The organism is Halochromatium glycolicum (assembly GCF_016584085.1).
Classification (GTDB): domain Bacteria; phylum Pseudomonadota; class Gammaproteobacteria; order Chromatiales; family Chromatiaceae; genus Lamprobacter; species Lamprobacter glycolicus.
The window spans coordinates 160,001-217,671 of the sequence record NZ_NRSJ01000001.1; the positions used below are offsets into that span (position 1 = coordinate 160,001).

The window sequence follows — 57,671 nt, forward strand, 5'->3', positions numbered from 1 at the left end:
TGATGGGGTTATCTTCGGAGAAGCCCTTGATCGAAGCCCCGGTAAACGGCGGCCGTAACTATAACGGTCCTAAGGTAGCGAAATTCCTTGTCGGGTAAGTTCCGACCTGCACGAATGGCGTAACGATGGCGGCACTGTCTCCACCAGAGACTCAGTGAAATTGAAATCTCGGTCAAGATGCCGAGTACCCGCGGCTAGACGGAAAGACCCCGTGAACCTTTACTACAGCTTTGCACTGGACTTTGAACCTACTTGTGTAGGATAGGTGGGAGGCTTTGAAGCGGCGACGCCAGTTGCCGTGGAGCCATCCTTGAAATACCACCCTGGTATGTTTGAAGTTCTAACCTCGGCCCGTGATCCGGGTCAGGGACAGTGCATGGTGGGTAGTTTGACTGGGGCGGTCTCCTCCCAAAGCGTAACGGAGGAGCGCGAAGGTACCCTCAGCACGGTCGGAAATCGTGCAATGAGTGCAAAAGCAGAAGGGTGCTTGACTGCGAGACAGACACGTCGAGCAGGTGCGAAAGCAGGCTTTAGTGATCCGGTGGTCCTGTATGGAAGGGCCATCGCTCAACGGATAAAAGGTACTCCGGGGATAACAGGCTGATACCGCCCAAGAGTTCATATCGACGGCGGTGTTTGGCACCTCGATGTCGGCTCATCACATCCTGGGGCTGAAGTCGGTCCCAAGGGTATGGCTGTTCGCCATTTAAAGTGGTACGCGAGCTGGGTTTAGAACGTCGTGAGACAGTTCGGTCCCTATCTGCCGTGGGCGTTGGAGACTTGAGGGAAGCTGCTCCTAGTACGAGAGGACCGGAGTGGACGTACCTCTGGTGTTCCGGTTGTCACGCCAGTGGCACTGCCGGGTAGCTATGTACGGACGGGATAACCGCTGAAGGCATCTAAGCGGGAAGCCCCTCCCAAGATCAGGTCTCCCTGGACCCTTGAGGTCCCTGAAGGTCCGTCGAAGACCACGACGTTGATAGGCGGGATGTGGAAGTCGGGTAACCGATGAAGCTAACCCGTACTAATTGACCGTGTGGCTTGACCATATAACACCCAAACATTTTGGGCTGCTGCACACTCGCACGTCCGTGCGCGCCCGCGATCACACCGTTTACAGGCCATCGGCTCAAGTGCCGATGCGCCTCCGTTTTTCCTGGCGGCCACAGAGCACTGGAACCACCTGATCCCATGCCGAACTCAGAAGTGAAACGGTGCATCGCCGATGATAGTGTGGGGCCTCCCCATGCGAAAGTAGGTCACCGCCAGGGGTTATTCGCCTTCGGGCAACGAAGCCTACCCTCGATTGAGGGTGGGCTTTTTTATTGGGCGGTCCCTCAGCGTGCTATGCGGCTTTCGCATCCTCGATCCCGGCCTGCCGAAGCAACGCTTCGATCCGTGGCTCTCGACCGCGGAAGGCGATATAGAGGGACATTGGGTCTTCAGAGCCGCCTTTCTCAAGAATGTGCTCCCGGAATGCCCGACCGCTGGCCGGGTCGAGGACGCCGCGCTCCTCGAAGAGCGAAAAGGCGTCCGCAGATAGGAGCTCGGCCCATTTGTAGCTGTAGTAGCCGGCGGCGTACCCGCCCGCGAAGATGTGCGAAAAGCCGTTCGCAAACCGGTTGAATGCCGGCGGACGAATCGGCGAGATGTCACTTCGAATCTCTTCAAGTAGCTCGGCGACGCGCGCTCCTTGCTCCGGGGCGTATTCGAGGTGCAGCCGGAAGTCGAAGAGCGCGAACTCGAGCTGTCGCACCGTTTGCAGCGCTGTTTGGAAATGACGGGCGGATCGGAGTCGTTCGTAAAGCGACTGCGGAAGCGGCTCGCCTGTCTCCCAATGGAAGGCAAAGAGGTCGAGGGCTTCGCGCTCCCAACACCAGTTCTCGAGGAACTGGCTCGGAAGTTCGACTGCATCCCAGGCCACGCCGTTGATGCCGGCGACAGCGGGGTAATCGACCCGGGTCAGCATGTGATGGAGGCCGTGGCCGAATTCATGGAACAGGGTCTGAACCTCATCGTGCGTCAGGAGTGTCGGTAGGCCCTCGATTGGAGGCGTGAAGTTGCAGACCAAGTACGCCGTGGGGAGCTGTCGTCTCCGACGACTCGTGAGTCGGTTCGTGCAGACATCCATCCAAGCGCCGCCACGCTTTTTCTGTCGCGCGAAGGGGTCGAGATAGAACTGAGCCACCCGCTCGTCATTGTGATCTCGGACCTCGTAGAAGCGCACCGCTGGATGCCAGAGCTCGGGCTGCTCGGTCGCGCTGATCCGGACATCGAATAGACGATTAGCGATCGTGAACATCCCGTCCAAGACGCGATCGAGGCTGAAATAAGGCTTAAGCTCCTCCTCGCTGATCGCATAGCGTGTCTGCCGCAGTCGTTCGGACCAATAAATAGGGTATGTCCCAGGCCTCTAACCTTGCGGGCCCGCCATGTTCACTGGCAAAGCCTTGGACCTCTTCGAGCTCTCGCCGTGCCTGAGGCGCCGAGCGGCGGGCGAGATCGTTCAGAAAGGCCATGACGTCATCGGTGCTCCGCGCCATCTTGGGCTCGAGTGATACCTCAGCAAAGTTGCTGAAGCAGAGTAGTTGAGCCTGTTCATGGCGGAGCGCCAATATCGCTTCGATGATTTGGCTGTTATCCCACTGACCGGCGTTCGGTCCCTGATCCGATGCGCGCGTCGTATAGGCCTCGTAGATCTCCCGGCGAAGCGCCCTGTCCTCGGCGTACTTCATCACTGGGAGGTAGGAGGGGATGTCCAGGGTTAATACCCAACCATCAAGCTCCCGCTCTTCCGCCAAATGCTTGGCAAGTGCGATCGTCGACTCCGGAAGACCGGCGATGTGATCCGGGTCGGTGATGTGCTTGAACCAGGCGTTGGTGGCGTCGAGAAGGTTTTCCTCGAATTGGCTGGTCAGCCGGGATAGCTCGCTACTGATCTCTTTGAAACGCGCCTTCGCCTCTTTGGCTAGGTCAACACCGGCAAGATGCATGTCCCGCAGCGCGTTCGCCAGCATCTTTCGCTGCGCGGGATCGAGATCATCGGTCTCGGCAACACGCTGATAACCGCGATAGAGCTTCTCGTTGTGACCCACCTCGGTTGCATAGGCGCTCAGCTTCGGAAGACATGCGTTGTACGCGGCACGCAGCGCATCGGAGCTCATGACCGCGTTCAAGTGACTGATGGGTGACCAAGCGCGGGCGAGGCGGTCATCCTCTTCCTCGATCGGCTGAACGAAGCTGTCCCAGGTTGCGGAGTCGATATCCTGGGTCAGGGCCGCAATCAGGCGCCGCCCCTCGGCGATCAGGGTATCGATTGCCGGCTCGACATGCTCCGGCGTCATGCGGGTGAAGGCCGGGTGAACCCGGTCTTCGAGCAGTGGGTTTTCCATCGTTTCGGTCAAAAAGGCTGTCGCCAATTGGGCCTGATTCGGCTAGCAGATGCGTTCAGTTCCGAATCGGGTCACGGCGGAGGGGTTGGTAGCAAACCTGCGTGGCATACGCAGACGATGCGACTCGGCGGGTGCGCTTTCAAACAGCGCCGTCAGTTCGTCAAGAAGCCGCGGTTTTCGAGCTCTGGCACACGCCCGCTTCGGAGCAGCCGGACCTGCTCAGACTTCGGTCGCGGTTGAAACAGCCGTGGCACGCAAAGGTAATGGCGCCAGAGCTCATAGCGAGCGGGATCGGCACCAGATCGGTCGATCGGTTGCCAGTCGTCGTCGCCTTCGATCCACTCGAAGCGCCCGGCATGACCAAACGCGTAGGTTCGATGGGCGCCGTTCGGGGTGCACCGGATACCTTCGAAGCTAAGGTTGCGGCTGCCGTTGCTGGTTTCAGCGACGAGTACATAGCGCACAACCTGGTCCGAACCGACCTCGAGGCTCGCACGGTCGAGGTAGTAGGTGAAGCGGGGGGATGCCTGGTCCAGCGACAGCCTGATTAGGTCTTGATCCGCTGGCCAAGCTGGAAGCTCCTCCACCCGACCTTCAGTCCATTTCTTGCCAGGCTTGACGCTCTTTGGAACAACCTCTTCGGGGCCGAAGACGAAGGGCGATTGTGCCTGGCTGGCTCCCGCAACGGTGAGCAGAAAGAGACCGAGGGCGAACAGGAACGGCGGCATGGGCAGGTCGGATGCTGGGGTCGATTGGCGCGGACGATCCAGAGGATAGCAGAGACGCCGCGGAACCACAGGGCGGCGAAGGGGTCGTGATAGCATGCAAGTTGAAGCGACCGCCGATGAGGTTTCCAGGGCAGCACGATGACCAACGTACGGAGTTATCAAGGGCTTGAGCCGCGCATCGCCCCTGATGCGTGGATTGACGAGGCCGCGGTTGTGATCGGCGATGTCGAGATCGGCGAGCAGGCGTCGATCTGGCCAACGGCGGTACTCCGCGGCGACATTCATCGAATCCACGTTGGCGCCGGCAGCAATGTCCAGGACGGGAGCGTGCTGCATGTGTCCCATGACTCCCGCTTCCTGCCGGGCGGTGCGCCGACCATCGTTCACGAGCGCGTCACCATCGGCCATCACGCGACCCTGCACGGTTGCGAGGTACAGGATCACTGCCTGATCGGTATCGGTGCCACCGTACTTGACCGCGCCGTGCTAAGGCCTCGGCTCATGCTCGCGGCTGGCTCACTCGTCCCTCCCGGGAAGGTCCTGCAGAGCGGCTTCATGTATATCGGCTCGCCTGCCAAGCCGTCCAGAACGTTGACCGACTTAGAGCTCGAATACCTCGACTACGCGGCCCAGCATTACATCGAGCTGGCGATCAAGCATCGTGCAACAGCGATCTGAAGGCATGGATTCGACTGCCATCTCGCCACCTTCTTGCCGGCGATGCTGCGGTGGACCGCGGTCTCCGTCAGCTGGGTCGCCTTGTCCCGTTCGTCACCCCCCGCGTTGAACCATGTCGAAGCACCTGCTCTTGGGCGCGATTGCGCTATTGAGTGCAACATTGGTTTGGCTGACGCTGCTGTGGAGTCCGGCCGGCGATGCGCCGGGCCGGCATGCGCGGCTCGATCTCAACGCGCCCCCGGCTGGCGGGGATTTCCAGTTGGTTTCGGCGAACGGGCCGGTCCGCCTGGATGATCTGCGTGGGAAGGTGGTCTTGCTCTACTTCGGTTATACGACCTGCCCGGATATCTGTCCGACTAATCTCGCGATCATTGCGCTCGCGCTGCGCGCACTGACCCCTGACGAGCTCGAGCGCGTCCAGCCGATCTTCGTGAGCGTCGACCCGCAGCGGGACGCACCGGAACATCTCGCTGATTATGTTGCCTACTTTCATCCGAGCATCATTGGTGTCACCGGTGCCGAGCGCGAGGTGTCCGCCGTGGCGGCCAAGTATGGCGCTGCCTACCAACGAAGTGAGCAGCCAGGATCGGCGATGGGCTACCTGGTCGACCACTCGGCGTATACCTATCTCATCGACGCCAATGGGGCATTGGTGGATGTACTCGATCACGCAACACCCGCCGAAGAGATCGTCCAGGCGCTGCGCCGCCAGCTCGCGACGCCGCCAATGAGCACGAAGCAGGCAGGGCGTCAGGGCCCTGCGCATTGACCAAAATTGCTAATTTCTGATATACATATTCGGATTTGCATGGTCAAGGCTGGAGCCGGTGGCCCGCCATCCACGAACATCGACGCAACGGTAGTGAACATGAAGATATCGCTGATCGCCGGAACCCTTTCCTCTGCTATTTTGGTCTCGTTGGCCGCCGGGCCCGCCGTGGCGTCAAGCACACTCTCCACCGAGCTTGGCGGTAACCCGGAGAAAGGCAAGGAAAAGGCCGGGCAGATTTGTCAGGCCTGTCACGGCCTCGATGGTAACGGTACCCCCGGGCAACCGCTGTGGCCGAAGCTCGCCGGGCAACACCAGCGGTATATCTACAAGCAGCTGAAGAATTTCAAACAGAATGAGCGGTGGAATGCGCAGATGTCGCCGATGGCGATGCCGCTGACCGATGAGGAGATGCGTAACCTCGCTGCTTACTACTCTTCGCTTGAGCAATCCGAGGGGACAGCCGACGCCGAACTGGTCAAGAAGGGTGAAAAGCTGTATCGAGCAGGAAACCCCGAGACAGGCGTGCCGGCCTGCTCCGGCTGTCACGGTCCGGCAGGGCTCGGCAGCAACCTTGCGAAGTTTCCAAGGATTTCGGGTCAGTTCTCCGAATACACCGCCCAGACCTTGACGCATTTCCGGGCAACCGAACGGGCGAATGATCCGAACGGGATGATGCGTGGCGTCGCGGCCAATCTGACCGACGAGGAGATCGCGGCCGTCGCTGCCTACATCGAGGGGCTCTCCCAGTAAAGGCGTCGCGGCGCGATCGAGGCGCGCTCGCGGTTGCGGTCTCGCGGGAGCCCGCATCCGCGAAGGTTGCACCGATCCCCGCAGGCCCTGGCGCGAGCGCGTACGCTGCCCCGGTGCCCCGAGTGGCATAGCCTGTGGCCGCTTGCGCGCACGATGTGAATCGCCTCCGGCTGCTCACATACAATATCCAGGCTGGGATCGAATCCCGCCGCTATCGTGACTATGTCGCGAATAGCTGGAAGCACTTGGTGCCTCACGCTGGGCGGCAACGGAATCTCGCCAGCATCGGCACTCTGCTCCAGGGGTTCGATATCGTCGGCCTGCAAGAGGTCGATGCGGGTAGCCTGCGCAGCGGTTACATCGACCAGTCCCAATATCTGGCTCACCAAGCCGGGTACCCCTATTGGTTGTCACAGGTCAACCGCGAGATCGGTCTTCTCGCCCGACATAGTAACGGCTTGCTCAGTCGCATCCGCCCTGCGGCCGTCACCGAGCACAAACTGCCTGGCTTGCCCGGTCGCGGGGCAATGCTGGTGGAATTCGAAACCACGGCACACGAACCCTTCGTGGTCTGCGTGCTTCACTTGGCGCTCGGCCGCCGCGCCCAGCGGCGGCAACTGGATTATCTCGTTGACGTCGCTCGTCACTACAGACTGATCGTACTGATGGGGGACTTCAACTGCGGCTGCAACTCACGCATGTTTCGGATGGCCGTTTCGGCCGCTGGGTTGCGCGGACTCGACTGTGAGCTCAAGACGTTTCCGAGTTGGCGTCCTGCCCGAAACCTCGATCACATCCTCGTTTCGAGCCCGCTGAAGATCGACAGTGCGCGTGTGCTCGACTACGCGCTATCGGACCATTTGCCGATCAGCATGGAGGTCGCGCTGCCGGACGGGATAGCCTTGACCAGGTCCCATTCTAAGCTCAAGGTCTCGGTTTAGACGCCCCAACAAAGCCATTGCTTGACTCGCAAAGCAGCTAATTACGATGGCCCGACGGGCCGCTCTCTGAGCCCTTCGAACGGATGCCTTCACTCCTGCACATAGAATTGATGCCAACGCCCAATCCCGATGGCTTCGAGCACGACGAAGAGCTTGGGCAGCGGTTGGCCTTCTCCCGGAAAGACCGGTTCGAGTGCGACAAAAAGCGATCCATAGCCAGCATGGCGCCCCCAATTCCACGCCCAGCCAGGCTCGAGGGCACTGCAGGCCTCGCATCTTAGGGAATCCTCGGAGTTTGCAGGCTGCCCAACACTCGTGCTGTCGCAGAGCTGTTGCCGCCAGTTCGCGAGTGCCTTGCCGCAGACAGGGCAGCGCGGTGCGCGCGCATTCCGACCGCTGCGTCGTTGAGGGATAGCGAACGGACCTTCAAGCTGGATCTCTAATGCCGGAGGCAGGTTGCTCTCCGGTCCAAGCTGCACCGCGCAACCCGTGAATGCGATGAGCTCGAATAGGCCTGCGCCGGCCTGATAGCGGTTGGCTGCGCCGGCCCGGGCTTCGCCGAGCAGTCCGGCGGCTCGAAGTTCGTGCGCGAGTCGCTGCAGGGGCGCGCGAGCCGTGGGTGCGCTCGGCGTCAGGAACATCCGGCCGCTATGCAGGCGCGCAGTCGCATGATCGAAGGCTTGGGTGGCCATGTTGTTTCGGGGCTGTCTTCGGGCTGTCCTCGGTCTATCTTCGCGCTTCCTCGGAGGGTCTGCGGAAACGCACACTCGGTTCAGTTTGCCTCAAAAATGGTTCTGAAGAGACCCGTTCACCTATGAGCTCTATCGTACACATCAGCCTTGCCATTGCCATCGCGCTGTCGACGACCCTTGTCCGCGCCGGCGACACGGGGCCGGAAACAGGACGCGTTGTCGGTCCCGAGATCAATGCCTACTACCATGACGCCGATCCGGCGCGTTGGCTGGAGGTCTTCGAGAGGCCGGGTCGCGAACTGTTCGATCGCCGTCAGGAGATCGTTGACGCGCTCGCGCTGCGTCCTGGCGCCGATGTCGCTGACGTCGGTGCGGGGACCGGTCTCTTTACGATGCTCTTCGCCTCTCGAGTGGGTCCTGAAGGACGCGTCTACGCGGTCGATATCTCGCGGCCATTCGTCGAAGCGATTCGCGAGCGGGCGCGCGCCGCCGGACTGGAGAATGTGATCGGTATCGTCAACACTCAGCAAAGCGTCGAATTGCCTGCTGCAAGCGTCGATCTGGTATTCATCGCGGATACCTACCATCATTTCGAATATCCGCACGCGATGCTGGCATCGATCCATCGTGCCCTGAGGCCTGACGGCACGCTTGCTGTGATCGACTTCCGTCGTCTTCCCGGTTTCAGCAGCGCCTGGGTCATGGGCCATGTGCGTGCTGGTCGCGCGCAGGTGATCAAGGAGGTTCGCGCCGCCGGATTCGAGCTGGTGGAGGAACCTGTGCAGCTCGACGGTAACTACTTCCTAAGCTTTCGCAAGCGGGCTGGGTAACCTGAGGTCGGGGGCAACGCAGTCTTGCCGCTTGGGGTCGCCATCAGAATCAAGAACACACTCTGGTCGGACTTCGTAGAATCCCTACCACAATGTCCACTAGACTCGCGCAAGCTCCTGATTGATTTTGCCGCAGGAGCGATTCTGCTACGGCTTCTCAGTGCGCTCTGTCCCAGCAATGGGGACTCCGTGCTTGATCAAGGACCCAACGGCTCGGATGTGATGCTGTTCAGTGTGCACTCGAGCTCGGTCGCTCGCTACCGGATAGCGCGCGTACCGCGCTGACCGCTGCCTGACCAGCGGTGTCGATATCCGACTCCCGTCCGGAGAGGGTTAGGCGGCCGAACGCACCGACGGCGCGCACGTCGATCAGGGTGATGTTGGCGGCCTTCTCTGCCTCATTGGCGGCGTAGACGATGTAGCCGGCCGGCTCGGTCTCGAGAATGAACATGCTCTGGCCGGGAAGGATCATTGACCCGCGGCGATTCTGTCGGTTGATCAGCACCGTATGATCAGGAGTCATCGCTCGGATCACCTCGTTCCAGGCGATGCGACACTTTTGCCGATCGTCCTCGCGTGCGCGCAGGGTCCGCAACACGGCATGCCCGGCCTCGATGACGTCGCTCTGATCACGCTGATGGATCACCATCGACCCAAAGGCGCGCTCGACCACCTGCTGACCAAGGTGAACCCGGGTCGCCTTCAATGCGACATCGGTCAAACGGTGTACCGCCATGCCCGGGGACACCTCGATCCACATGCAGGCATCGCCCGGCACCGGGAGGAATCCCTGAGAGACGGTCCCGAGGTATTCGGCGAGCTGCGGTTGCAGGGAATCGATGTAGATATAGGTTCGAAGCTTGATCATCGGAGCACAAGCATCTCCAGTCGTCGGGGCTCGAAGCGGCGACGCGATGGGTTTAGGCGATTTCTGTCAAAGCTCATACCGCCTTGCTGGTCTTTTCGCTCGCCTTCTTCGTCGCGCCGCCGGTCACATAGCCCGGCTATGCTCCCGGCGACGCTCCTCGAAGGCAAACGAAAATCCTGCGCAATTCGGTACGAGCTTTTCCGGCAATCGCCTTAGGGCGGTGGTTGACCTGCTGGTCCGGGGCGTCAAACGACGGGCCGGTGTCGGCTCCCGCGCGGGCATAACCTTAAATGATACCGCAAAATGGCCTCGGCTGGTCCCTGCTGAAGTGCCCCGCTACCGAGCTGGCTGGGCAGGCTAACGCCGGGCGCGGAAGAATGCCTTGAGCTGAGCGCTGCAGCGCTCTGCGGCCACGCCGCCGGTACAAGCGGTATGGTGGTTGAAGCGGGAATCGGTTGGCAGCAGATTGAATACTGACCCGCAGGCACCGGCCTTCGGGTCCGTTGCGCCGAAGATCACCCGTCGCAACCGAGCATGGACGATTGCGCCGGCACACATCGGGCAGGGCTCGAGTGTCACGTATAGATCGCAGCCCGGCAAACGATAATTGCCGATGCGCTGCCCGGCCTCGCGCAGGGCCTGGACCTCGGCATGCGCTGTCGGGTCATGGGTCGCGATCGGACAGTTCCAGCCTTGACCGAGGATCGCGCCGTCGCGCACTACCAATGCGCCGACCGGCACCTCATCGTGCTGCGCTGCGCATTCGGCCAGCGCGATCGCTTGCTCCATAAAGAATGCGTCGCGGAGCGGGTCGGCTGCCACCGATCGGTCGCCAGCAGGGTCTGCGACCGCCGCCTCTAACGTCACTCCCACTCGATCGTCCCGGGCGGCTTGCCGGTGATGTCGTAAACGACCCGCGAGACCCTGGGCACCTCGTTGACGATGCGGCGGCTGACCTGGTCCAGGAACGGGTAGGGCAGATGCGCCGCCCAGCGTGCGGTCATGAAGTCGATGGTCTCGACGGCTCGCAGCGCGATCACGTGCTCGTAGCAACGGTTATCGCCGACGACGCCGACCGAGCGGACGGGCAGAAAGACCGCGAACGCCTGTGAGACCTGATCGTAGAGCTCGGCCGTGCGCAGCTCTTCGATGAAGATGTGATCGGCACGTCGCAAGGTGTCGGCGTACTCCTTGCGCACCTCGCCGAGGATACGCACGCCCAGGCCCGGGCCCGGGAACGGGTGCCGGTAGACCATCTCGGCCGGCAGTCCGAGCTCGATGCCGATCTTGCGGACCTCGTCCTTGAACAGTTCGCGCAAAGGCTCGACCAGGCCGAGGCGCATCCGCTCCGGCAGGCCGCCGACGTTGTGATGCGACTTGATCACCTTGGCCTGACCGGTCTTGGCGCCGGCCGATTCGATCACGTCGGGATAGATCGTCCCTTGGGCCAGCCATTTGACGCCTGGGAGCATCGCGGCCTCGGCCTCGAACACCTCGATGAAGGTGTTACCGATGCGCTTGCGCTTCTCTTCCGGGTCCTCGATGCCTGCCAATCGGTCCAGGAATTGGGTCTCGGCATCGACCCGTTTGACCCGCACGCCCATGTGGCGAGCGAAGGTCGCCATCACCTGATCGCCCTCGCCCTGGCGCAGCAAGCCGTTGTCGACGAAGATGCAGGTCAGTCGATCGCCGATGGCTCGGTGCAGCAATGCCGCGACCACCGAGGAGTCGACGCCGCCGGAGAGCCCGAGCAGCACCTCGTCATCGCCCGTTTGCTCGCGAACCGCGTGCACCGCCTCCTCGATGATGTTCGACGGGGTCCAGAGTCGACCGCAGCCGCAGATCTCATGACAAAAGCGCTCGATGATGCGCTGGCCCTGGCGGGTGTGGGTGACCTCGGGGTGGAACTGAACCCCATAGAAGCCGCGCGCTTCGTCGGCGATGCCAGCGAGCGGCGCATTGTCGGTTTCGGCGATCACCGAGAAGCCGGGCGGCAGGGCCTCGACCCGGTCACCATGGCTCATCCAGACATCGAGCAGCCCATAGCCCTCGGGGCTGGCATGATCCTCGATATCGCGCAGCAACCGCGAGTGGCCGCGTGCGCGCACCTGGGCATAGCCATACTCGCGCTGCTGCGAGGCCGCAACCTCTCCACCGAGCTGTGCAGCCATCGTCTGCATCCCGTAGCAGATGCCGAGCACTGGTGCGCCCAGCTCGAAGATCGCTGACGAGACACGGGCCGTTGCCTGGGCATGGGCCGACTGCGGGCCGCCTGAGAGGATGACGCCCGAGGGCGCGAACGCGCGCACGGTCTCGTCGTCGAGATCCCAGGGATGCAGCTCGCAGTAGACGCCGGCCTCGCGCACGCGGCGTGCGATCAACTGACTGTACTGCGACCCGAAGTCAAGGATCAGGATGCGGTCGGCATGGATATTCGCCATCTGGTGCTCGAACGGCAGACCCGGGTAGAAACGAGGTTCTGGACTGCTCCAGGCGACGCGGGCCGGGACGCCGCGCCGGTTCCTTGAAAAGCCCGATCAGGCTGATCCGAAGCGATCCGATCAACACAGCCGCTTGACTCGCGTAAGCTTCTGATCCAACTGGCTCCAGAGACCGTTTTATTACCGTGAATCACGCGAAATCGATCGTTCGGGGTGGCGCCGGGCCATGAACGTTTGGGCTCCTAAGGGGCCTTCTCAAAATGCCTGGCTAGCCTGCACAAGCTGCTGATTTGCTAGGCCGTAGGGGCATTCTGTTAGGGCTTCTAAGGATTTGTCCATCATGTACTGCCCCGAGCTGACGCGACCGGTCGCGCCGAGATCACGGCGCGATTTCTGGAGGGTCGGACAGCCGCTGAAAGGTGCTTCATCCTCAGTTGTCGATCCGATAGTTCGGCGCTTCCTTGGTGATCTGCACGTCATGGACATGCGATTCGCGCATGCCGGCGGCACTGACGCGCACGAACTGCGGCTTGGTGCGCATCTCGTCGATCGTCCGGCAGCCGGTATACCCCATGCTAGAGGCCAGCCCGCCGACGAGCTGGGTGGTGACATTGAGCACGCTCCCCTTGTACGGCACCCGGCCTTCGATCCCTTCGGGCACCAGCTTCTCTTTGTCGGTCTGTTCCTGGAAGTAGCGGTCGCTGGAGCCGTCCTTCTGCCCCATCGCTCCCAGCGAGCCCATCCCGCGGTAGGACTTGTAGGAGCGGCCCTGATAGATCTCGACCTCGCCCGGCGCCTCGTCGGTGCCAGCGAACAGGCCGCCGACCATGACGCTGTGCGCGCCGGCGGCGATCACCTTGGCGACATCACCGGAGAAACGCAGTCCGCCATCGGCGATCAGCGGCACCCCGGTGCCTTCAAGCGCCTCGGTTACGTTGCTGACCGCGGTGATCTGCGGTACGCCGACGCCAGCGACGATCCGAGTCGTGCAGATCGAGCCAGGCCCGATCCCGACCTTGACCGCATCGGCGCCGGCTTCGACCAGGGCCACCGCCGCATCGGCGGTCGCGATGTTCCCACCGATCACCTGGACCTCGGGGAAATGGTGCTTGATCCAGCGCACGCGGTCCAATACACCCTGCGAGTGACCGTGCGCGGTGTCGACGACCAGCACGTCGACCCCGGCCTCGACCAGCGCCGTGACGCGCTCATCGGTGCCCTGGCCGACCGCGACCGCCGCCCCGACTCGCAGCCGCTCATGGCCGTCGCGCGACGCCTTCGGGAAATCGGTCGCCTTTTGGATGTCCTTGACCGTGATCAGACCGCGTAGCTCGAAGTCATCATTCACGACGAGGAGCTTCTCGATCCGGTGCTGGTGCAGAAGGTTTACCACCTCATCGCGGCTCGCCCCCTCCTTGACCGTGACCAACCGCTCTCGCGGCGTCATGATCGCCGAAACCGGCGCATCCATCCGGCGTTCGAAGCGCAGATCGCGACCGGTGACGATGCCGGCAAGCTGACCGCCCTCGGTCACCGGAACGCCAGAGATGTTGTGCGCCCGTGTCAGCGCCAGTACCTCCCCAATGCTGATCTCGGGCGTGACCGTGATCGGGTCGCGTATGATGCCGCTCTCATACTTCTTGACTGCCAGCACTTCGCGCGCCTGACGCTCGGCTGACATGTTCTTGTGGACGATACCGATGCCACCTTCAAGCGCCATTGCAATCGCGAGCCGTGCTTCCGTCACGGTGTCCATGGCCGCCGAGACCAGCGGGATCTTGAGCTCGATCTCACGGGTCAGACGGGTGCTGAGGTCGACCGCATTCGGGGCGACCGCGGAGTGCGCTGGGACGAGCAGCACGTCGTCGAAGGTGAGGGCTTCCTCGAGCAGGCGCATGACGGAACCTCGCAGCTTGGGACAATGCCGGGGTGGGGCCGCCGGCTGGAATCTGGGGTGGTTAGATTCCAAAAAGTTAACTTCACATCATAAAAAATCAACGCGGACGAGGCAATCCCGACGTGCGGGCAGCGCAGGGACCACCCTACTCGGGTGGGCGCAGGTCGCGCTGGCCCTAGCGCTCTCTCCGCCGAGGCCTGCTCTTCGGTGGCCTGCCTGAATGGCGGTGCCCGCCTCACCACCAGTGATCGATTTCTCGCGCGATCTCTACAGCGTCTCGCGGTTGAATGCCGAGGTGCGCGCGGTTCTCGATGGCAGCTTCCCGCTGCTCTGGGTCCAAGGGGAGCTGTCGAACCTTTCGCAGCCTGCGTCTGGGCATCTGTATTTCAGCCTCAAGGATGGTGCGTCGCAGGTACGCTGCGCGCTGTTTCGCAGCAAGCGGCGGCTGCTTACCCTGAAGCCGAGCAACGGCCAGCAAGTGCTGGTGCGCGCCCGCGTTGGGCTCTACGAGCCGCGCGGTGACTATCAGCTCATCGTTGAGCAGATGGAGGCGGCTGGTGATGGTCTGCTGCGCCGGCAACTGGAGCAGCTCAAGCAACGTCTCGCTGACGAGGGGCTGTTCGCTGAGTCGCGAAAACAGAGCCTGCCGCTCTATCCACGCCAGGTCGGCTTGATCACCTCCGCGAGTGGGGCAGCGTTGCAGGATCTGCTGACGGTGCTGGCGCGGCGGTTTCCGTTGCTGCCGGTGCTGATCTATCCCGCTGGTGTTCAGGGGGCTCAGGCGGCAGCGGGACTGATTGCAGCAGTCGAGCTTGCCAATCGGCGTCGGGACTGCGATGTGCTGATCATCGCGCGCGGCGGTGGCTCGCTGGAAGACCTGATGCCTTTCAACGACGAGGGTCTGGCTCGGGCGATCGCGGCTTCGCAACTCCCCATCGTGACCGGGATCGGTCATGAGGTCGATCTCAGCATCGCGGACCTGGTCGCCGATCAGCGCGGTGCGACGCCCTCTGCAGCAGCGGCCCTGGTTGCGCCCGATGCGGCCGATGCGCGGCATCGGCTCGGTCTGCTCGAGATACGTCTTGCGCGCACGCTGCGCCATCGGCTTTCGGCCGCATCGCAGCGGTTCCTGGCGCTGCGCCGCCATCTCCAGCTGCTCCACCCGCGTGCTCGGCTCGAGCAGTGGATTCAGCGCGTCGATGAGCTAACGCGCCGCCTTGAACAGGCGGTCGGCCGAAGGCTGGCCGCGGCATCGCAGCAGCTCGAGCGCTCGCAGCAGCGTTTGCGCACCGCCTCGCCACTCGGCCGGCTGCGTGAGCAGGTCGGACGGGTTGCATGGGCAAGGGAGCGCCTGGCCGCGGCCGTGACAGGCTCCGTCATGCAGCGCCGACACCGCGTTGCGGCACTCGCCGCCGGTTTGCAGGCCCGGAGCCCGTTATCGACCCTGGCGCGCGGGTATGCGCTTGTGACGGATGCCCAGAGCGGGGAGCTCGTGCGGAGCCAGGAGCAGGTTCCCGTTGGGACAAGGATTGCGGTGCGCGTCCAGCAGGGCTCGTTTGCAGCAGTCGTTACTGACCAGAAGGATGCGCAGGGTGAGTCGGAAGGCGGGGTCTGAGCGGCCAGACCCGCTTGCCGAAACCCGGTCAGGCTCGCCGTCTTCATCGTGCGGCTGGCCGCAGAGCCCGGCTCTGTTACCGACGCGATATGCCTGGAAGACAATCGAAGATCCGACGCATGCGGTACGGGCTGTTCCGGCAGTCGTCTGAGGCGGTGCTGAGCCTGGCAAACCGGAGTGCTTGCGAGCAAAGGTCCCGCTGGCGGTCGCGCTGAGCGGCCGAGTCATCCCTGATCCAGCGCTGCGCGGGCGCGCTTGAGGAAGACGCGCATCTCCTTGGCTGCTTGCGCATCCCCCTTCGACTCGGCCACGTCAATTCCCCTCTCCAGTGCGGTCACCGCCTCCGTGTGCTGCTCGTTCTGGGCGAGTGTCTTGCCATAGAGCTTCCAGGCGGCCGAGTAGCCTGGGTCTTGTCGCACCGCTTCGGCAAGATGGGTCAGCGCGGACTCGATCTCGCCTTGCTTCAAATACTCGTTGCCGAGGCTGTAGCGCAGGATCGCCGAATCCTGTCCGCGCGAGCGCATCGCCTCTAGGTTATCGATGATGCTCATGCTGGACTCCGATATCGATGGTTGGTCATCCCTGCGGATTAGACCCACCAGGCCGGTGAGGCTTGGTCTATCATCGGCCGGAGGAGAACAAGAGGGGCCTGAGGAGGATTGACCGATGCAAGCGGTGATCGATCGTAGTTATTGTCTGCGGCATCCCGGCAAGATCATCCAGCTGTTTGGATTGAACGTCTACGTCGGGATGCTGCTGGATAAACGCAAGACGTTACTCGAGCATCTGGTCGATCACTACCGCAAGCATGCAACCCCCGCCTCGGGGGCGCTCGGCAATGCCTATAAGTGCTCGGCGCTCATGGAGTTTCGTGTTGCGCGCCTCTATGCCGCCATGGCGGAACGGTTTGCGGAGGACGCCGATGCCGCCGCGCTGTTCCAGGACCTGAGCGAGGAGGAGATGGAGCACGGACGGATCATGCTGACCTGTCTGTTCCACGTCACAGCAGGGCCTGACCTCTGCTTCATTCCCAGCGTGCGCGACCCGCAGGTGCGCAACGTGGTCGACCGTCTGCGCGAGCTCGAGCGGCAGGTCCCGGAGATGGACCTCGACGAGGCGCTGCGAGCGACGGCAGAACTGGAGGGCGGCGAGATCAACGTGATCTTCGGTCGCCTGTTGGCCCAGGTCGATCGGGCCCAGTTGTCGCTGTTCGCAGAGGAGCTCGAGGCGTCCCAGAAACACAGCGAGACGGTGCCAAGGCGCATCGCCGAGCTCAAGCAGCGGGCCAAAGCCAGAGCCATGACCGTCTGACCAGGATCGGTTTCCGATGCCCGGCACCGCGCCACCCCGCTTGGCGAGCAGCGCGCCCGAACATCAAGAGACCCAATCAAAACGCCTGACCAGCTGAACAGGCTCATGATCTCTAAGCCCCTGACGCCGATTAGATCATCCTGAGACCAACTGGATCAGAAGCTTGCGCGAGTCAAGCGGCCGTTTTGATAGGCCCCCTGAGGGCGGCCCGCGGGGCTGGCCCCACAGCGATCGGCAGTGCTCAGCGGCGCCAGAAGGCCGGGCTCAGCAAGACCAAGAGTGTGAAGATCTCGAGCCTACCGAGCAGCATCGCGACGCAGAGAATCCAGATCCCGACGTCGTGCATGCCGAAGTAATGGGCACCGACGGTGGCGAGGCCCGGGCCGAGGTTGTTGATGCAGGCAGCGACCGCGGAAAAGGCCGTGAGCAGGTCGAGCCCGGTTGCGGCGAGGCCGAGGTACATCAGCGTAAAGGTCGCGACATAGAGCGAGAAGAACCCCCAGACCGCATCGACGACACGATGGTTGACGACCTTGCCGCCGATGCGCACGGGTAGCTGCGCATTCGGGTGGATCAGACGTCCGATCTCGCGCAGCCCTTGCTTGATGAGCAACAGAAAACGGATGACCTTGATCCCGCCGCCGGTCGAGCCTGCGCAGCCGCCGATGAAGGCCAGGAAGATCAACAGGATCTCGATGAAGGGCGGCCAGTAATAGAAGGCCGCAGTGGTAAATCCGGTCGTGGTCCCGATCGAGACGGTCTGAAACAGCGCGTGGGTGAAGGATTCTTCCCAGTCGATGTAGGTGTTGGTGTAGAACAAGGCGACCGTGACGATGACGGTGACCACGATCATCAGGAACAGATAGAAGCGCAGCTCGCTGTCCTGTGCATAGACGCCGAGGTTGCGCCGCCGCAGCGCCAGAAAATGCAGCGCGAAGTTCATGCCCGACAGGAGCATGAACAGCACCGCAATCATCTCGATCAGGGTGCTGTCGAAGTATCCGATGCTCTCGTCGTGGGTCGAGAAGCCGCCGATCGCGACTGTGGAGAACGCGTGCCCGATGGCGTCGAACGAGCTCATGCCGGCCAGCCAGTAGGCGAGGGCGCAGCTGACCGTCAGCCAGAGATAGATGTACCAGAGCGCCTTCGCCGTTTCGGTGATACGCGGCGTGAGCTTGGTGTCCTTCATCGGGCCGGGCGTCTCGGCGCGATAGAGCTGCATCCCGCCGATGCCGAGCATCGGCAGCACCGCGACCGCGAGCACGATGATGCCCATGCCGCCGAGCCACTGCAGTTGCTGGCGATACCAGAGCATCGAGTGCGGCAGGTTATCGATGCCCAGGATGACCGTGGCGCCGGTGGTCGTCAGGCCGGACAAGGACTCGAACACCGAATTGGTCAACGAGAGCTCCGGCTCGTCCGAGAGCCAGAATGGGATCGCCCCTGACAGACCGAGCACGACCCAGAACAGCACCACGACGAGGAAACCATCGCGCACCCTAAGCTCATGACTGGCACGCATCGACGGCAGCCAGATCAGAAAGCCGAGTCCGAGGATCAGTGCGAACGCATAGAGGAAAGGCAGTCCGGCTCCGTCGCGATAGATCAGCGAGACCACGGCAGGCGGAAGCATGGTCACGCTGAAGAGCATCAGCAGCAGCCCCAGGACCTTTTGAACGGTCAGGAAGCGTTTCATCCGGCTCGTTACGGGGATTGTTCGGCTTGGGTATAGGGGGTGGTTGCTGGGAGACGCCGGGCGTGTTGGTCCGGACGGATCACGGCCGCCGCGTCCTTAGAGGCCCTATCAAAGTGCTCGCCTAGCCCGCATAAGCAGCGGACCTTTAAGGCCGTAGAGTGCATTCTGTTAGGGATTCTTAGAAGAAGGTGACGCCGACCTGGAACAGCTTCTCGACCTCGGGGACGCGAAGCCGGTCCTGCAGGAACAGCACGACGTGATCGTCGGACTGGATGACGGTGTCGTGGTGTGCAATCAGGACCTCGTCTTCGCGCACGATCGCGCCGATGCTCGCCCCCTTCGGCAGCTGGACTGCATCGATCGGCCGCCCAACCACCTTAGACGAGTTTTGATCACCATGTGCGATCGCCTCGATCGCCTCGGCGGCGCCGCGGCGCAGCGAATGCACGACCACGACATCGCCGCGGCGCACATGTTTGAGCAGACTGCCGATGGTGGCCTGCTGCGGCGAGATCGCGACATCGATCGGACCGCTCTGGACCAGGTCGACATAAGCGGTGCGGTTGATCAGCGCCATCGCCTTGCGGGCACCGAGCCGTTTCGCGAGCATCGCTGAGAGGATATTGGCCTCGTCGTCATTGGTGACGGCGCAGAAGACGTCGGTATCCTCGACGTTCTCCTCCAGAAGCAGCTCCTCGTCTGCGGCGTCGCCATGCAGCACGATGGTGCGCTCGAGGAGCTCGGCGATGTGCTTGCAGCGCTCGAGGTTGCTCTCGATCACCTTGACCCGGTAGTTGCGCTCGGTGACGCGCGCGAGACGGGTGCCGATGTTGCCGCCGCCGGCGAAGATCAGGCGCTTATAGGGCTTCTCCAGCCGCCGTAGCTCGCTCATCACTGACCGGATATGGCGCGGCGCGGCGACGAAGAAGACCTCGTCATCGGCCTCGATCACGGTATCGCCCTCGGGCTGGATCGCGCGGTCCTGGCGATAGATCGCCGCGACCCGGGCGTCGATGTGCGGCATGTGCTCGTAGAGGGTGCGCAGCTCTTGGCCGACCAGCGGGCCCCCATAGTAGGCACGCACCGCAACCAGCCGCACTCGGCCATTGGCGAAGTCGGTGACCTGGAGCGCACCGGGGTTTTGGATCAGCCGCAGGATATAGTCGGTGACCAGCTGCTCCGGACTGATCGTGACGTCGATCTTGAATGCGTCACCGCCAAAGAGCTTGTCGTGCTGGTCGAGGAAGCCCTGGGCGCGGACCCGCGCGATCTTGGTCGGGGTGTGGAATAGCGTGTAGGCGACCTGGCAGGCGACCATATTGGTCTCGTCGCTGTTGGTCACCGCGATGATCATCTCGGCGTCCTCGCCGCCGGCGCGCGCCAAGACGTCAGGCTGGGCGCCATGGCCCTGCAGGGTGCGCAGATCGAAGCGGTCGGCGAGCTCGCGCAGGCGCTGCGCGTCGGTGTCGACGACCGTGATGTCGTTGGCCTCGTTGACCAGGTTGGCGGCCACCGAGGTGCCGACCTGCCCCGCGCCGAGGATGATGATCTTCACCGCCGCTCTTTGATCTCGATGCCGAGCGAGCGGAGCTTGCGATAGAGATGGGTTCGCTCCATCCCGGCCTCTTTCGCCATCTTGCTCACGTTGCCGGCATGCTTGCCGAGCTGATACTCGAGGTAGGCCTTCTCGAACTGCTCACGCGCCTGGCGCAGCGGCTGATCGAACGAGACCAGACCCTCTAGGGGCTGACTCGGCACCGGCGGATTGGAGCCGAGGGCGGTCTCGACCTCGTTCTGGGTGATCTCGTCACCCGCCCCGAGGATCAGCACGCGCTGGACCAGGTTCTTCAACTCTCGGATGTTGCCGGGCCAGGCGTAATTGCGCAGGAAGTTCTGAGCGCCGACGCTGAAGCGGCGGTAGGGCAGCTTCTCATGGGTGGCGAAATAGTCGACGTAGTAATTGAGCAGATCCGGAATGTCCTCGGGGTGCTCGCGCAACGGCGGGATGTGCAACGGCACCACGTTCAGGTGGTAGAACAGGTCCTCGCGGAAGCCTCCGGCGCGCACCTCCTCTTTGAGGTCGCGCTGAGTCGCGGCAACGATGCGCACATCGATTGCGACCGGATCGCTGCCGCCGACCCGGAGGAAGGAGCCAGTATCGAGCGCGCCGAGCAACTGCCCTTGCGCCTCCAGGTCCATATCCGCGACCTCATCCAGGAACAGGGTCCCGCCGGCGGCCTGCTCGAGGCTGCCATAATGCACCTGGCCATTCTCCTCGCTGCCAAAGAGCTCGCGCGCAGCGTTGCCGCGGGCGATCGCCGAGACACCGAGATCGACGAAGGGCCGCTCGCGGCGCGCGCTCTGGGTATGCAGATAGTGCGCGAAGGTCTCGCGCCCGGTTCCGGCTTCGCCGGTGATCAGTACCCAGGTATCATGCTGGGCAATGCGCTTGACCTGCTCACGCAGACGCTGCATCGACGCCGACCGTCCAGCTGGTTCGAGCACCAGCGCGGGGCGGCGCCGGAGACCGACGTTCTCGCGCACCAGCTTGTCGGCCTCGAGCGCACGCTCCACCGTCAGCAGCAGCTTGGCCATCGACAAGGGCTTCTCGAGGAAGTCGTAGGCGCCGAGCCGGGTTGCCTCGACCGCGGTCTCGACGTTGCCGTGGCCGGACATCATGATCACCGGGCAAGGGAGTCCCTGATTCTCGGACCATTCCTTGAGCAACGTGATCCCATCGAGGTCGGGCATCCAGATGTCCAACAGCATCAGGTCGGGGCGCCGGTCGCGCAACGCGTGCCGAGCGCTCTCCCCGTTTTCGGCGCTCGCGACCTCGTAGCCCTCATCCTCGAGAATGTCCTGAACGGTCTCGCGGATGTCCGGCTCGTCGTCGACGACCAGGATGTGATTGGCGCTCATGGTTCTCCTGCTTGCGGCGTACTGCTCGAGTGACGAGGTGTTCCGTAGCCGGTGCTGACGGGGAGGCGTGCGCTGAAGCGGGCGCCTTGCTCGGTATTATCCGCCCGAATGATACCGCCGTGCTCTTCGATTATCTTCTTCACGATTGCGAGCCCCAGTCCAGTGCCTTTCGCTTTCGAGGTGACGTAGGGATCGAACAGCCGCCCGATCAGCTCAGGCTCGATGCCGCCCCCGTTGTCCTCGACCGCTAGTTCGACGAAGTGCATCTCGTTGTCTTCGACCACCCGGGTGGCAACCCGTATCCAGGGAGCAGCCTGTTGCTCGACCGCCTCAGCGGCATTCTTGATCAGGTTGTGGAGCACCTGGCGCAGCCGTTTCGAGTCACCCCGGACCATCGCCTCTGCGGCCCCGAGCGCCTGCTCGATCTTGACCGGGCCGGCGCGATAGAGCTCCAGTACCTCGCTGATCAGATTGTCAAAGGCGAACGGCTCCTGCTGCATCTCAGGTAACCGAGCGTAGCTCGAAAAGTCGTTGACCATCGCCTTCATCGCCTCGACCTGCTGCACGATCGTGTGCGTGGAACGGTCGACGACCCGGGCGTCCTGATCCGGCAGTTTACGCAGCAACTTGTGTCGGAGCCGTTCTGCCGAGAGCTGGATCGGCGTCAGCGGGTTCTTGATCTCGTGCGCAAGCCGGCGGGCGACCTCGCCCCAGGCGGCATCACGCTGAGCCCGGATCAGCGTGGTGATATCGTCAAAGACGACGACGTGGCCCGGGCTCTCGGAACCGTTGTCGAGGCCCTCGCCGGTCGCGAAGGTCGGAGAGGGTAACGGGCTGCCACGGCACATCAGGACCTGGCGGCCATCGGAGCCGAGCAAGGTGACCTCCTCGCGCCAGTCGCGACCGTCAGCGATCCGCCGTCTGACGGTGTCGCACCAGTGCGCAAGCCTTGGGTGACGGTCCTCGAGTGCGATGAGCGAGACCGGGTCGCTCTCGTCGAGCTCGATGCCAAGGATCTGTGGGGCCGCGTCATTGCTGGTACGCAAGACCGCCTCGCCATCGAAGGCGACCACGCCGGACGAGAGTCTTGCCAGCAAGGTCTGCAGGTAGGCGTGCTGCTGCTCAACCGCCTGCTGGCTCTGCGCCGCCTCGTCGCGCGCTTGGGCGATCCGTCTGGTCATTGCATTGAACGACGCGACCAGAAAGGCCAGCTCGTCGTCCTGAGGCGGCAGGGGCAGTTGCTGCTCGTAATCGCCGGCCGCGATCGCCCGGGTGCCGTGGGCGATGTCGGCGATCGGGGCGGTCAGGGCCTTCGCGGTGCGGAAGGCGATCAAGAGTGCGGCCATGAGGCCGAACACCAGTACGAGCGAGAGCGTGATCGTGAAGCTGAACTTCAATGACTGGCGCAGATAGGCGAGCTCCGTGTAGCGGTTGTAAGCGTCTTCCAGGCGGCTCGCCAGCTCGCTGATCCGGGCCGAGGTCGGGAAGATCGCCTGCAGCAGCAACGGCCGCGCATCCGGGTCCCGCACCAGTACCCGAACCACCAGCTCGCCGCTCGCCCCGGGCTCCAGACCGACGTGATTGATGCCCTGGCGGACGGCCTGCATCACCTCGCGCTCGGGTTGGTCCGGGACCAGCTGCAGGGGATCATCGCTGGCGGTCGCAAGGACCTGCCCACTGCGATCGAACAGGGTCAGCTCGAGCGCCCCGGCCTGGCGGCGCAGATCGCCGAGGGTCAGCGTGAGCGCAGTGGCAGAGCGGTCCTGAATGCCCGCCAGGATCTGGCTGCTGTACTTCATCAGTACCCGCTGGTTGAGATCGAGCGACGCCTGGTTGAGGGTCAGTGCATCTTCCATCGCGCTATCGATCTCGACATCGAACCAGCTGTCGATGCCGCGCATCAGGAAGCTCAGCGAGTAGTAATAGACAATCCCGACCGGCAGCAGCGAGATCAGCGCGAACATTGCCAACAACCGCGCTGCCAGCCTGGAACCGGCGGCCTGATGGCGCAGGGCGCGCATCAGGCGAATCAGGTTCGCGCCGACCAGGGTCCCCAGGACCAAGAGACCGACCAAGACCGATCCGAGCAGCGGCACGAACAGCCGACTCAGCAGCTCGGAGTTCTGAACCGCGCTGGTCATCAGGTGCAGCGCCACCATCAGGATCGCCAATAGCAGCCCGACGGCGAGCGTGCCAGGCTGCAGCAACTGTCGTGTCAGCGTGCTCAAGGCGTCAGCGGCCAGTTGGTCCAGCCGGTGCTCTGCTTCCAGCCGGTGCGCAGGTAGGCCATCGGGCGCAGCGGCAGCGGGAGCTCCTCGATATCGACCGAGGCGCGCAGACGCACCTCATAGTCCTGTTCCGGGGCCAGGCGTTGCGCACTCACCAGATAGACCCCGTCGAGCTCACCGAGCGCAGCGATCGCGGCCTGACGGGTCACAAAGGTGCGCCCCTTGTCGTCTGGAAGCCGGGAGACCAGGTACCGTTCGGAGAGGGGCTTATAGCGAATCCGGTAACGCAGGCGCTGGTCGGCCAGGCTCTGGTCCCAGAGCCAGGCGTCGGCCGCGCGCACCTGGATATGGACCTCGAGGGTCAGCGGGACCCCGTTCTCGAGCGCCTCCAGCGCCCGCTCACTGAAACGATAGTCGATCTCGGCCGAGAGGAGATAACTGTCGTCCACCCGGCGCGTTTCGGCGCTGACCACCCGGAAGCCATCATCGGCGGCGGCTGCGATCTGCACGCACGCGACGAGCAGCCCGATTACCCACCAAGCGAGCGTTGCCAAGAGCGGATGCACTGGCCGCAGCAGGGTCATGGCCTCGTCTCGTTACCGCTCGCTGGGTCCTTTTGCAGCAGCGCGAAGTAGAAGCCGTCTGGTCCCTCCTCGGTCGGCAGCAGTTGTCGTCCATGGCGGCACGCCCGTCCGACCTTGGCTGGCAAAGGCCGCTCGCGGGCATCATGCTGACGCGCGAGAAAGGCCGTAATCTGCTCCTCGTTCTCGTCGGGCAGTAACGAGCAGGTAACATAGAGCAGCTTCCCGTTCGGCGCCAGGTGCTGCCAGAGGGCGTCCAGCAGAGCGGCTTGGGTCTGGACGAGCGCGGCGATGTCCTTGTCGCGGCGCAGGCATTTGATATCGGGGTGTCGGCGGATCACGCCGGTTGCCGAGCAGGGCGCGTCGAGCAGGATGCGCTGGTAGCTGCCATCGGCCCAACTCGGGTCGGGAATGCCGGCATCGCCAATGCGCACCCGAGCATCTAGGCCAAGGCGGCGGAGGTTGGCGCGCAGGGCCTCGAGTCGTTTGGCGCTTGAATCCAACGCCGTGAGCTCCAGCCGCCCACCGGTATACTCGAGCAGATGGGCGGTCTTGCCGCCAGGGGCGGCGCAGGCGTCGAGGACACGCTCGCTCGGCTGCGGCGCCAACAGCGGCGCGGCCCACTGGGCACCGGCATCCTGGATCGAGACCTCCCCTTCGGCGAATCCGGGTAGCTTGTCCGATGCGAGCGGTTGCTGCAGCCTGAGGCCTCCGGGCCGTTCTGATAGCGGATCGGCCTCGATGCCAGCGGCTGCGAGACGCTCCGCATAGGCCGATGGCGCGATCTGCAATGGGTTGATGCGCACGAACATCGGCCCGCGACCACTCGAGGCCGTGGCGATCGCCTGCCAGTCGTTGGGCCAGGCCTGGCGAATACGCTGCAGGAGCCACTGCGGCAGAAGCCAATGCGCCTGGTCGTCGCGCTCGACCTCGGCCAAGATCTCGCTGCGCTCGCGCTGGAAGCGCCGCAGTGTGGCGTTGATCAGCCCGGCCGCGCGTGGTCGCTCAAGCTGGCGTGTCGCCGCGACCGTTGCCGAGACCGCCGCATGATCCGGGATGCGCAGCGCGATCAACTGATAGAGGCCGACCAGGAGCAGCGAGCCGATGATTCGGTCGTTCGGCTTGAGCGGCCGCTGTAAGAGCTGGTCGGCGATGGCCTCGAGGCGCGGCAACAGGCGTAAGGTTCCGAATGCGAGCTCGCTCAGCAGCGCCTCGTCCCGAGCGGCCGGTTGCGCCGCGCTTGCAGCGAGGGCGTCGGTCAGCGACCGCCCATCGGCCCGCACCGCATGGACCAACCGGGCCGCGCTCGCCCGGACAGCGGCGCCCTTGGCCGCGGCGTCGCTGCCTGCTTGCGCGGATTTGGAGACGGGTTTGGCTCGGCTCGGTGCAGACCGCATCACTCGGGCCTGGGTTGCTGCTCGTTGGCGTTACCGTCTCGGGGCTCCTGTCCGATATGGCGGCTAGCCAAAGACGGTGCCATCGAGGCGGCGTGAATGGGCAAAGTCGGCGGCAGCAATCTTGCGCTTGCCCGGTGCCTGGAGTCGGGTGATCCTGAGCACCCCGGCACCCGTTGCAACATCGATCCCGTCGGGGCCGCTCCTGAGGATGCTGCCCGGTGGGGAATTGTGCGTGTCATCGCCCTCAAGCGGCACCGCCTCCCAGATGCGCAGGGTCTCCCCGCCCCAGCGCGTCTGGGCGACCGGCCAGGGATTGAACGCGCGGATACGTCGGTCGATCACCTCAGCCGATTGGCTCCAGTCGATCGGCGCCTCGTCCTTCTCCAGCTTCGCTGCATAGGTCGCCTGCCCGGCATCCTGCGGTGCTGGGGTGAGCTGTCCAGCCATGATCTCTGGCAGCTTGTCCAGCAAGAGCTTGGCGCCGATCGCTGCGAGGCGATCGTGTAGACTGCCCCCGGTCTCACGTGGTGCGATCCGGGTGCGCTGCGTCGCATAGACAGGGCCGGTATCCAATCCGGCCTCCATCTGCATCAGGCTGATGCCGGTGGCCTCGTCGCCAGCAAGCAGGGCGCGTTGAATTGGAGCCGCGCCCCGCCAGTGCGGCAGCAGCGAGGCATGGATATTGATGCAGCCGAGACGAGGGCTGGCCAATGCCGCAGGCGGCAGGATCAGCCCGTAGGCTGCGACGATCATGATGTCGGCGTTGAGCCCCCGCAATTGCTCGATGGTGGCCGGGTTCTTTAGGGAAGGCGGCTGAAACACCGGCAGGCCCGCGTCGAGCGCGACCTGCTTGACCGGCCCCGGCACCGTCTTACGGCCGCGGCCGGCGGGCCGGTCGGGTTGGGTATAGACGCCGACGACCGACCATTCGGCCGCGATCAGGGCGCTCAATGCAGGGACCGCGAAGTCGGGGGTGCCGGCGAACAGGATGCGCGTTGCGGCCATTCGGTCCCTGATCTCAGAAGCGCTGATGTTCGAAGGGCGGTTGGTTGCCGAGTCGCATCAGATTGCGGATCGTTGTGCGGTGGCTGTGGCCGGTTGCGGTGTCCGCCGCTCCTTTTCGAGCTTCTTGCGAATGCGCTGGCGCTTCAGTGACGAGATATGGTCAACGAACAGACGACCGTCGAGATGATCGATCTCATGCTGGATGCAGACCGCGAGCAACCCGTCGGTCTCGAGCTCGAACGGCTCCCCGTCCCGGTTCAGGGCTCGAACGCGGATGCGATCGGCACGCTTGACGGTTTCGAAGAAGCCGGGCACCGAAAGGCATCCCTCGTCCATCTCTTCCTCGCCGGTGCGCATCAGGATCTCAGGGTTGACCAGACAGAGGGGCTCGGAGTGATCCTCCGAGATGTCGATGACGATCACGCGCTTGGGCACGTTCACCTGGATCGCGGCGAGCCCGATCCCGGGCGCTGCATACATGGTCTCCAGCATGTCATCGATCAGCTGCCGGATGCTGTCGTCTACCTGTTCCACCGGCTCTGCGGTTCGGCGCAGACGTGCGTCGGGGAACGTCAATATATCGAGTTGAGCCATAGTTGCGTATCAATCTCTGCTCCCGGCTCGGGCTGGGTCCGGGGCAAGGCAAAAATCGTCTGGTTTACATTGCGATGATAGCTTATTGTGCAAGACCATTGACCTGGGTGCTAGTGCTTCTCGGTTCTTTTCGGCGCCCCTGCTGGCCTGGGTCTCTTCGGCGAACGCTGGCTCGGACGCCGGCCGGAGCGTTCAGCGAGGTGGCCCGATCGATGCCGCAGAGGTGGCCGCGATTGCTACCAGGTCGTTTCAGTGGCTGGCCTATGCTGGCCGTACTCGGTCTTTGTGCCGGCTCATCGGTATGCCCAGTGCAGGCGCAGGTGCAGCTGCAGCCGGATGCGCCGGAGGCCTACGTCGTCCGTCCCGGAGATACCTTGTGGGAGATCGCCGGGCGGTTTCTGCGTGCTCCCTGGCGGTGGCCCGAGGTCTGGCGAGGCAATCCTGAGATCTCAGACCCGAATCGCATCTATCCAGGGGATCGGCTGGTGCTCGATCTCAGCGATGCTGGCGCGCCGCGCGTGCGCTATGCCACTGACGGGATGCGGGTCGTCAAGCTGTCACCGCGGGTCAGGGTCACCGAGCTGGACGCGGCGATCCCGACCGTGCCGATCGGTACGGTAGCGCCATTCCTCTCGCGCCCGTGGGTAGCGGATTCACGCGAGCTCGATGATGCGCCCTATGTGGTCGGCTTTCCGCGCGAGCGTCTGCTGGCTGGGAGCGGCGACCGCATCTTCGTGCGCCAGATCACTGAGCCGGTTGGCCGCCGCTACGAAGTGCTGCGTCCGGGCGAGGCCTTGCGTGATCCGGACACCGATGAATTGCTCGGCTATGAGGCGTCCTTCGTGGCCGAGGCGCGGCTCGAGCGCCCCGGTGACCCTGCGATCCTGCTCGTGACCAATACAGCGATGCAGGTTGAGGTCGGCGATCGGCTCCACCCCGCGCGCGACGAGAACCCGATCCGGAGCTTTGCGCCAAAACCGGCGCCGCCCGCGCTCGAGGGGCACATCATCTCGGTGCTCGATGGCGTCTCGCAGATCGGTCAGTACGATGTCGTCGTGCTGGATCGGGGCCGCCGCGACGGCGTCGAGGTCGGGCATGTGTTCGGCGTGTTTCGCGGCGGCCAAGAGGCAGAGGACCCCGTCGCACGCAACCGCGATGATTGGAACTGGCGAAACGAAACCCCGCTCGATAGCGCCTTCTGGCTCGGTGATTGGCAGATCACCGGGTGGAACCGCGACAGGCCCGACCCGAACACCCCTCTGCCGCTGCATCGCCGAGCCGAGCGGCCGTCGGAGACCTACATCGTACCGAGCTCCCGCGCCGGCCTCGTCATGGTGTTCCGGGTCTTTCCGCGTGTGAGCTTTGCCTTGGTCATGCGGGCCAACCAGGCGATGCATGTGGGTGAGACGGTCGCCCGGCCGGGCGAGGGTTGACGGATGGCGGGGCCTGCCGATGCCGAGCTCAGGGCCTGGCTCGCATTGCTGCTGGCACCCGGGCTCGGGCCGCGGCGTGTCGCCAAGCTGCTGAATGCGTTCGGTGGACCCCAGGCCGCCTGTGACGCCAGCACGCAGGCCCTGGCTGCGGCGGGGCTCAGTGAGACGATGATCGCCGCGCTGAGGGCACCGGATGCAGCGACCTTAGAGGCGGCCCTGGCTTGGGCGGAGCACGAGGACGCGACCGTGCTGACCCGAACCGATCCGCGTTATCCGTCCCGCTTGGCCGAGGTGCCAACGGCGCCGCCGGTCTTGTTCGTGCGAGGTGATCCGAGGCTGCTGCAAGAGCCCCAGCTGGCCGTCGTCGGCAGTCGCAATCCGACCCCCGGCGGGCTCCAGACCACGAAGGCGTTCGCGTCCCATCTCGCTGGGCTCGGGCTGGTCATCACGAGCGGCATGGCATCCGGTATCGATTCGGCGGCGCATCAGGGGGCGCTCGAGACTGGACGCACGATCGCTGTGCTCGGAACCGGCCCCGACCGCGTCTACCCGGCAGCGAACCGCGAGCTGGCGCGCCGGATCGCCGTGGAGGGGGTGCTGGTGAGCGAGTTTCCCCCTGGAACCGGCCCGCAGCCGAGCCATTTCCCGCGGCGGAATCTGACCATCAGTGGACTGAGTCTCGGGACGCTGGTGACCGAGGCGGCACCGCGCAGCGGCTCCTTGATCACGGCGCGCTATGCCGCTGAGCAGGGTCGGGAGGTGTTCGCCGTTCCGGGGTCGATCCATAATCCACTCGCGCGCGGCTGTCATGCGCTGATCCGCGAAGGTGCCAAATTGATCGACAGCGTCGATCAATTGCTCGAGGAGCTGGCACCTCAGCTGCAAGATTTCCTCGCCCCTCCGGCAGCGCAGGCGGTGCCTGCTGGGAAGACATTCGATCCGTCCAACCCGCAGCCGCCGCTGGCGATGGCGACGCCGGGGCTCGATGCCGACTACCGTCGTTTGCTCGAGGGGATGGGCCATGATCCGGTTGCGCTCGATGAGCTGGTTGAGCGGACCGGGTTCTCAGCCCAAGAAGTTTCTTCGATGTTGTTGCTCCTCGAGCTACAGGGCCATGTATCATGTCTACCCGGTGGCCGCTTTGCACGGAGGGGGGACTAGTTCGTTCCGTGCGCTCGTTATCCCAATCCGCGGGTGACCGCGGCGATGTCCCCGTCGGCATCATACCCCTCCCATTCAGTGGGCTGCTGGCCCTGAGATCCGCCATCTCATTCGAGGACCTTGAATGTACGACAACATGGTCGATGTCCTGATCTACCTGTTCGAGAACTACATGAACGGCGAGGCGCTGCCGCCAGAGGATCATGGCGAGCTCGAAGACGAGCTGACGCGTGCCGGTTTCACCAGTAACGAGGTAGCCCAGGCGCTGACCTGGCTTGACGACCTGGCTCGCCGATCCGAGCACAGCGACTATCGCCCGCGCGACCTCGGAGCGATGCGCATCTATACGACTGCCGAGGCGACCAAGCTCGATCTCGAGGCTCGGGGTCTGCTGCTGTTCCTCGAGCAGAACGGCATTCTTGACCCATTGAGCCGAGAGCTCGTCATCGACCGCGCGCTGGCCATCGAGCAGGCGGCGGTCTCGATGGATGAGCTGAAGTGGGTGGTGCTGCTGGTGCTGATGAATCGTCCAGGTCAGGAGGATGCCTTTACCCAAATGGAAGAGCTCATCTACGGCGACGAGCCCGCCTACCTGCACTGAGCCCGGGCCGCCATGGCGGGCTAATTCTGCGCGTTCGCGCTGCTCGAGGTGTGCTGAAGCGGCTAGGGCTGAGCGGCTAGGGCTGAGCGGCTGACTGGGCGAGCGGCACGTCTGCGTCGGCACTGTGCGGCGGCCTCGACCTGAGCCCTGACCTTGACGCGGCGGCGGCGGATCGTATCTCCTAGCGCTCCATTTCAGCGCATTGGCAAGTCTATGAACCTCGTCGTCGTCGAGTCACCCGCCAAGGCCAAGACCATCAAGAAGTATCTCGGCCCAGAGTTCGAGGTCGTGGCCTCCTATGGCCATGTGCGCGACCTCATCCCCAAAGAGGGTGCGGTCGATCCGGATCATGGCTTCGAGATGAAGTACCAGATCATCGATCGTAACGAAAAGCATGTTCAGGCCATCTCGAAGAAGCTGAAGACCGCTGATGCCCTCTATCTCGCGACCGATCCCGATCGCGAGGGGGAAGCCATCTCCTGGCATCTCTTCGAGCTGCTGCGTAAGCGGCGTCAGATCGGTCAGCGCCCGGTCTACCGCGTGGTCTTCAACGAGATCACGAAACGGGCCGTGAACGACGCGGTCGCCCATCCGCGCGAGCTCTCGCATGATCTGGTCAACGCCCAGCAGGCGCGTCGTGCGCTCGACTATCTCGTCGGCTTCAATCTCTCGCCGCTGCTCTGGAAGAAGGTTCGGCGCGGTCTGTCCGCCGGCCGCGTCCAGAGCCCCGCCCTGCGCCTGATCGTCGAGCGCGAGCAGGAGATCGAGGCATTCCAGAGCCGCGAGTACTGGACGGTCGAGGCCGACGCGGCCGATCAGGGTAAGACCTTCACCGCCAAGCTGGTCGAGTATGGCGGGGAGAAGGTCGAGCAGTTCACGATCACCGATGAGGAACGCGCTCGCGAGGTCGAGCGCGTCCTGATCGCGGCGGCTAACGGCAAGCTGACGGTCGACAAGGTCGAGCGCAAGCAGCGCAAGCGCAACCCGGCACCGCCGTTCATCACCTCGACGCTACAGCAGGAGGCTGCCCGCAAGCTCGGCTTCACCGCGCAGCGCACGATGCGCACCGCCCAGCAGCTCTATGAGGGCGTCGATATCGGCAACGGTGCGGTTGGTCTGATCACCTATATGCGGACCGATTCGGTCAACCTGTCGCAGGACGCGCTTGCCGAGCTGCGCGAGTTCATCGCTGAACGTTACGGGTCGGATCACCTCCCGCCCCAGGCACGGCTGTTCAAGACCAAGTCGAAGAACGCCCAGGAGGCGCACGAGGCGATTCGTCCGACCTCGGTCCGTTATCTACCAGAGCAGATCAAGGCCAAGCTGACGAATGACCAGGCGCGGCTCTATGAGCTGATCTGGAAGCGAACGGTCGCCTGTCAGATGGCGCATGCGCTGCTCAATCTGGTCTCGATCGACCTTGGCTGCGGCGAAGGCAATCGCTTCCGGGCGACCGGTTCGACCATCGCCGAGCCCGGCTTCATGCGCGTCTATCTCGAAGGGCGCGACGATGCCAGCGGTGCCGATGATGACGAGGAGCGCATGCTGCCCCACCTCAAGCAAGGGCAGCAGGTCGATCTGCTCGCGATCCGTCCGGAGCAGCATTTTACCGAGCCGCCGCCGCGCTACTCGGAGGCCTCGCTGGTCAAGGCCCTCGAGGAGCTCGGCATCGGCCGGCCCTCGACCTATGCCTCGATCATCTCGACCCTGCAGGAGCGCGAGTACGTCGAGCTCGACAAGAAGCGTTTCATCCCGACCGATGTCGGACGCATCGTCAACAAGTTCCTGACCGAACACTTCACCTCCTACGTCGACTACGACTTCACCGCCCGGCTGGAAGACGATCTCGATGCGGTCTCGCGCGGCGAGGAGGATTGGATCCCGCTGCTCGAGCAGTTCTGGAAACCGTTCAAGGACCGGGTCGATCACACCCAGGAGCACGTCCAGCGCAGCGATGTGACCCAGGAGGCGATCGACGAGCAATGCCCGAAGTGCGGCGGCCAGCTGGCCAAGCGGCTCGGGCGCAACGGCTTCTTCGTCGGTTGCTCGAATTATCCGAACTGTGATTACACCCGCGACCTGAACGCCGAGCGCGGCGCAAGCGACGAGCCGGAGATCGTCGAGGGCAAGTCCTGCCCCGAGTGCGGCTCGGCCCTGGCCGTCAAACGCGGCCGTTATGGCAAGTTCATCGGCTGCACGGGCTACCCCAAATGCCGTTACATCGAACCGCTCGAGAAGCCCGAGGATACCGGCGTCCCCTGCCCGAAATGCGAGGCGGGCACACTGCAGAAGAAGAAGTCGCGCCGCGGCAAGGTCTTCTACTCCTGCTCGACCTACCCGAAGTGCGATTACGCGGTCTGGAACGAGCCGCTCGCCGAGCCCTGCCCGAACTGCGGTTGGCCGGTGCTGACTCTGAAGGTCACCAAGAGCAAGGGCGCGCAAAAGGTCTGCCCGCAGAAGGAATGCGGCTACACGGCCCCGGCCGAGGAGGATGCCGGTTCCGGTCCGGCCAACCCCAATGGCAACGCCGCCGAGGGGGATGACAGCGCCAATGCGGGGGCAAAGCCGGAACCGGTCTCGAGTTGAGCCAGCGCGGTCGGTGCGGATCGGGCCGCTGTTCCCTCAGGGCTATTTCATTGGTGCTGAGCTGAGCGACGCTTGAACCAGCCGGTGAGGCTGAAGCGCTCACGTTGCGCCGGCTCCACCTCGTGCAGAAAGCGGGCGCTGAAGAAACTCACCAAGCGTCCGCCCTTGGGCAGCACCGCTACGCTGCACTCGGGCGCTTCCGGCCCGGTGTAGATGCGCAGCGCACCGCCATCCTGCTCGAGCCAATCGTCGTTCAGGTAGAGCACGCAGCTCAGTGTACGGGCGCCGAGGCCGCGAAATTGGTCAAGGTGCTTGCGGAAATAGGTGCCGGGCGGGTAGACGGCCAGATGCGCCTCGAGCTCGTAGAGCCCTAGGAACAGCATCTGATTCACCGCTAGCCGCAGCTGCTCCAGCTGGGTCCAGTAGAGCCTCTGCGCTGCGCTCAGCGCACTTGGATCGAGCCAAGCAACGCGGTCTGTGCGCACCGCGTCGCGCACCCTGAGCTCAACGCCGCGGCCGACACCTGCGCGCCGGAAACCCCCGGCCTGCCACAGCTGTTGCGCCTCTTGGCGCAGCTGGCAGACGAGCAGCGGCGGCAGGAAGTCATCGGTGACGCACCAGCCCTGATCGGCTAAGGTCGCGGCGATCTGCTCCGGCAGCTCGGGCGGTCGCTTGGGCGGCAGCGAAGAGGCATGACAGGCCAATCGGGCGTTTCTCGGCCGGGTAGGAGGCCTGAGTCTGCGCCGAAAACGGCCGCTGGTCTAGGATTATGTTCCGTCTTGCAATGTTGCGGCACTGGGTCTAGCGACTACGCGGACGGAGGACAGCTGGATAGCAGCTGGACGAAAAAGATTGCATACGGGGCTTGCAGCCAATACCTGACAGATCACGCTGAAATTCTCGTTGCAGGAGCTGTCGATGCCGATCTCTGAGGCCATGATCATCTCGCTGGTGGAACGCGGCCTGGTGCCGGACCCGATTATCCGCGCCGGTATCCGCCAGCGGCTGCGCAAGACGTTGGCCGAGCTGCCGCAGAGCGATTGCGAGGCGGCTCTGGAGCACAAGAAGGCGTTCATCGCGATGATGGATGGCTCACCGGTGGCCGCGGTGCCGGAGCGCGCAAACGAGCAGCACTATGAGGTGCCGGCCGAGTTCTTCGCGACCGTCCTGGGTCCACGGCGCAAGTACAGCTGCTGCTGGTGGCCGGATGCATCGGTCACGACCCTGGCTGATGCCGAGGAGGCCGCATTGGCCGAGACCGCGCGCCGCGCCGGGGTCGATACCGGCATGGAGGTGCTCGAGCTCGGCTGCGGCTGGGGCTCGTTCAGCCTCTGGGCGGCCGAACGGTTTCCGGGTAGCCGCTTCACAGCGGTCTCGAACTCGAGCTCGCAGCGCGCCTATATCAAAGGCGAGGCCAAGCGCCGCGGGATCGAGAATCTGACCGTGATCACCGCCGATATGAACGCCTTCGCGATCGATCAACAGTTCGATCGCATCGTCTCGCTCGAGATGTTCGAGCATATGCGCAACTGGCGCGAGCTGTTCGGCCGTGTTCACGGCTGGCTGAAGCCGGGCGGGCGCTTCTTCATGCACGTATTCTGTCACCGCGCTCACCCTTATCCCTATGAGGACACCGGCCCGGACGATTGGATGAGCCACTATTTCTTCGCCGGTGGCATCATGCCGAGCGATGATCTACCGTTGCACTTTCAGCAGCAGCTGCAGCTGGTCGATCGCTGGCGCTGGGATGGGCGCCACTACGAGAAGACCCTGAATGCCTGGCTGGCGCGGATGGATGGCTCACGCGCTGAGGTCTGGCCGATCCTGGAACAGACCTATGGCAAGGAGCAGACCGCGACCTGGTGGATGCGCTGGCGGTTGTTCTTCATGGCCTGTGCCGAGCTGTTCGGGCTCGAACGCGGGCAGGCGTGGTGGGTCGGCCACTACCTGTTTGAGCGTCCGAGCGAAGACTGAACGGCCGTCCTCCTCTGCTGGCTGTCAGGCCCACAGCGGGGTTTGGCCGATGTCTCGGCGCTTTGCTGGCTGCCACCGGTGGTGGCCGCTCCTCGTGCTCTTGATCATCGGTTGCACGACGGGCCGCCCGCCGGACGATCTTGACCGCGTCTTCGTCGAGGTCAGGCCCTTGGATTATGCGCGGCGGCTCTGCCGGCTCGAGCCGATGCTCGAGCGTCATACCTGCATGACCGAGGTCGTCTCGCATTATCGCGAGGTGCGCGGTCGCGACCGTCCGGCCCAGGACGCCACCGAAGGACCTTTCGTCGCCTTCATCGACGATGTGCTCTACCGCGGCCGCTACGTCTCGAATCCATTCGCAGCCGCGTTCACGGTCAGCGACGGGGCGACGATCTGCCGGGGCCGATACAGCGCCTTCGCCGGCGATACCAAACCGATCTTCCGGGTCCACTGCAGCGATGGGCGTCAGGGTCAGGCCCAGATCGTGCTCGATCAGACCGGCCGCAACGGTATCGGAAGGCTTTCGATGGCGAACGGTATGGCGGGCGATATCCTGTTCGGCGACGCGGCTATCCCTGAGGGTTTCAGGTAGGCCATCGCCTCCGAGGTGTTGGTCAGAACACCAGGTTCAGCATCAGCAGCGAGACGATCAGGAACAGGATCGTCATGATGCCGCCGGCACGCAGATAGTCCGGTACCCGATAACCGCCGGGCCCCATGATCAATGCATTGACCTGATGGGTTGGGATCAGGAACGAATTCGAAGTGGCGATGCCGACGGTCAGGGCGAAGATGGCCGGATTGGCGCCGGCGCCGAGGGCCATGTTGACCGCCAGCGGTACCAGCAGCACGGTTGCGCCGACGTTCGACATCACCAAGGTGAAGAAGGTGGCCAGGACCGCCAGTGCGGCCTGGATGACCCAGATCGGCACGTCACCGAGTGCGTTCAATGTCTCCTCGGCGATCCAGGCCGCGGTGCCCGACTGCTCGACCGCCACACCCAGCGGGATCAACGATGCCAGCAAAAAAACGGTCTTCCAGCTCACCGCCTCGTAGGCCTCATCGATCGACAGCACGCCGGTCAGGATCATGCCGACCGCACCGGTCAGCAACGCGACCGAGAGCATCAAATCGGTGAACAGCACCAGCGATAAGGTCACCGCAAAGAACAGCAACGCGACCGGGAGCTTGTTCGGCCGCAGCTCCTCATGCGGATACTCGGTGGTGACGATGACGAAGTCACGGTCTGATTCAAGCCGGGCCAGGTCCGCCCAGGCGGTATGGACGACCAGCGTATCACCAGGCTTGAAGGGCATGTTGCGCACACCGCCCTTGGCATAGGTGAGGGTCTCGTCGCCGCGGCGGATCGCCAGCACCGAGAGTCCATAGACCTTGCGCATATAGATGTCGCGCGCCGATTTTCCGATCAGCGATGACCCAGGCGGGATCACGATCTCGGCAATGCCGGCCTTTGTTGCCGACAGCGCATCGGCGAAGACCTCGAGCTCTAGTCGCGTCTCGGCCTCGGTCTCGTCGACGAAGGCTTGGAAGCGTTCTTCGGTGGCCAGAACGCCGAGCTGCGTCCCCTGCTCAATGCCGAGACTGCGGTCGACACCGGATGAGCCGAGCCGCACCCCGTCACCCTTGTCGACTGCAATGATGCGCACGTTCCAGCGCTGCTCGATCTCATCGACACTGAGCCCGGCCAGCGCGCTCGCGCTCGGCACCCGGACCTCATAGGCGGTGAAATCGCTGAGACCATAGGTCTCGGCATAGTACGCCATCGGGTCGCCGGCCTGGAGCTTATCGCTGCCGCGCGCCGGCAGCACCAGGCGCCCGAAGATGACGAAGTAGATGATCCCGGCGGCGACCAGCGCGAGCCCAATCGGGGTGACCGCGAACAGCCCGAAGGTCTCCATCTGTTGCTCTGGCGGAAGTCCTTGGTTCGAGGTCCTGATCAGATCATTGAGCAGGATCAGCGGGCTCGAACCGACCATCGTGATGGTGCCGCCCAGGATGGCGCAGAAGCCCATCGGCATCAGCAGCCGCGACATCGGCAGGCCGGTACGCGCCGAGATACGGCTGACGACCGGCAGGAACAGCGCGGCAGCGCCAACGTTCTGCATGAACGACGAGATCACGCCGACGGTGCTCGAGACCAGCGGGATAATGCGCGCCTCGGTGCGACCGCCGATGCCCATGATGAAACTGGCCACCCGGGACATGATCCCAGTCTTGTCGAGCCCGGCGCCGATGATCATGACGGCGATGATCGAGATCACCGCATTCGAGGCAAAGCCGTCGAAGAGACTCTGCAGTGGCACCAGACCGGCATCGAGACCCATCACGGGTGCCGCGAGCGTGGTCAAACCGAGCAGCACCATCACCGTGACCGCGGCGACGTCGACCGGGACCACCTCGAATGCGAACAGGAAGATGGTCAGGACCAGAACCGCCATGACCCAGGCGATCTCGAGCGAAGGCACCTGGCCGGCGAGCCAGATCGCGAAGACGGCAAGCACTGCGCCGGCGACGTCCGTCACCGAGATGCCCGTGACAAATCTACTCATCCAAACGCTCCCGGAAACACAAGGCAGGCGAAGACTGCGATCCGCCGATCAGCACCATCACAGCGCGATGCATATGCGCCGATGCGGCCCACGGGCTCCCCATGTTACTGAAAAAGGGCTCCGATCGCTTATCGGCCTGGCAATGAGACTGACCCTGATCTGGCTGCCGGGCAGCGGGCCGGTTGATGATCTCGATCCCGACGTGAGCAGCGCTGTTCGCTCTGCATTGAAGCTTCGTCGGGGCTCGCCTACTATCTCGATGACCTCTTTGCATCGCGCCGCTTACCGGCTTTGCGCCATGCCTATGCAACCTGATTCCGCCGCGCGTGTTCGCCAGTCCTGGGCGATGGTACTGCCCAGACGCAAGACGGTCTGCCGCGACTTCTATCAGCGTCTATTCGCCCGTTATCCCGAACTGCGTCCACTGTTCAAGGTTGAGATCGCCGAGCAAGCCGACCTCTTTGTCACGATGATCAACACGGTCATCAGTGCGCTCGAGCATCCGCAGCGGGTGCGTCCGCTGATCGAGACCTTGGGCGCACGCCATGCCGACTACGGCGTTCACACCGAAGACTATGCGAAGTTCGAGGAGGTGCTACTGGAGACGCTCAGCGATACCCTCGAGGGTGAGCTCGATGCCGAGGGACTCGCGGCCTGGCGCCAGGTGTTCGAGGAACTGTCCGAGACCATGCAGCGTGGTGCAGCGCGCTGAGCATAAGTCTTCCTCGCCAGCCCCAGCTGCTTACACACCCTATCAAAATGCCCGCCTAGCCTACACAAGCTGCTGAATTTTCGAGCTGAAGAGGGCATTCTGTAACGACTTCTTAATCCGCCGAGTAGACCGGCAGTCGCTCGCTCGCGATCTCGCGCAGCGAGGGTGCCTGTGCGTCCTTTTCCGACAGCACCGGCGCGACGCCGCTGGGCCAGTCGATCCCGATCTCCGGATCATCCCAGCGCACCGCGAATTGGGTCTCGGGATGATAGGTATCGGTGCATTTGTAGCTGAAGATCGCCTGCTCGCTGGTGACCAGATAGCCGTGTAGGAACCCCGGCGGAACCCAGAGCTGGTGCTTGTTGGCCTCGCTGAGCTCAGCGCCGACCCATTGGCCGAAGCTCGGCGAGCCGCGCCGGACGTCGACGGCGACATCGAAGACGGCACCGACGATCACCTGGACCAGTTTCCCCTGGCCATACGGATTCTGGATATGCAGTCCGCGCAGGATGCCATGGCCCGAGGCCGCCTGATTGTCCTGCACGAATGTCGGTCCGATGTCGTGCTCGGCGTAGCGCGCTTGCTGCCAGGTCTCAACGAAATAGCCACGGTGATCGCCGAACACCTGTGGCTCGATCAGCAGTACGTCGGGGATGGCGGTAGGCGTGACCTTCATGGCGCGAACCCGCGGCCGATCAGGCCGAGCAGATAATCGCCATAGCCGCTCTTGCGCAGCGGCTCGGCGACAGCGCGCAGCCTTTCGGTATCGATCCAGCCGTTGTCGTAGGCGATCTCCTCGGGTGCGCAGACCTTCAGCCCCTGCCTCTTCTCGATGGTCTCGATGAAGTTGGCCGCCTCGATCAATGATTCGTGGGTGCCGGTATCGAGCCAGGCGATGCCGCGGCTCAGTCGCTCCAGATGCAGCTGCCCGCGCTCGAGGTAGCGCCGGTTCAGGTCGGTGATCTCGAGCTCGCCGCGCGCCGATGGGGTCAGCTCGGCGGCATGCGCCGGTGCTTGCCCGTCGTAGAAATAGAGGCCGGTGATCGCATAGTTCGAACGCGGCTGGCTTGGCTTCTCCTCGATCCCGATCACGCTGCCGTCACGATCGAGCTCTGCGACACCATAGCGCTCCGGGTCGCGCACCCAGTAACCGAACACGCTTGCACCCTCTGTGCGTGCCGCCGCGGCTCGCAGATGCGTACGCAGCCCGCCGCCGTAAAAGATGTTGTCACCCAGGATCAGGCAAGAAGGCGCGCCGTCGAGGAATTCCCGGCCGATGATGTACGCCTGCGCCAGCCCACCTGGGTGCGGCTGGACCGCGTACTCGAGCTGTACGCCCCACTGGCTGCCATCGCCGAGCAGCCGCTGGAAGGCGTCGACATCCTGCGGGGTCGTGATCACCAGCACCTCGCGGATACCGGCCATCATCAGCACCGCGAGCGGATAATAGATCATCGGCTTGTCATAGACCGGCAGCAGCTGCTTGCTGACGCTCAAGGTGAGCGGATGCAACCGGGTGCCGGCGCCGCCGGCGAGGATGATGCCTTTTCGGTTCATTGTAATGCTCATCGACACCTGTCTTGATGATGGCTAGGCGGACCCGAGCCGCTCGCCGCGATAGCTGCCGTCGGTGACCCGCTGGGTCCAGTCTTGGTTCTCGAGGTACCAGTGCAGGGTGCGCCTGAGTCCGCTCTCGAAGCTCTCCGCCGGGCGCCAGCCGAGCTCTGTCTGGACCTTGGTGGCATCGATCGCGTAACGGCGGTCGTGGCCGGGCCGGTCAGTGACAAACTGCTTGAGCTGGGCGTGCGGGCGGTGCGGAGAGCTTGGCTTGGCCTCATCGAGCAGGGCGCAGAGGGTATCGACGACCTCGAGGTTGGTGCGCTCGCTGTCGCCGCCGATGTTGTAGACCTCGCCGGGACGCCCGGCTTCGAGCACGCGGTCGATCGCCCGGCAATGATCCTCGACATAGAGCCAGTCGCGGATATTGCCGCCGTCGCCGTAGATCGGCAGCGGCTCGCCGGCCAGTCCCTTCGCGATCATCAGCGGGATCAGCTTCTCCGGGAACTGGTAGGGACCGTAGTTGTTCGAGCAGTTGGTGGTCAGCACCGGTAACCCGTACGTATGATGCCAAGCACGCACGAGGTGATCCGAGGCCGCCTTCGAGGCCGAATAGGGTGAGTTCGGCGCGTAGGGCGTGGTCTCGGTGAACTTACCGCTTGATCCGAGCGAGCCATAGACCTCGTCGGTCGAGACATGCAGGAAGCGGAAGGCCTCGCGCCGCCCGGCCTCGAGTTCGCCCCAATACGCCTTGGCGCTGTCGAGCAGGCTGAAGGTGCCGAGCACATTGGTCTCGATGAAGGCGGCCGGCCCGTCGATCGAGCGATCGACATGGCTCTCGGCGGCGAAATTGACCACCGCATCGACCTGATACTCGCGCAGCAGATGCCCGACCAATGCCTGGTTGCCGATATCGCCTTCGATGAAGACATGGCGCGGATGATCGCGAAACTCGGCCAGCGTGTCCGGGTTGCCGGCGTAGGTCAGCTTGTCGAGGTTGATGATCCGCTCGGCGCTCTGGTGCATCTTCAGATGCACAAAATTGCCGCCGATGAAGCCGGCACCGCCGGTTACGAGGAGGGTGCGCATGGGTCTGATAAGGGCTTTCCTGAACCAGAGGCGGATGATAACACCTCGGTCTAATGGTTCAGCTCCGAGGTCTCAGCTCGCCATGCGAACAACGCAACAACTCAGCAGCACGCTGCTCCACGACGTGGCAGAAACGATGAAGGCCGAGCGTGAGGCGAACATCGACACTGCAACTGCGCAGACCCTGCGCCTATTCGCCGAGCGGATCACGGCCAATGACGACGTGCTGGATCTGATCCTGTTTCGGGGAAGCGCGCGGCGCTGGTGCGCTCAGCGGCCGGTTCGCCGGACCTCGATCACATCGGTGAGCTGGCGCAGCTTGCCGCAGACGCGATCGAGCTGATCGACGTCGCTGACCTCGACGGTGAAGCGCATGCTGGCGCGGTCGTTGGTCGCGTCGGTATGGGTCTCGGTGTCGATGACGTTGGCGTCTTCGTCGGCCAGCACCGAGGAGACATCGCGCAGGAGTCCCCTGCGATCCGCCGCCGTAATGATGATGTCGACCGGATAGGCCGCGCTATCCGGCTGTTCGGCCCATTCGACCTCGATCAGCCGTTCCTGCTCGTCGTCGCGCAGGCCGATGACATTCGGGCAGTTGGCACGATGCACGGCGACACCGCGACCGCGGGTGATGAAGCCGACGATCGGGTCATAGGGTACCGGGTGGCAGCAGCTCACGATCTGCGTCATCAGGTCCGGCACGCCGGCGACGACGACCTCAGGGCGATCGCCCGAGCGTCTGCGGCGCCGAGGCGATGGTGCCAGCGCTGCCGGCTCGGACTCCGCGCTCGCCTCGCGGCGCTCCGGGCGAGACGCATCGAGCTGGCGCGCGACGGCGCCGACCGCGAGGTCGCCGCGCCCGATCGCGGCCAGCACATCGTCGCCGCGTTGTAGGTTGAAGCGCGCCGCCAGCGGTTCGAGCGAGGCCTTGGTGTCGATCCCGAGGCGCGTGAGCTCCTTATCGAGCTGGCTGCGCCCCTCGGCGAGATGGCGCTCGTAATCCTGCTGCTTGAACCACTGCCGCACGCGGTTGCGCGCGCGGGCTGTGACCAGATAACCGTGATGCACGCTGAGCCAGTCGCGGCTCGGCGCGGCGTTCTTCTGGGTGATGATCTCGACTGTCTCGCCGCTGCTGAGCTGGTAGGTCAGCGGGACGATGCGGCCGTCCACGCGGGCGCCCCGGCAATGATGGCCGACCTCGGAATGGATCGCATAGGCGAAGTCGAGCGGCGTCGCGCCGGGCGGCAGCTCGATCACCTTTGCTTGCGGGGTCAGTACATAGATGCTGGCCGATCCGGCCGCCTGCACCGGATCGCCGGCATCCAGGTCCTTGTTCGCCTCGTCGCTCGCCTCGGCATCCGTTGGCGTCTCCAGCGTCCGCTCCAGCCAGTTGCGCATCAGCACCACGCGGCGCTGAAACGCGGCGTCGTGGCCGGCCGACTCCTTATAGGCCCAATGTGCCGCGATCCCGTACTCGGCGTGCTGATGCATCTCCTGGGTGCGGATCTGCACCTCCAGCACCTTGCCGTCGGGGCCGGTGACCGCGGTATGCAGCGAGCGATAGAAGTTGCCTTTGGGCTTGGAGATATAGTCGTCGAACTCGTCCGGGATGTAGGGCCAGAGTCCGTGCACCACGCTCAATGCGGTGTAGCAGTCATCCTCGCTGTCGACCATGACGCGCACCGCGCGCAGATCGAAGATCTCGTCGATATCGACCCGCTTGCGCTGCATCTTGCGCCAGATGCTATAGATATGCTTCGGCCGCCCGGAGATGTTGGCGTGCAGTCCGACACGCTGGAACTCGCGCTCCAGGGTGGCGATGACCTCGGCGATATAGGCTTGGCGCTCATCCCGGCGCTCGCGCAGCAGCCGGGCGATGCGTTGGTATTCGGCCGGTTCAAGGTAACGCAGTGCGAGGTCTTCGAGCTCCCATTTCAGCTGCCAGACGCCGAGACGATTCGCCAGGGGCGCATAGAGGCGCTGGGTCTCGTATGCGAGCTCACGCTGGCGCTCGGCCGGAAGCCGCTTGGCCGCCCGCATCAGGTAGAGCCGTTCGGCGAGGACGACCAGGATTGCGCGCACATCCTCGGCGATGGCGAGCAGCATCCGCCGAAGGTTTTCTTCGCGGCGCTGGTGCTCGCGCGGCTTGCCCCGCCTGCCGCCGGACGCCTTGGGCTCGAGCTCGGCGAGCTGGCCGATCCGTCCCAGGTCCTGCACCATGCGCGCGACACCAGCACCACATCGGGTGTCGAGGCTGGCAACGTCGATGTTGCCCCGGCCGAGACAGCCGCCGAGCAGCGCGGCGCAGAGCGTCTGCGCATCCATCCGCAGGCCGACCAGGATGTCGGCGCTCGCGAGCCGATGGCGCACGGCGCTGTCGCCGGTTTCGAGCTGCTCGTCGCCGACGCAGCGCTGCATCAACGCGGTCGCATCGCCGATCCGCGCGCGCGCCTCCGCGTCGTAACTCTCGGGGAGACGCTCGACCCAGAGCTGTGCGGTCGTAGCATCGTCGGTAGGGGGGGGAGGGAGCCTCGAGCTGGGCGTGACCATGGCGTGGCGTTTGCGGACGGAGCGTTCCGCCGCACACGATCGAGTCGGTTTCAGTCGAGCAGGTGTGTAACCAGACCGTCGGCGAGCTTGGGCTCGAACCAGGTCGATTTCGGCGGCATCATCGCACCGGCATCGGCGACCGCCAGCAGGTCCTCCATCCGGGTGGCGGGCAGCGCGAAGGCGGCGGCCATCTCGCCGCTGTCGACACGTGCGCTGAGCCCCGAGAGCCCACGCACGCCGCCGACGAAATCGATGCGCTCGTCACGGCGTGGATCGCTGATCTGCAGCAGCGGCGCGATGAGCTGATCGTGCAAGAGGCTCACGTCGAGCCGTCCGATCGGGTCGTCGGCCGGGATCAGATCGACCCTGAGCTGCAAGCGGTGCCACTGACCGCCGAGATAGAGTCCGACCTCGCCGCGCGCCTTGGGGGCGACCGGCTTTGCGCTCGGCTCGACCTGATAGTTCTCGGCGATGCGCGCGAGGAATGCCTCCGGGTTGAAGCCGTTCAGATCACTGACGACGCGATTGTAGGGCAGGATGCGCAGTTGGTCGTGCGGAAACAGCACCGCAAGGAAATGCTCGCTGGGACGCGGCGCCTGCGCATCAGGGCTCGCCCCGTGGCTCGCTCCGTGGCTCGATGTGCCGGCGGATTTCGCCTTCCGGCGCTCGTCGGCTACGCGCGCGGCCGCCGCGGCGCGATGATGGCCGTCGGCGATATAGAGGCGCCCCAGGGCATCGAAGTCGGCAGTGAGCGCGGCGATCGCCTCGGCGTCCGCGACCGGCCAGAGCTGATGGCGCACACCGTCTCCGGCGGTGATGTCGATCACCGGCGGTTCATTACAGAGGGCCCCGAGTCGGGCGTCGATCTGAGGCGCGGCCCGATAGACTAGGAATACCGGGCCAGTCTGGGCGTCGAGCGCTGCGATCTGCCTGACCCGGTCCTGCTCTTTGGCCGGGCGTGTCAGCTCATGCCGCCGGATGCGGCCGTCGCGATAGGCCTCGACCGAGGCGGCCGCAACCAGTCCGGTCTGGCGGTGTCCTTCGACCTCGAGCCGATAGACGTAATACTGAGGCGCCGGGTCCTGGATCAGGATGCCCTCGGTGCGCAGCCGCTCCAGATTGTCGCGTGCCCTCGCGTAGACCGCATCGCTGTAGGGGTCCGTTCCGGCGGGCAGGTCGACCTCGGCGCGCGAGATATGCAGGAAGCTCGCGGGGCGTCCAGCGACCATCGCCCGCGCCTCCTCGGCGCTCAGCACGTCATAGGGCGGAGCCGCGACGGCCTCGGCATGATCGGCCCGCGGACGAAGCCCTGCGAAGGGAATGATCAATGGCATCCAGGAAACGCCCCATGGTTCGGAGATGGGAAGCCTCAATCCACGCACTTCAGCGTGGCGGCGGAGCATAGAGTAGGCCGCCCCGGCTCCAGAGGGCGTTCATCCCGCGCTTGATGTCGAGGCCGGACGCCTTGCCGAGGTTGCGCTCAAAGACCTCGGCATAATTGCCGACTGCACTGAGTACCCGTTCACCCCAACCTCCCTCGATGCCGAAGGCCTTGGCGGTCTCGCCGTCGAGGTCGAGTAGGGTGCGCACGGCGTCGCTCTCGGCGCGTGTTCTGACAGTCGCGAGATTGTCGGAGCTGATCCCCATCTCCTCGGCGTTGATGAGAGTATAGATCGTCCATTGCACCAGCTCGCGCAAGCGCGCCTCGCCGGACCTGACTGCGGGCGTGAGGGGCTCGCGGGAGATGACCTCCGGCAGGATGCGGTGCGAGCTCGGCTCCTCGAGGCGGCTGCGGATCGCATAGAGTTGCGAGCGATCGGTGGTCAGCGTTGAGCATTCCCCGGCCAGGTAAGCGCTGAGGGCCGCGTCCAGGTCTGGGTACGCCTTGAGCGTCATCGCCATCTGATGGCGCTTGAAATAGCGTTCGGCGTTCGCGCTGCTGGTGGTGTCGGCAATCGCGCAGATCCGCGCCTGATTCAGCCCCAAGGTGCTCAGCTTGTCACTCGCGCGCGGCACCATGAAGCCCTGCCCGTCGTAGTAGAGGATGGCCGTGAACGAGATGCCTTGGCCGAGGTCGCGCGCCTGTGTCCAGGTCGTGTTGCGGGCGAGCAGGTCGACGCGGCCGTCGCGCAGGGCGTTGAAGCGCTCAGCGGTCTTCAGCGGTATCAGCTCGACCTCCTCGGGTGAGCCGAGCGCTGCGGCCGCGACGGCGCGGCAGAGATCGACGTCGAGGCCGCTCCAGGCGCCATTCGCGTCCTGATAAGAAAGGCCGGGGATCGCGCCATTGACGCCGCAGCGCAGCGTGCCGCGCTCGCGCAGATCGGCCAGCTGGTCGGCCACAGCCAAACCGGGCAGGAGAAGCAGGATGAGCAACAGCGCGCTGAGCGGTCCTATCGAGCGTGGCATCGGTCGAATCCTCGTCGTCACCATGAAAACAAAGCCCACTGGGGTACCTCCATATCACGTCCTGGCTGTCCGCGATTCCATTCCATATCGCCGGAGCCGTCGCTGTCGACCAGGTAGTAGGGGGCGCCGGCAGTGGGCGTGATCTTGATCATGTAGACGTTGTTGTTGACGCTGTACTCCTCGACGGTACGGTTCGCGTAGTCGCGCACCCGAACCTGTGGGGCGATGTCGGCTTCGGTGACGCGCAGATCGAGTTCGCTAAGCGGCGGCTGTGGCCAGGCGGTTGTGATTACAACCGCCATCATGCAGCCGCCGAGCAGGCTGCTGGCGAGCGGGCGGCAGAGGTGCTGTCGGCGCATGAAGGTCCCCGGCTGTCGGAACTGACCGCAATGATAGCAGGAACCCCAGTTGCTCTAGGCGGCGATCATTCCCGCTGCGCTCTGCGCGCAGCGCTTGTCGAATTGCCGATCATGGCAGGGTGTCTGCTGCGGCCGATTGGTATCGCCCTCCGCCCTGACTGTTCCTGCGCGTTCTGTCCGGCGATCAGGCGCAATGGCTATACCGATAACGCGGTCAACGGACGCGGCGGTTTGGCTGCGCGACCGGGCATTGGACCGGGCACTGCCCGTGATCGATCTGAAACAGCGGCTCGGGGTTTTTTGGTTCGAAACCGCGTCCAGAGACAGAAACGCAATCTTTCCGCAGCAGGCACGGACAAAATTGCACATCCCAGACTGGACGCAGTGTAGCTTGCACAAGCTACTGATTTGCGTGGCCGTAGAGGGCATTCTGTTAGGGCTTCCTAGCCAGCCTGGCGCAGCGCCCCGAGCGGCGGTCGGATCAGCGCCGCATAGGTGCCCAGCGTTCCAGCTGCGCCCACCAGCACCGCGCTGCCGAGCACCCCGGCCAGCCAGAGCCAGGGATTGAACGCGAACGGCAGGTCAAAGAGCTCACGCGCCAGCAACCAGCCGGTCAGCTCCGCGAACAGCGAGGCGATCAGCCCAGCGAGCAGCCCGGCGGTGGTCAGCTCGACAGCCAGGGCGCGCAACAGCTGGGGCCGCTGGGCGCCAAGCGCACGCAGCACCGCCTGCTCGGAGCGGCGCGCCGCCAGGCTTGCCTGGATGCCGGCGTACATCACGAGCAAGCCGGCCGCGAGCGTGAACAGGAACACGTACTCGACCGCCTGGATGCCCTGACGGATGATGCCTTGGACCTGCTCGAGCAGGGTGCCGACATCGATCAGCGTCACGCTCGGGAAGCGCTCGATCAGCTCGGCGGCGAGCGCCTCACGCTCGGCCGGCAGATAGAAGCTGGTCACATAGGTCGCTGGCTCCTGTGCCAGCAGCGCCGGCGAGGCGATCACGAAGAAGTTGACGTTGAAGCTGTCCCACTGCACCCGGCGCAGGCTGGTGACCGGCGCGCTGATCTCGCGGCCGGCGACCCAGAACCGCAGCGCGTCTCCGAGCTCGATCCCGAGGGTCTCGGCGATCCCCTCCTCGACCGAGAACTGGTCCGGCGCCTCGGGTCCGTTCCACCAGCGCCCGGCGATGATCGCGTTGTCTTCCTGCGCTACAGCGGCGAAGCTCAGATTGAACTCGCGCTCGGCGAGCCGGCGCGCGCGCGGGTCCTCATAATCCTCCGGTTCTACCGGCTCGCCGCCGATCCCTTGAAGCCGGCCCCGGATCATCGGGTAGATCCCGGAGGACTCGATCCGGTTTGCCGCGAGGAAGTCCTCGATCGGGTTGACCTCATGCGGCTGGATATTGATCAGGAAGTGGTTCGGCGCGCCCTCGGGTAGGGTCTCCTGCCAGGCGCGCAGCAGGTCCAGCCGCACGACGGCGAGCAGCAACAACGCCAGGATGCCCAGGCCGAGCCCGACGATGGTCAGGATCGCTGAACCGGGCCGGCGGGCGAGGCCGGCGAGGCCGAGGCGCCAGGTCCCGCGCGCCCGGCCTGCGGCCAGATGGGCGAGCCAGACTAGGGCTGCCGCCAGCGCCGCCAGCGCTGTGATGGCGGCGCCGACGCCGGCGAGTAGCTTCCAGGCCAGCTCGGTGTCGCCGGCATGCCAGACCACGAGCAGCGCCAGTGCCAGCAGCGCCCCGCCGGCGCTCAGCGCGACCGAGACCCGCGGTGGGCCGAGGTCCCGACGCAAGACCCGCAGCGGCGGCACCTCGGCCAACTGCAGCAGCGGCGGCAGCCCGAAGCCGGCCAATGCGACCAGGCCGGCGCCGAGCCCGATCCAAGCAGCACTGGAGCCCGCCGCCGGCAGCTCGCCGGCGAACCAATCGGCGAGCAGCCTGGCGAGTCCGAACTGCGCGACCCAGCCGACGGCGACACCGAGCACGCCGGCGGTCAGCCCGAAGAACAGGAGCCGCAGCGCGAACACCCGGGTGAGCAGATGTCGCGGTGCGCCGAGGCAGCGCATGACCGCGACTGCATCGGTCTGGCGCTCGACCAGGCGCCGGCTCGCCAATGCCATCGCCGCACCGGCGACCAGCAGCGTGGTCAGCGCAGCCAGATGCAGGAAGCGGCTGGCGCGGTCCACCGCCGACTCGAACTCCGGCCGCGCGCTACGGGCATCGATCAGCTCGGCATTCGGCGGCAGCCTTTCGGCCGCCCAGTCGGTGTAGTCAGCGACCGTTTCGGCGTCGCCAGCGATCAACAGCCGGTGGCGGACGCGGCTCGCCGCGCCGACCAACCCGGTCGCGTCGACGTCCTCCAACGCCATCATCACGCGCGGGGCGATCTGGAAGAAGTTGCCGCCGCGATCCGGCTCATAGGCGATGATGCGCTCGATCGGCAGCGTGCGCTCACCGAGGCGCAGCGAGTCGCCGGGTGCCAGCTTGAGTGCGTGCAGCAGGCGCGGCTCGACCCAGACCGCTCCCGGTTCCGGGCCCGATCCGACGGCTGTCTCCGGCTCGGTCAGGCTCGCGCGCAGCTTGAGCTCGCCGCGCAGGGGGTAGCCCGGGTCGACGGCCTTGACCTGGACTAACTGGCTGCGCTCGCCGGCGAAGATCACGCTGCGGAAGGTCAGTGTCCGAGCGATGGTGAGGCCGCGGGCGGTGGCCTCGTCGGCGAGTCGCTCGGGGAGGGGGGCGCTGGCGTCGAGCGCGAGGTCGGCCGCGATCAGCTCGCCGCCCTGACGCTGCATCGCCGCCTCGATCCGGTCGGTGAAGAAGCCCACCGCGGTGATCGCGGCCACCGTCAGCACCAACGCGCCGGCGAGCAGATAGAGCTCGCCGCTGCGCCAATCACGGCGCAGCAGCCGTGCGGCCAGCCGCCAGGCCGGGATCGCCTGGCTGCGGCTGGGCGCGGGTTTGCGGATCATCGACTGGGCCTTAGGGGTCGTTGCACTGCTCATCCGAGCGCCTCGAGTCGGCCGCCGCTCATGCCCAAACGCCGGTCGCAGCGTTGTGCAAGCGCCGGATCGTGGGTCACTAGGATCAGGGCCGCCCCAGCATCCTCGCGCAATGCGAACAGCAGATCGATGATCCGGCCGCCAGTCGCTTCATCCAGATTGCCCGTCGGCTCATCGGCGAACAGCACGGCGGGGCTCGGGGCGAACGCCCTCGCGATGGCGACACGCTGCTGCTCGCCGCCCGAGAGCTGGCGCGGATAGTGGCCGCGCCGTTCGTCTAATCCCACCCGCTCCAGTGCGGCGTCGGCGATACGGCGGGCCTCGCCTGCCTGGACAGTCGCCGTGAGCTCCAGTGGTAACAGCACGTTCTCGCGCGCCGTCAGGGTCGGGATCAGCTGGAAGTTCTGGAAGACGAAGCCGACTCGACCGGCGCGCAGCGCGGCGCGGCCGTCTTCGTCCAGCGGTTCGAGGGCCTCGCCGCAGAGCCGGATCGATCCGGCGCTGGCGCGGTCCAGACCCGCCAGCAGACCGAGCAGGGTGGACTTGCCGCTGCCCGAGGCGCCGACGATCGCGACCGCCTCGCCGGGTGCGACGGCAAGATCGACGCGATCGAGGATCGTTAGGACGCCCTCTGGACCATTGACCTGCTTGGTCAGTCCTGTTGCCCGACAGATCGCCTCGGTCGCGGTCGTATCCTGTGTCGGTCCGCCGTGTGGCGCCTCTGCCCTTGCGGTCGCGCCGCCAGGCTCGCCCGCGCCGACGCCTTCCGCCTCGTTGGCGTGGTGCGCGGCCGCTTGATCACCCGCGCCGTCATCGACCTGGTTGGCTTGCGCCGGTCTGGTGCCCATACTCTCCTGCCGATCGTCGTCGCTCCGGGACTGATCCAACATGCTGCGCATTCTCCTCATCATTGTGTTCACCGCGCCGCTTGGCGCGCTGGTTCATCCGGCGGCTTGGTGCGCGACGGTGGTCGATACCGCAGGCGCGCCAGCTGCCCCTCTGTCACGGGTCGCTTCAGCAGAAGCTGACCTCAGGGGCGCCGCGGGCGAGCGTGCTGAGCGCGAATCCGAGCCCTCTGCAGCTCCCAACGAGCCGATCGCTGGCCGGTCTGCCGGCTCCTCTCTCAACGCCCACGCAAGCTCAGCCGCGCCAGTCCTACTCGTACTCGGCGATAGCCTGAGTGCCGCCTATGGTTTGCCTTTGGACCAGGGCTGGGTGAATCTGTTGCAGGCCCGTATCGAGGCGAATAACCTGCCGCATCGGGTGGTCAATGCCTCGATCTCCGGTGATACGGTCGCCGGCGGGTTATCGCGTTTGCCAACGCTGCTTGCGGAGCAGAGGCCGCAGATCGTCGTCATTGAGCTCGGGGCGAACGATGGTCTGCGCGGATTCCCTCCAGGGCGTATCCAGGCCGATCTGATCCGGCTGGTCGAGCAGACGCAAAAGGCCGGGGCGCGGGTGCTGCTGGCCGGTGTGCGCCTCCCTCCGAACTATGGTCCGGCCTACACCGAGCGCTTTCAACGACTCTACGCAACGGTCGCCGATGAGACCGGTGCTGCGCTCGTGCCGCGTCTGCTCGACGGTGTCGCCGAAGACGCTGCCCTGATGCAGGATGATGGCCTGCATCCGACGGCAGCGGCGCAACCGCGCATCCTGGAGAACCTTTGGCCGGTGGTGCTGCCCTTACTCGAGCAGTCGAGCTCAGGGCCTGGGGCTTGAGCGGCCCGAAGTGGAGGTAGGGTGAACGGCAGCTTGTGCGGTCGGTTCGGCTCGTCTGACCGGGTGGCTTAGGTCCCTCGATGCACCCTTTAACCACCGAGATCGGCAGTCTGTGCGGGCTAGGCGCCCTGCTGATCAGGCCTTATCGGAAGCCGTATCGGAAGCAGTCTCGGCGCAACGCCCCGTTCGTCGCTGGTCCAGTCCCTTTGATTCCCGATGGAGAGATCTATGCAACGCGTGACCATCGTCGGCGCTGGCTTCGGTGCCTTGACCTCCTTGAATACCTTGCGCGATCGCGGTTTTCAGGGCGAGATCACGGTCGTCAGTCCGCGCCCGGAGTTCGTCTACTATCCGGGGCTGATCTGGGTCCCGTCCGGACTGCGCTCCGGCGAAGACCTGCGGCTGGACCTGCGGCATTTCTTCCAACGCACGAAGGCAACCCATGTCGCTGCGTCAGCGACCGGGCTGCGTGATGGTGGCCGGACACTGCTGACCGATGCGGACCCGATCGAGAACGACGGGCTGATCATCGCCAGCGGCGGGCGCTTCATCAAGAAACTGCCCGGTATCGAGCATGCGATCACCCCCTGCGAGGGGGTCGAGGCCGCCCAGGCGATCCGCGATCGGATCAAGACCTTGGATGGCGGCACCGTGGCGATGGGCTTCTCCGGCAACCCGAACGAGCCGGCCTCGATGCGCGGCGGCCCGATCTTCGAGTTCCTATTCGGTCTCGATCAACAGCTGCGCCGTGAAGGACGGCGCGATCGGTTCCGGATCATCTTCTTTACGCCGGCGCCGCGCCCCGGCAACCGGCTCGGGCCCAAGGCGGTCGACAGGCTGCTCGCTGAGATGGAGCGGGTCGGCATCGAGACCCATCTTGGACACAAGCCGAAGCAGTTCACCGCGGACAAGGTCGTCACCGAGGGCGGCGAGTTCCCGGCCGATCTGATCATCTTCATGCCTGGCATGACCGGCAACACCTGGTTCGACGAGACCGACCTGCCGCGCTCGCCGGGCGGGCTGGTCCAGTCCGACGAATACTGCCGGGTGCCGGGCTTCGAGCGCACCTATGTGGTTGGCGATTCCGGCAGCTTCCCCGGTCCGGAGTGGATGCCGAAGCAGGCGCACATGGCCGATCTGCAGGCCGGGGCCGCAGCCAAGAACCTGATCACAGAGCTCGCCGGCGCCACGCCGAACGAGACCTTCAAGGTGGAACTGCTCTGCATCGTCGACGCCAACAATCAGGGGATGCTCGTCGCCCGCACGCCGAAGTACAACCTGGTGCTGCCGCGCACCCGGGTCTTCCACTGGCTCAAGCGGTTCTTCGAGTGGTGGTACCTGCGCCGCTACCGGTGACAGCGAATGAATCAGGCGCTTGCGCGAGTCAGGCGGCCATTTTGGTGGGGCTTCTCAGTAGACCGGCTTGCGTCCGTAACGGCGTGTGAGGTCCCGAGCCAGTGGTTGGATCAGGTCATCGAGCGCGGTGTTGCGTGCCGATGAGCGGCCGCTGTAGGTCTTCTTGAGGGCATCGCGGGTCTGCGACTGGCGCTCGGCGCGAACCTGCACGCGCAACTGTTCGAGTCCGTTTGGGCCGTGCCGTTCGTCGAGGATGCTCGGGGTGATCACCACCCCGACCTCGCTGCTTTGCGTCGGCGCGAACAACGGGTAGACGCCGGCGAAATCGCCTGACGCCTCGAGCGCTGAGATCAGACGGCGCTGAACCGCGATCCCGGTTGCACCTGCCGGCCGGACGACCCCGGCCGCAACCTGTCCGGTGTAGCGCTCATTGGCGCTGACCTGGGGGCCGCCGGCGCAAGCGCCGATCAGCACGGAGACTGCGAGACCGAGCAGCCCCAGCCAAAGGAGGCGCCACGCCGCTGCGCCGTCCCTCGCAGCCGCGGCTGGTGCGGTCTGAGGAGGTCTGCGACGCTGATGGGGCAGGGACTGACGGCCAGACACCGCTATGCGAACGGCCTGTATGCGAACGGCCTGTATGCGAACGGCCTGTATGCGAACGGCCTGTATGCGAACGACCTTCGCAGAGGATTGACTGATACGCAAATTCTGCCTCACAATGTACGGCTTCGTCCGTTTAGGGCCCTGGTTCGGGGCCTGATTGCGGCGTTTCTCCTTGCTCCACTGTCCGCCGGTTGGGTCGATGCGCGAGTCCGATTCGATCGGGTGCCAGGGGGCTATTTATATCCGAGAGGAGCAATATGCGTCATTACGAGATCGTATTTCTGGTGCACCCGAGCCAGAGCGAGCAGGTCCCGGCCATGCTGGATCGTTACCGGATCAACCTAGAAGCGCGCGGCGGGCAGATCCATCGGCTCGAGGACTGGGGACGGCGCCAGCTGGCCTACCCGATCAACAAGGTCCACAAGGCGCACTACGTGCTGATGAACGTGGAATGCGATGCCGAGGCGCTGGCTGAGCTCGAGAGCGCCTTTCGCTTCAACGATGCGGTGCTGCGCAACATGATCATCAAGCGTGATTGCGCGGTGACCGAGCCCTCGCCATTGCTGAAGAGCGAGGATGAGCGTGATGGCTCGGACGAGGAGGGGGGCGGCCAGCGGGGCGAACGCCGGCCGCGGCGCTCGGATGACTCGGGCGAAGGTCGGTCCGCGCCGCGCGAGGCGAGCGCCGAATAGCACCGCCTCCGACGACGCGCGTCCCATCCGTCTTTCAGCATCCGATTCCAGCCGAGGCCATCCATGTCCCGCTATTTCCGCCGCAAGCGTTACTGCCGCTTCACCGCCGAGGGTATCACCGAGATCGATTACAAGGATCTCAACCTGCTCAAGGCCTTCGTCAGCGAGTCCGGCAAGATCGTGCCGAGCCGCATCACCGGTACCTCGGCGCGCTATCAGCGCCAGCTCGCCACTGCCATCAAGCGCGCGCGCTATATCGCGCTGCTGCCCTACACCGACGGGCACTGAGGTAGAGGGCGAGCAATCGCCGAGCCTGACCGCCGCGCGATTGCCGATGCAGGCATCCGCGCAGGCCTCAACGATACGACCTGGAGATCCCCTGTGGACCTGATCCTGATGAAAAAGGTGCGTGGCTTGGGCGAGCTCGGAGACAAGGTCTCCGTTCGCGCCGGCTATGGCCGCAACTATCTGATCCCATCCGGCTTGGCCAAGCCGGCCACTGCCGAGAACCTGAAGGAGTTCGAGGCGCGCCGCGCCGAGCTCGAGCGCGAGGCGGCCGAGGCACTGGCCGCGGCCGAGACGCGCAAGGCCAAGCTCGAAGGTGTGATCGTGACCATCCCGCGCAAGGCCGGTGACGAGGGCCGCCTGTTCGGTTCGGTCGGCGCTGCGGACATCGCGACAGCGATCACTGATGGCGGTATCGATGTCGAGGTGCTCAAGAACGAGGTTCGGATGCCCGACGGACCCTTCCGAGCGACCGGCGATTACGATGTCGCGCTCCACCTGCACTCGGACGTCGATGTGACCGTTCGTGTCGAGGTGATCCCGGCCGACTGAGCTCAGCCACCGACCCCCGCGCTTCGCGCGGAGCCTGCCCTGCGTCGGCGCCGGCCCTTAAGGCCGGTCGGCAGGCAGGTCCTATCGGGTGAATCCTTAGCCCAGCTTCTTGCCCTCACCAGCAAACCGCGGCCGGTTCGGCTAGACGCGAAGCAGTAGCCGTGCCGGATCTTCCAAGGTCTCTTTGATCGTCCTCAGGAACTGCACCGCCTCGCGCCCATCAACGATCCGGTGGTCGTAAGACAGTGCGAGATACATCATTGGCCGGATCACAACCTCGCCATCGACCGCGATCGGCCGATCCTGGATGCTGTGCATGCCAAGGATCGCGCTCTGCGGCAGATTCAGGATCGGCGTCGACAGCAACGAACCGAACACACCGCCGTTGGTGATCGAGAAGGTGCCGCCGGTGAGCTCCTCGAAGCTCAGTGACCCGTCCTTCGCCTTGTCCGCGAAATCGACAATGCCGCGCTCGACATCGGCCATGCTGAGCTGATCGCAGTTGCGCAGGATCGGGACCACCAGCCCGCGTTCCGAGCTCACGGCAATCCCGATGTCGTAGTAGCCGTGATAGATGATGTCCTCGCCGTCGACCGATGCGTTGATGACCGGGAAGCGCTGTAAGGCCTCGACCGCGGCCTTGACGAAGAACGACATCAAGCCGAGGCGCACGCCGTGCGTCGTTTCGAACTGGTCCCTGTACTGGCGGCGTAGTGCCAATACGGCGGCCATGTCCACCTCGTTGAAGGTGGTCAGCATCGCCGTGGTTTGCTGCGCCTCGACTAGGCGCTCGGCGATCCGTGCACGCAGCCGCGTCATCGGCACCCGCTGCTCCGGGCGGCCGGCCTCGCCGGTGAGTCCAGGCGGCTGAACCACGCCTTCCTGGGGCGGTTCCTCTTCCGGCTGCGCGCGTGCCGCGGCCGCGGCATCGGGATCGACGGCCGGCTCAGTGGCCTCCTGCTCATCCAGCCATGCGATCACATCGGCCTTGGTGATCCGGCCGCCTTTCCCCGTGCCAGGGATTCGCTTGGGATCGAGCCCCATGCCCTTGACCAGGCGTCTGGCCGCTGGCGCCAATGCCGGCTCGTCTGCAGGCTTCGAGTCGGAGGAGTCCGCCTGTGGTTCCGCTGAGGTCACCGCGGTCCCGGCTGCAGGAGCGGATCTCGCGTCGGCTGCCATTGCCGGTTCCCGCGTTGGGGCTTGCCCTGACTGTTGCTCTGCGGGCTGCTTTGGCGACCCCTTCTTCGGCGGCGCCTCCTCCTGGTCTTGAGTCGCTTCCTGCTGGGGTGCGTCCTCTCGGGAGGCCTCCTGCTGGGCGTCGATCTGTCCGAGGACGCTATCGGCCGTGACCAGCTCGCCCTCAGCGACCTTGATCTCGGCCAGAACGCCTTCCGCCGGAGCCGGTACCTCCAGTACCACCTTGTCGGTCTCGAGGTCGACTAGATTGTCATCCTTGCGCACCCAATCGCCAGGCTTGAAATGCCAGGTCAGGACGGTGGCATCGGCCACCGATTCGGGCAGGGCAGGGACGCGAACTTCAGTGGGCATAAGACTCCCGCGGGTCGGGTTGTCGGTTCCTCAGGAAGGTGCTGGGTGGGCTTGACGGCCGTTCAGGGCACCCTATCGGTCTCCTCGCTGCCATCGAATGTTGGCATCGGGATGCGCCGGTTCATGCTGGGGTTGATGCGGCCTGTCAAGGCCTCGTCGATCAGGCGCTCTTGCTGCTCGACATGCACCGAGCGATGACCGACCGCCGGCGCCGCAGCAGCGGGGCGGCCGACATAGAAGGCCTGCTTGCCGTCGAGTATCAGCCCGTGGAAGCGGTGCTTGACCTGATCCCAAGCGCCCTGGTTCTGCGCCTCTTCCTGACACCAGATGACCTCCATGGTGTCGGGGTAGTCGGCGATCACGGCTGCGAAGGCCTCTTTCGGGAACGGATAGAGCTGCTCGATCCGGATGATGGCGACATCGGTGAGCCCGCGCGCGCGGCGTGCCTCCAGCAGATCGTAGTAGACCTTGCCGGAGCAGAAGATGAGCCGCTCCACCTGTGCCGGGTCCAATGGGTCGGACTCGGGGATCACTGGCAGGAAGGCGCCGTTCGCCAGCTCATCGAGCGAGGAGACCGCTAGACGGTGCCGAAGCAGGCTCTTTGGTGTCATCACGATCAATGGGCGACGGTAGTCGCGCAGCAGCTGGCGGCGCAGCAGATGGAACATCTGCGCTGGGGTGGTCGGCACGCAGACCTGGATGTTGTGCTCCGCGCACAGCTGCAGGAAGCGCTCGAGCCGAGCCGACGAATGCTCCGCGCCCTGGCCCTCGAGCCCGTGCGGCAACAGCATCACCAGGCCGCAGTCGAGGCCCCATTTGCTGCCGGCCGAGCTGATGAACTGGTCGATCACGACCTGGGCGCCGTTGGCGAAATCGCCGAACTGCGCTTCCCAGAGCGTCAGCGCATTCGGCTCCGCGGTCGCGAAGCCGTACTCGAAGCCGAGCACCGCCTCCTCCGAGAGGATCGAGTCGATGGCGATGAAGGGCGCCTGGTGCTCCTTGGGCTCGAGGGTCCAGCCTGGCGGTGCGGCCAGATGTTGCAAGGGGGTGTACTCGTTGCCGGTGCGCTGGCAGTGCACCTTGGCGTGTCGATGTACGAAGGTGCCGCGGCTCGAGTCCTGACCCGAGAGGCGCACTGGATAGCCGCTGTCGAGCAGGGTCGCATAGGCCAGGTTCTCGGCGAAGCCCCAGTTGGCCAGTTGGTCACCCTGCGCCATCTTACGGCGCTCGGCCCAGATCTTGGCCACCCGCGGATGCGGCTCGAAGCCGTCCGGCAGCTGCAGCTGCCGCTCGGCGAGCTCGCGCAGGCGCGCCTTCGAGAAGCCGGTATCAGCGGGCAGCCGCCAGTCGTCGCCAAACCGGTTCTTCCAATCGACCCGATAGGTATTCTCCAGACCGCAGAGCACGGGTCGGGCGACGACAATGCCGTGCTCGATGTTGGCGCGGTAGTCCTCGATCATTGCCACGGCCTGCTCGCGGGTCAGCTCCCCGCGATCGATCAGGCGGTCGGCATAGATCGCCCGGGCCGTCGGGTGCTGCCGAATGCGCTTGTACATCATCGGTTGGGTCACGGCCGGCTCGTCG

General features: G+C 64.7%; 48 protein-coding genes, 2 rRNA genes and 1 pseudogene (2 of these 51 running past the window's edge). 21 read left to right on the forward strand and 30 right to left on the reverse strand.

What is annotated here, in order from left to right:
- Positions 1-1,049 (forward strand): 23S ribosomal RNA (locus tag CKO40_RS00665) (it extends 1,834 nt beyond the left edge of the window).
- A 106-nt stretch (positions 1,050-1,155) separates the two neighbouring features.
- Positions 1,156-1,271, forward strand: a 5S ribosomal RNA gene (gene rrf, locus CKO40_RS00670).
- Positions 1,272-1,345: 74 nt separating this feature from the next.
- Here the strand turns inward: rrf and CKO40_RS00675 are convergent.
- A pseudogene (locus CKO40_RS00675) lies at positions 1,346-3,392 on the reverse strand (M3 family metallopeptidase).
- 152 nt (positions 3,393-3,544) lie between these two features.
- Complete coding sequence (locus CKO40_RS00680; protein ID WP_200343771.1) at positions 3,545-4,120, reverse strand: CNP1-like family protein; 576 nt, start codon at positions 4,118-4,120, stop codon at positions 3,545-3,547.
- Positions 4,121-4,258: 138 nt separating this feature from the next.
- Here CKO40_RS00680 and CKO40_RS00685 point away from each other — a divergent pair, with 138 nt between their 5' ends.
- The 4 genes from CKO40_RS00685 to CKO40_RS00700 all read left to right on the forward strand — a co-directional run bounded on the left by CKO40_RS00685 (position 4,259) and on the right by CKO40_RS00700 (position 7,261).
- The gene (locus CKO40_RS00685) at positions 4,259-4,798 is read left to right on the forward strand and encodes a gamma carbonic anhydrase family protein (protein ID WP_200343773.1); all 540 of its coding nucleotides are present in this window, start codon (positions 4,259-4,261) and stop codon (positions 4,796-4,798) included.
- 112 nt (positions 4,799-4,910) lie between these two features.
- Positions 4,911-5,567, forward strand: a complete 657-nt coding sequence (locus CKO40_RS00690) for an SCO family protein (RefSeq protein ID WP_200343775.1) — start codon at positions 4,911-4,913, stop codon at positions 5,565-5,567.
- Positions 5,568-5,666: 99 nt separating this feature from the next.
- Positions 5,667-6,320, forward strand: coding sequence for a c-type cytochrome (locus tag CKO40_RS00695; protein ID WP_200343777.1), 654 nt, complete (start codon positions 5,667-5,669; stop codon positions 6,318-6,320).
- A 155-nt stretch (positions 6,321-6,475) separates the two neighbouring features.
- Positions 6,476-7,261 carry an endonuclease/exonuclease/phosphatase family protein gene (locus CKO40_RS00700; protein WP_200343942.1) on the forward strand — a complete coding sequence of 262 codons (786 nt, stop codon included), beginning with the start codon at positions 6,476-6,478 and terminating at the stop codon, positions 7,259-7,261.
- A gap of 89 nt (positions 7,262-7,350) precedes the next feature.
- Here the strand turns inward: CKO40_RS00700 and CKO40_RS00705 are convergent, their stop codons facing one another.
- A complete protein-coding gene (locus CKO40_RS00705) occupies positions 7,351-7,953 on the reverse strand; it encodes a hypothetical protein (protein WP_200343778.1) in 603 nt (200 codons plus the stop codon).
- A 320-nt stretch (positions 7,954-8,273) separates the two neighbouring features.
- On the opposite strand from CKO40_RS00705, the gene CKO40_RS00710 reads away from it, so the two are divergent.
- A complete protein-coding gene (locus CKO40_RS00710) occupies positions 8,274-8,783 on the forward strand; it encodes a class I SAM-dependent methyltransferase (RefSeq protein ID WP_420827348.1) in 510 nt (169 codons plus the stop codon).
- 229 nt (positions 8,784-9,012) lie between these two features.
- On the opposite strand, the gene CKO40_RS00715 is transcribed toward CKO40_RS00710, so the two are convergent.
- The 4 genes from CKO40_RS00715 to guaB form a co-directional block, all read right to left on the reverse strand.
- Positions 9,013-9,651, reverse strand: a complete 639-nt coding sequence (locus CKO40_RS00715) for a BMC domain-containing protein (protein ID WP_200343780.1) — start codon at positions 9,649-9,651, stop codon at positions 9,013-9,015.
- Between the two features lie 357 nt (positions 9,652-10,008).
- Entirely contained in the window at positions 10,009-10,473 is a 465-nt protein-coding gene (gene tadA / locus CKO40_RS00720) for a tRNA adenosine(34) deaminase TadA (RefSeq protein WP_338074088.1), read from the reverse strand.
- A 41-nt stretch (positions 10,474-10,514) separates the two neighbouring features.
- Positions 10,515-12,092, reverse strand: coding sequence for a glutamine-hydrolyzing GMP synthase (guaA, locus tag CKO40_RS00725; RefSeq protein ID WP_200343781.1), 1,578 nt, complete (start codon positions 12,090-12,092; stop codon positions 10,515-10,517).
- 430 nt (positions 12,093-12,522) lie between these two features.
- Positions 12,523-13,989, reverse strand: a complete 1,467-nt coding sequence (gene guaB, locus CKO40_RS00730) for an IMP dehydrogenase (protein WP_200343782.1) — start codon at positions 13,987-13,989, stop codon at positions 12,523-12,525.
- 220 nt (positions 13,990-14,209) lie between these two features.
- Here guaB and xseA point away from each other — a divergent pair, with 220 nt between their 5' ends.
- Complete coding sequence (xseA, locus tag CKO40_RS00735) at positions 14,210-15,604, forward strand: exodeoxyribonuclease VII large subunit (RefSeq protein WP_200343783.1); 1,395 nt, start codon at positions 14,210-14,212, stop codon at positions 15,602-15,604.
- A 224-nt stretch (positions 15,605-15,828) separates the two neighbouring features.
- Here the strand turns inward: xseA and CKO40_RS00740 are convergent, their stop codons facing one another.
- Positions 15,829-16,155: a tetratricopeptide repeat protein gene (locus CKO40_RS00740; RefSeq protein WP_200343784.1), complete on the reverse strand. Its 327-nt coding sequence runs from the start codon at positions 16,153-16,155 to the stop codon at positions 15,829-15,831.
- A 115-nt stretch (positions 16,156-16,270) separates the two neighbouring features.
- Between CKO40_RS00740 and CKO40_RS00745 the strand changes: the two genes are divergently transcribed.
- Positions 16,271-16,915 (forward strand): ferritin family protein, encoded by a 645-nt coding sequence (locus tag CKO40_RS00745; protein ID WP_200343786.1) that lies wholly within the window; start codon positions 16,271-16,273, stop codon positions 16,913-16,915.
- A 241-nt stretch (positions 16,916-17,156) separates the two neighbouring features.
- Here the strand turns inward: CKO40_RS00745 and CKO40_RS00750 are convergent, their stop codons facing one another.
- From CKO40_RS00750 to def, 8 genes are all read right to left on the reverse strand, one after another.
- Entirely contained in the window at positions 17,157-18,611 is a 1,455-nt protein-coding gene (locus CKO40_RS00750; protein WP_200343788.1) for a TrkH family potassium uptake protein, read from the reverse strand.
- A gap of 178 nt (positions 18,612-18,789) precedes the next feature.
- Positions 18,790-20,166: a Trk system potassium transporter TrkA gene (trkA, locus tag CKO40_RS00755; protein WP_200343790.1), complete on the reverse strand. Its 1,377-nt coding sequence runs from the start codon at positions 20,164-20,166 to the stop codon at positions 18,790-18,792.
- Positions 20,163-21,530, reverse strand: coding sequence for a sigma-54-dependent transcriptional regulator (locus CKO40_RS00760; protein WP_200343792.1), 1,368 nt, complete (start codon positions 21,528-21,530; stop codon positions 20,163-20,165). Before CKO40_RS00760 ends, trkA begins: the two co-directional genes overlap by 4 nt.
- Positions 21,527-23,758 (reverse strand): sensor histidine kinase, encoded by a 2,232-nt coding sequence (locus tag CKO40_RS00765; protein ID WP_276570752.1) that lies wholly within the window; start codon positions 23,756-23,758, stop codon positions 21,527-21,529. The genes CKO40_RS00760 and CKO40_RS00765 overlap by 4 nt, the downstream gene beginning before the upstream one ends.
- Positions 23,755-24,342: a DUF4390 domain-containing protein gene (locus CKO40_RS00770; protein WP_200343794.1), complete on the reverse strand. Its 588-nt coding sequence runs from the start codon at positions 24,340-24,342 to the stop codon at positions 23,755-23,757. The genes CKO40_RS00765 and CKO40_RS00770 overlap by 4 nt, the downstream gene beginning before the upstream one ends.
- Positions 24,339-25,736: a 16S rRNA (cytosine(967)-C(5))-methyltransferase RsmB gene (gene rsmB, locus CKO40_RS00775; protein ID WP_200343796.1), complete on the reverse strand. Its 1,398-nt coding sequence runs from the start codon at positions 25,734-25,736 to the stop codon at positions 24,339-24,341. The genes CKO40_RS00770 and rsmB overlap by 4 nt, the downstream gene beginning before the upstream one ends.
- A 63-nt stretch (positions 25,737-25,799) precedes the next feature.
- Positions 25,800-26,741, reverse strand: coding sequence for a methionyl-tRNA formyltransferase (gene fmt, locus CKO40_RS00780; RefSeq protein ID WP_200343798.1), 942 nt, complete (start codon positions 26,739-26,741; stop codon positions 25,800-25,802).
- A 57-nt stretch (positions 26,742-26,798) separates the two neighbouring features.
- Entirely contained in the window at positions 26,799-27,335 is a 537-nt protein-coding gene (gene def, locus CKO40_RS00785) for a peptide deformylase (RefSeq protein WP_200343800.1), read from the reverse strand.
- A 263-nt stretch (positions 27,336-27,598) separates the two neighbouring features.
- On the opposite strand from def, the gene CKO40_RS00790 reads away from it, so the two are divergent.
- From CKO40_RS00790 to topA, 4 genes are all read left to right on the forward strand, one after another.
- The gene (locus CKO40_RS00790) at positions 27,599-28,768 is read left to right on the forward strand and encodes a LysM peptidoglycan-binding domain-containing protein (RefSeq protein WP_200343802.1); all 1,170 of its coding nucleotides are present in this window, start codon (positions 27,599-27,601) and stop codon (positions 28,766-28,768) included.
- Between the two features lie 3 nt (positions 28,769-28,771).
- Positions 28,772-29,929 carry a DNA-processing protein DprA gene (gene dprA, locus CKO40_RS00795; protein ID WP_200343804.1) on the forward strand — a complete coding sequence of 386 codons (1,158 nt, stop codon included), beginning with the start codon at positions 28,772-28,774 and terminating at the stop codon, positions 29,927-29,929.
- A 124-nt stretch (positions 29,930-30,053) separates the two neighbouring features.
- A complete protein-coding gene (locus CKO40_RS00800; RefSeq protein ID WP_200343806.1) occupies positions 30,054-30,530 on the forward strand; it encodes a Smg family protein in 477 nt (158 codons plus the stop codon).
- Between the two features lie 213 nt (positions 30,531-30,743).
- On the forward strand, positions 30,744-33,116 hold the full coding sequence (gene topA / locus CKO40_RS00805) for a type I DNA topoisomerase (RefSeq protein WP_200343808.1): 2,373 nt from the start codon (positions 30,744-30,746) through the stop codon (positions 33,114-33,116).
- A 47-nt stretch (positions 33,117-33,163) separates the two neighbouring features.
- Here topA and CKO40_RS00810 read toward each other — a convergent pair whose 3' ends face one another.
- A complete protein-coding gene (locus CKO40_RS00810; RefSeq protein WP_242476686.1) occupies positions 33,164-33,820 on the reverse strand; it encodes a 2OG-Fe(II) oxygenase in 657 nt (218 codons plus the stop codon).
- A 214-nt stretch (positions 33,821-34,034) separates the two neighbouring features.
- On the opposite strand from CKO40_RS00810, the gene CKO40_RS00815 reads away from it, so the two are divergent.
- Both CKO40_RS00815 and CKO40_RS00820 read left to right on the forward strand, forming a co-directional pair.
- Positions 34,035-35,090: a cyclopropane-fatty-acyl-phospholipid synthase family protein gene (locus CKO40_RS00815; RefSeq protein WP_242476688.1), complete on the forward strand. Its 1,056-nt coding sequence runs from the start codon at positions 34,035-34,037 to the stop codon at positions 35,088-35,090.
- Positions 35,091-35,139: 49 nt separating this feature from the next.
- Positions 35,140-35,682 (forward strand): hypothetical protein, encoded by a 543-nt coding sequence (locus CKO40_RS00820; RefSeq protein ID WP_200343810.1) that lies wholly within the window; start codon positions 35,140-35,142, stop codon positions 35,680-35,682.
- Between the two features lie 22 nt (positions 35,683-35,704).
- Here CKO40_RS00820 and CKO40_RS00825 read toward each other — a convergent pair whose 3' ends face one another.
- Complete coding sequence (locus CKO40_RS00825; protein WP_200343812.1) at positions 35,705-37,660, reverse strand: SLC13 family permease; 1,956 nt, start codon at positions 37,658-37,660, stop codon at positions 35,705-35,707.
- Positions 37,661-37,964: 304 nt separating this feature from the next.
- Between CKO40_RS00825 and CKO40_RS00830 the strand changes: the two genes are divergently transcribed.
- Positions 37,965-38,372, forward strand: a complete 408-nt coding sequence (locus CKO40_RS00830; protein ID WP_200343814.1) for a globin domain-containing protein — start codon at positions 37,965-37,967, stop codon at positions 38,370-38,372.
- A gap of 112 nt (positions 38,373-38,484) precedes the next feature.
- Here CKO40_RS00830 and rfbC read toward each other — a convergent pair whose 3' ends face one another.
- From rfbC to CKO40_RS00875, 9 genes are all read right to left on the reverse strand, one after another.
- Positions 38,485-39,048 (reverse strand): dTDP-4-dehydrorhamnose 3,5-epimerase, encoded by a 564-nt coding sequence (gene rfbC, locus CKO40_RS00835; RefSeq protein WP_200343816.1) that lies wholly within the window; start codon positions 39,046-39,048, stop codon positions 38,485-38,487.
- Positions 39,045-39,929, reverse strand: coding sequence for a glucose-1-phosphate thymidylyltransferase RfbA (rfbA, locus tag CKO40_RS00840; RefSeq protein WP_200343817.1), 885 nt, complete (start codon positions 39,927-39,929; stop codon positions 39,045-39,047). The genes rfbC and rfbA overlap by 4 nt, the downstream gene beginning before the upstream one ends.
- Positions 39,930-39,962: 33 nt before the next feature.
- Positions 39,963-41,018: a dTDP-glucose 4,6-dehydratase gene (gene rfbB / locus CKO40_RS00845; protein WP_200343818.1), complete on the reverse strand. Its 1,056-nt coding sequence runs from the start codon at positions 41,016-41,018 to the stop codon at positions 39,963-39,965.
- A 270-nt stretch (positions 41,019-41,288) separates the two neighbouring features.
- Positions 41,289-43,568, reverse strand: a complete 2,280-nt coding sequence (locus tag CKO40_RS00850; RefSeq protein WP_200343819.1) for a RelA/SpoT family protein — start codon at positions 43,566-43,568, stop codon at positions 41,289-41,291.
- 50 nt (positions 43,569-43,618) lie between these two features.
- Positions 43,619-44,902: a DUF1015 domain-containing protein gene (locus CKO40_RS00855; protein WP_200343820.1), complete on the reverse strand. Its 1,284-nt coding sequence runs from the start codon at positions 44,900-44,902 to the stop codon at positions 43,619-43,621.
- Between the two features lie 49 nt (positions 44,903-44,951).
- Positions 44,952-45,974, reverse strand: a complete 1,023-nt coding sequence (locus CKO40_RS00860; protein ID WP_200343821.1) for an amino acid ABC transporter substrate-binding protein — start codon at positions 45,972-45,974, stop codon at positions 44,952-44,954.
- 17 nt (positions 45,975-45,991) lie between these two features.
- Positions 45,992-46,333 carry a DUF2782 domain-containing protein gene (locus CKO40_RS00865; protein WP_200343823.1) on the reverse strand — a complete coding sequence of 114 codons (342 nt, stop codon included), beginning with the start codon at positions 46,331-46,333 and terminating at the stop codon, positions 45,992-45,994.
- Positions 46,334-46,776: 443 nt separating this feature from the next.
- Complete coding sequence (locus tag CKO40_RS00870) at positions 46,777-49,302, reverse strand: ABC transporter permease (protein WP_207173307.1); 2,526 nt, start codon at positions 49,300-49,302, stop codon at positions 46,777-46,779.
- 29 nt (positions 49,303-49,331) lie between these two features.
- Entirely contained in the window at positions 49,332-49,988 is a 657-nt protein-coding gene (locus tag CKO40_RS00875) for an ABC transporter ATP-binding protein (RefSeq protein ID WP_242476703.1), read from the reverse strand.
- 232 nt (positions 49,989-50,220) lie between these two features.
- Here CKO40_RS00875 and CKO40_RS00880 point away from each other — a divergent pair, with 232 nt between their 5' ends.
- Both CKO40_RS00880 and CKO40_RS00885 read left to right on the forward strand, forming a co-directional pair.
- Positions 50,221-51,051 carry a GDSL-type esterase/lipase family protein gene (locus CKO40_RS00880; RefSeq protein WP_200343825.1) on the forward strand — a complete coding sequence of 277 codons (831 nt, stop codon included), beginning with the start codon at positions 50,221-50,223 and terminating at the stop codon, positions 51,049-51,051.
- Positions 51,052-51,279: 228 nt separating this feature from the next.
- A complete protein-coding gene (locus tag CKO40_RS00885; RefSeq protein ID WP_200343827.1) occupies positions 51,280-52,407 on the forward strand; it encodes an NAD(P)/FAD-dependent oxidoreductase in 1,128 nt (375 codons plus the stop codon).
- Between the two features lie 54 nt (positions 52,408-52,461).
- Here the strand turns inward: CKO40_RS00885 and CKO40_RS00890 are convergent, their stop codons facing one another.
- Positions 52,462-52,881 (reverse strand): hypothetical protein, encoded by a 420-nt coding sequence (locus tag CKO40_RS00890; protein WP_200343829.1) that lies wholly within the window; start codon positions 52,879-52,881, stop codon positions 52,462-52,464.
- 386 nt (positions 52,882-53,267) lie between these two features.
- On the opposite strand from CKO40_RS00890, the gene rpsF reads away from it, so the two are divergent.
- The 3 genes from rpsF to rplI all read left to right on the forward strand — a co-directional run bounded on the left by rpsF (position 53,268) and on the right by rplI (position 54,539).
- Complete coding sequence (rpsF, locus tag CKO40_RS00895) at positions 53,268-53,702, forward strand: 30S ribosomal protein S6 (RefSeq protein WP_200343831.1); 435 nt, start codon at positions 53,268-53,270, stop codon at positions 53,700-53,702.
- Positions 53,703-53,765: 63 nt separating this feature from the next.
- Positions 53,766-53,990 carry a 30S ribosomal protein S18 gene (gene rpsR / locus CKO40_RS00900; RefSeq protein WP_200343833.1) on the forward strand — a complete coding sequence of 75 codons (225 nt, stop codon included), beginning with the start codon at positions 53,766-53,768 and terminating at the stop codon, positions 53,988-53,990.
- A 93-nt stretch (positions 53,991-54,083) separates the two neighbouring features.
- A complete protein-coding gene (gene rplI / locus CKO40_RS00905) occupies positions 54,084-54,539 on the forward strand; it encodes a 50S ribosomal protein L9 (protein ID WP_200343835.1) in 456 nt (151 codons plus the stop codon).
- Between the two features lie 141 nt (positions 54,540-54,680).
- On the opposite strand, the gene odhB is transcribed toward rplI, so the two are convergent.
- Both odhB and CKO40_RS00915 read right to left on the reverse strand, forming a co-directional pair.
- A complete protein-coding gene (gene odhB / locus CKO40_RS00910) occupies positions 54,681-56,087 on the reverse strand; it encodes a 2-oxoglutarate dehydrogenase complex dihydrolipoyllysine-residue succinyltransferase (protein WP_200343837.1) in 1,407 nt (468 codons plus the stop codon).
- Positions 56,088-56,149: 62 nt separating this feature from the next.
- Positions 56,150-57,671: the 3' portion of a 2-oxoglutarate dehydrogenase E1 component gene (locus CKO40_RS00915; RefSeq protein ID WP_200343839.1), read on the reverse strand. The gene runs 1,403 nt beyond the window's last position; only the last 1,522 of its 2,925 coding nucleotides appear in the window; the start codon falls outside the window, past its right edge; its stop codon occupies positions 56,150-56,152.

Bases quoted from the DNA above. Each gene is read 5' to 3' on its own strand.
- CKO40_RS00680 (WP_200343771.1), bottom strand. From the start codon at position 4,120: ATGCCGCCGTTCCTGTTCGCCCTCGGTCTCTTTCTGCTCACCGTTGCG.
- CKO40_RS00685 (WP_200343773.1), top strand. From the start codon at position 4,259: ATGACCAACGTACGGAGTTATCAAGGGCTTGAGCCGCGCATCGCCCCT.
- CKO40_RS00690 (WP_200343775.1), top strand. From the start codon at position 4,911: ATGTCGAAGCACCTGCTCTTGGGCGCGATTGCGCTATTGAGTGCAACA.
- CKO40_RS00695 (WP_200343777.1), top strand. From the start codon at position 5,667: ATGAAGATATCGCTGATCGCCGGAACCCTTTCCTCTGCTATTTTGGTC.
- CKO40_RS00705 (WP_200343778.1), bottom strand. From the start codon at position 7,953: ATGGCCACCCAAGCCTTCGATCATGCGACTGCGCGCCTGCATAGCGGC.
- CKO40_RS00715 (WP_200343780.1), bottom strand. From the start codon at position 9,651: ATGATCAAGCTTCGAACCTATATCTACATCGATTCCCTGCAACCGCAG.
- guaA (WP_200343781.1), bottom strand. From the start codon at position 12,092: ATGGCGAATATCCATGCCGACCGCATCCTGATCCTTGACTTCGGGTCG.
- guaB (WP_200343782.1), bottom strand. From the start codon at position 13,989: ATGCGCCTGCTCGAGGAAGCCCTCACCTTCGACGACGTGCTGCTCGTC.
- xseA (WP_200343783.1), top strand. From the start codon at position 14,210: ATGGCGGTGCCCGCCTCACCACCAGTGATCGATTTCTCGCGCGATCTC.
- CKO40_RS00740 (WP_200343784.1), bottom strand. From the start codon at position 16,155: ATGAGCATCATCGATAACCTAGAGGCGATGCGCTCGCGCGGACAGGAT.
- CKO40_RS00745 (WP_200343786.1), top strand. From the start codon at position 16,271: ATGCAAGCGGTGATCGATCGTAGTTATTGTCTGCGGCATCCCGGCAAG.
- CKO40_RS00750 (WP_200343788.1), bottom strand. From the start codon at position 18,611: ATGAAACGCTTCCTGACCGTTCAAAAGGTCCTGGGGCTGCTGCTGATG.
- CKO40_RS00760 (WP_200343792.1), bottom strand. From the start codon at position 21,530: ATGAGCGCCAATCACATCCTGGTCGTCGACGACGAGCCGGACATCCGC.
- CKO40_RS00770 (WP_200343794.1), bottom strand. From the start codon at position 24,342: ATGACCCTGCTGCGGCCAGTGCATCCGCTCTTGGCAACGCTCGCTTGG.
- rsmB (WP_200343796.1), bottom strand. From the start codon at position 25,736: ATGCGGTCTGCACCGAGCCGAGCCAAACCCGTCTCCAAATCCGCGCAA.
- fmt (WP_200343798.1), bottom strand. From the start codon at position 26,741: ATGGCCGCAACGCGCATCCTGTTCGCCGGCACCCCCGACTTCGCGGTC.
- def (WP_200343800.1), bottom strand. From the start codon at position 27,335: ATGGCTCAACTCGATATATTGACGTTCCCCGACGCACGTCTGCGCCGA.
- CKO40_RS00790 (WP_200343802.1), top strand. From the start codon at position 27,599: ATGCTGGCCGTACTCGGTCTTTGTGCCGGCTCATCGGTATGCCCAGTG.
- dprA (WP_200343804.1), top strand. From the start codon at position 28,772: ATGGCGGGGCCTGCCGATGCCGAGCTCAGGGCCTGGCTCGCATTGCTG.
- CKO40_RS00800 (WP_200343806.1), top strand. From the start codon at position 30,054: ATGTACGACAACATGGTCGATGTCCTGATCTACCTGTTCGAGAACTAC.
- topA (WP_200343808.1), top strand. From the start codon at position 30,744: ATGAACCTCGTCGTCGTCGAGTCACCCGCCAAGGCCAAGACCATCAAG.
- CKO40_RS00815 (WP_242476688.1), top strand. From the start codon at position 34,035: ATGCCGATCTCTGAGGCCATGATCATCTCGCTGGTGGAACGCGGCCTG.
- CKO40_RS00820 (WP_200343810.1), top strand. From the start codon at position 35,140: ATGTCTCGGCGCTTTGCTGGCTGCCACCGGTGGTGGCCGCTCCTCGTG.
- CKO40_RS00825 (WP_200343812.1), bottom strand. From the start codon at position 37,660: ATGAGTAGATTTGTCACGGGCATCTCGGTGACGGACGTCGCCGGCGCA.
- CKO40_RS00830 (WP_200343814.1), top strand. From the start codon at position 37,965: ATGCAACCTGATTCCGCCGCGCGTGTTCGCCAGTCCTGGGCGATGGTA.
- rfbC (WP_200343816.1), bottom strand. From the start codon at position 39,048: ATGAAGGTCACGCCTACCGCCATCCCCGACGTACTGCTGATCGAGCCA.
- rfbA (WP_200343817.1), bottom strand. From the start codon at position 39,929: ATGAACCGAAAAGGCATCATCCTCGCCGGCGGCGCCGGCACCCGGTTG.
- rfbB (WP_200343818.1), bottom strand. From the start codon at position 41,018: ATGCGCACCCTCCTCGTAACCGGCGGTGCCGGCTTCATCGGCGGCAAT.
- CKO40_RS00850 (WP_200343819.1), bottom strand. From the start codon at position 43,568: ATGGTCACGCCCAGCTCGAGGCTCCCTCCCCCCCCTACCGACGATGCT.
- CKO40_RS00855 (WP_200343820.1), bottom strand. From the start codon at position 44,902: ATGCCATTGATCATTCCCTTCGCAGGGCTTCGTCCGCGGGCCGATCAT.
- CKO40_RS00860 (WP_200343821.1), bottom strand. From the start codon at position 45,974: ATGCCACGCTCGATAGGACCGCTCAGCGCGCTGTTGCTCATCCTGCTT.
- CKO40_RS00865 (WP_200343823.1), bottom strand. From the start codon at position 46,333: ATGCGCCGACAGCACCTCTGCCGCCCGCTCGCCAGCAGCCTGCTCGGC.
- CKO40_RS00870 (WP_207173307.1), bottom strand. From the start codon at position 49,302: ATGATCCGCAAACCCGCGCCCAGCCGCAGCCAGGCGATCCCGGCCTGG.
- CKO40_RS00880 (WP_200343825.1), top strand. From the start codon at position 50,221: ATGCTGCGCATTCTCCTCATCATTGTGTTCACCGCGCCGCTTGGCGCG.
- CKO40_RS00885 (WP_200343827.1), top strand. From the start codon at position 51,280: ATGCAACGCGTGACCATCGTCGGCGCTGGCTTCGGTGCCTTGACCTCC.
- rpsF (WP_200343831.1), top strand. From the start codon at position 53,268: ATGCGTCATTACGAGATCGTATTTCTGGTGCACCCGAGCCAGAGCGAG.
- rpsR (WP_200343833.1), top strand. From the start codon at position 53,766: ATGTCCCGCTATTTCCGCCGCAAGCGTTACTGCCGCTTCACCGCCGAG.
- odhB (WP_200343837.1), bottom strand. From the start codon at position 56,087: ATGCCCACTGAAGTTCGCGTCCCTGCCCTGCCCGAATCGGTGGCCGAT.